This is a genomic window from Sulfurospirillum diekertiae, from assembly GCF_011769985.2.
GTDB lineage: Bacteria > Campylobacterota > Campylobacteria > Campylobacterales > Sulfurospirillaceae > Sulfurospirillum > Sulfurospirillum diekertiae.
In genome coordinates, this window is record NZ_CP039734.2 from 1323341 (window position 1) to 1380877 (window position 57537).

General features: G+C 35.5%; 65 protein-coding genes and 1 tRNA gene (1 of these 66 running past the window's edge). 50 read left to right on the forward strand and 16 right to left on the reverse strand.

Annotated elements, in window-relative coordinates; genetic code table 11:
* From FA584_RS06780 to FA584_RS06935, 32 genes are all read left to right on the forward strand, one after another.
* Positions 1-260, forward strand: the 3' end of a protein-coding gene (locus FA584_RS06780; protein WP_025344676.1) for a 4Fe-4S binding protein. The gene continues 658 nt to the left of window position 1, outside the view; the window shows 260 of its 918 coding nt (coding positions 659-918); its start codon lies beyond the left edge, outside the window; the stop codon is at positions 258-260.
* A gap of 300 nt (positions 261-560) precedes the next feature.
* Positions 561-1472: an adenosylcobinamide-phosphate synthase CbiB gene (gene cbiB / locus FA584_RS06785; RefSeq protein WP_025344677.1), complete on the forward strand. Its 912-nt coding sequence runs from the start codon at positions 561-563 to the stop codon at positions 1470-1472.
* Positions 1457-2635, forward strand: coding sequence for a norcobamide biosynthesis serine-O-phosphate decarboxylase (locus tag FA584_RS06790; protein ID WP_025344678.1), 1179 nt, complete (start codon positions 1457-1459; stop codon positions 2633-2635). Before cbiB ends, FA584_RS06790 begins: the two co-directional genes overlap by 16 nt.
* The gene (gene cobU, locus FA584_RS06795; protein ID WP_038533193.1) at positions 2632-3183 is read left to right on the forward strand and encodes a bifunctional adenosylcobinamide kinase/adenosylcobinamide-phosphate guanylyltransferase; all 552 of its coding nucleotides are present in this window, start codon (positions 2632-2634) and stop codon (positions 3181-3183) included. Before FA584_RS06790 ends, cobU begins: the two co-directional genes overlap by 4 nt.
* Positions 3184-3191: 8 nt before the next feature.
* Complete coding sequence (locus FA584_RS06800) at positions 3192-4676, forward strand: cobyric acid synthase (RefSeq protein ID WP_025344680.1); 1485 nt, start codon at positions 3192-3194, stop codon at positions 4674-4676.
* Positions 4673-5707, forward strand: coding sequence for a nicotinate-nucleotide--dimethylbenzimidazole phosphoribosyltransferase (gene cobT / locus FA584_RS06805; protein WP_167748976.1), 1035 nt, complete (start codon positions 4673-4675; stop codon positions 5705-5707). Before FA584_RS06800 ends, cobT begins: the two co-directional genes overlap by 4 nt.
* 1 nt (position 5708) lies before the next feature.
* Positions 5709-5966 carry a cysteine-rich small domain-containing protein gene (locus FA584_RS06810; protein WP_025344682.1) on the forward strand — a complete coding sequence of 86 codons (258 nt, stop codon included), beginning with the start codon at positions 5709-5711 and terminating at the stop codon, positions 5964-5966.
* Positions 5963-6685, forward strand: a complete 723-nt coding sequence (cobS, locus tag FA584_RS06815; RefSeq protein WP_025344683.1) for an adenosylcobinamide-GDP ribazoletransferase — start codon at positions 5963-5965, stop codon at positions 6683-6685. The genes FA584_RS06810 and cobS overlap by 4 nt, the downstream gene beginning before the upstream one ends.
* Complete coding sequence (locus FA584_RS06820; RefSeq protein ID WP_025344684.1) at positions 6682-7323, forward strand: histidine phosphatase family protein; 642 nt, start codon at positions 6682-6684, stop codon at positions 7321-7323. The genes cobS and FA584_RS06820 overlap by 4 nt, the downstream gene beginning before the upstream one ends.
* Before the next feature lies 1 nt (position 7324).
* Entirely contained in the window at positions 7325-8227 is a 903-nt protein-coding gene (locus FA584_RS06825) for a sirohydrochlorin cobaltochelatase (protein WP_025344685.1), read from the forward strand.
* Positions 8211-9242, forward strand: a complete 1032-nt coding sequence (locus tag FA584_RS06830) for a FecCD family ABC transporter permease (RefSeq protein WP_025344686.1) — start codon at positions 8211-8213, stop codon at positions 9240-9242. The genes FA584_RS06825 and FA584_RS06830 overlap by 17 nt, the downstream gene beginning before the upstream one ends.
* Positions 9239-10006, forward strand: a complete 768-nt coding sequence (locus FA584_RS06835; protein ID WP_025344687.1) for an ABC transporter ATP-binding protein — start codon at positions 9239-9241, stop codon at positions 10004-10006. Before FA584_RS06830 ends, FA584_RS06835 begins: the two co-directional genes overlap by 4 nt.
* 9 nt (positions 10007-10015) lie before the next feature.
* On the forward strand, positions 10016-10924 hold the full coding sequence (locus tag FA584_RS06840; protein ID WP_025344688.1) for an ABC transporter substrate-binding protein: 909 nt from the start codon (positions 10016-10018) through the stop codon (positions 10922-10924).
* 2 nt (positions 10925-10926) lie between these two features.
* Complete coding sequence (locus FA584_RS06845) at positions 10927-11571, forward strand: precorrin-8X methylmutase (protein ID WP_025344689.1); 645 nt, start codon at positions 10927-10929, stop codon at positions 11569-11571.
* A 3-nt stretch (positions 11572-11574) separates the two neighbouring features.
* Positions 11575-12693 (forward strand): cobalt-precorrin-5B (C(1))-methyltransferase CbiD, encoded by a 1119-nt coding sequence (cbiD, locus tag FA584_RS06850; protein WP_025344690.1) that lies wholly within the window; start codon positions 11575-11577, stop codon positions 12691-12693.
* A complete protein-coding gene (cbiE, locus tag FA584_RS06855) occupies positions 12668-13333 on the forward strand; it encodes a precorrin-6y C5,15-methyltransferase (decarboxylating) subunit CbiE (protein ID WP_202819544.1) in 666 nt (221 codons plus the stop codon). Before cbiD ends, cbiE begins: the two co-directional genes overlap by 26 nt.
* Positions 13314-13892, forward strand: a complete 579-nt coding sequence (cbiT, locus tag FA584_RS06860; protein ID WP_025344692.1) for a precorrin-6Y C5,15-methyltransferase (decarboxylating) subunit CbiT — start codon at positions 13314-13316, stop codon at positions 13890-13892. The genes cbiE and cbiT overlap by 20 nt, the downstream gene beginning before the upstream one ends.
* On the forward strand, positions 13885-14589 hold the full coding sequence (gene cobI / locus FA584_RS06865; RefSeq protein WP_025344693.1) for a precorrin-2 C(20)-methyltransferase: 705 nt from the start codon (positions 13885-13887) through the stop codon (positions 14587-14589). The genes cbiT and cobI overlap by 8 nt, the downstream gene beginning before the upstream one ends.
* On the forward strand, positions 14582-15346 hold the full coding sequence (gene cobM / locus FA584_RS06870; RefSeq protein ID WP_025344694.1) for a precorrin-4 C(11)-methyltransferase: 765 nt from the start codon (positions 14582-14584) through the stop codon (positions 15344-15346). The genes cobI and cobM overlap by 8 nt, the downstream gene beginning before the upstream one ends.
* The gene (gene cbiG, locus FA584_RS06875; protein ID WP_025344695.1) at positions 15343-16335 is read left to right on the forward strand and encodes a cobalt-precorrin 5A hydrolase; all 993 of its coding nucleotides are present in this window, start codon (positions 15343-15345) and stop codon (positions 16333-16335) included. Before cobM ends, cbiG begins: the two co-directional genes overlap by 4 nt.
* On the forward strand, positions 16325-17053 hold the full coding sequence (cobJ, locus tag FA584_RS06880) for a precorrin-3B C(17)-methyltransferase (protein WP_025344696.1): 729 nt from the start codon (positions 16325-16327) through the stop codon (positions 17051-17053). Before cbiG ends, cobJ begins: the two co-directional genes overlap by 11 nt.
* Before the next feature lie 13 nt (positions 17054-17066).
* Entirely contained in the window at positions 17067-18584 is a 1518-nt protein-coding gene (gene cobA / locus FA584_RS14880) for a uroporphyrinogen-III C-methyltransferase (protein ID WP_025344697.1), read from the forward strand.
* Positions 18526-19284, forward strand: coding sequence for a precorrin-6A reductase (gene cobK, locus FA584_RS06890; protein ID WP_025344698.1), 759 nt, complete (start codon positions 18526-18528; stop codon positions 19282-19284). The genes cobA and cobK overlap by 59 nt, the downstream gene beginning before the upstream one ends.
* A gap of 113 nt (positions 19285-19397) precedes the next feature.
* On the forward strand, positions 19398-21008 hold the full coding sequence (locus tag FA584_RS06895) for an ABC transporter ATP-binding protein (RefSeq protein WP_238098880.1): 1611 nt from the start codon (positions 19398-19400) through the stop codon (positions 21006-21008).
* Positions 21008-22270 (forward strand): cobyrinic acid a,c-diamide synthase CobB, encoded by a 1263-nt coding sequence (locus FA584_RS06900; protein ID WP_025344700.1) that lies wholly within the window; start codon positions 21008-21010, stop codon positions 22268-22270. The genes FA584_RS06895 and FA584_RS06900 overlap by 1 nt, the downstream gene beginning before the upstream one ends.
* A gap of 24 nt (positions 22271-22294) precedes the next feature.
* The gene (locus tag FA584_RS06905) at positions 22295-22495 is read left to right on the forward strand and encodes a cysteine-rich CWC family protein (protein ID WP_025344701.1); all 201 of its coding nucleotides are present in this window, start codon (positions 22295-22297) and stop codon (positions 22493-22495) included.
* A gap of 16 nt (positions 22496-22511) precedes the next feature.
* Complete coding sequence (locus FA584_RS06910; RefSeq protein WP_025344702.1) at positions 22512-23117, forward strand: precorrin-2 dehydrogenase/sirohydrochlorin ferrochelatase family protein; 606 nt, start codon at positions 22512-22514, stop codon at positions 23115-23117.
* Positions 23101-23574 (forward strand): TetR/AcrR family transcriptional regulator, encoded by a 474-nt coding sequence (locus FA584_RS06915; RefSeq protein WP_096046653.1) that lies wholly within the window; start codon positions 23101-23103, stop codon positions 23572-23574. Before FA584_RS06910 ends, FA584_RS06915 begins: the two co-directional genes overlap by 17 nt.
* Positions 23575-23808: 234 nt before the next feature.
* Positions 23809-24459, forward strand: a complete 651-nt coding sequence (locus tag FA584_RS06920) for a flavodoxin family protein (RefSeq protein WP_025344707.1) — start codon at positions 23809-23811, stop codon at positions 24457-24459.
* 10 nt (positions 24460-24469) lie between these two features.
* Positions 24470-24889: a Rieske (2Fe-2S) protein gene (locus FA584_RS06925; RefSeq protein ID WP_025344708.1), complete on the forward strand. Its 420-nt coding sequence runs from the start codon at positions 24470-24472 to the stop codon at positions 24887-24889.
* 78 nt (positions 24890-24967) lie between these two features.
* Positions 24968-25366, forward strand: coding sequence for a pyridoxamine 5'-phosphate oxidase family protein (locus FA584_RS06930; RefSeq protein ID WP_069478041.1), 399 nt, complete (start codon positions 24968-24970; stop codon positions 25364-25366).
* 31 nt (positions 25367-25397) lie between these two features.
* The gene (locus tag FA584_RS06935; protein ID WP_210394346.1) at positions 25398-25757 is read left to right on the forward strand and encodes a hypothetical protein; all 360 of its coding nucleotides are present in this window, start codon (positions 25398-25400) and stop codon (positions 25755-25757) included.
* A gap of 357 nt (positions 25758-26114) precedes the next feature.
* Here FA584_RS06935 and FA584_RS06940 read toward each other — a convergent pair whose 3' ends face one another.
* The 6 genes from FA584_RS06940 to FA584_RS06965 all read right to left on the reverse strand — a co-directional run bounded on the left by FA584_RS06940 (position 26115) and on the right by FA584_RS06965 (position 28230).
* The gene (locus FA584_RS06940) at positions 26115-26459 is read right to left on the reverse strand and encodes a hypothetical protein (RefSeq protein ID WP_025344711.1); all 345 of its coding nucleotides are present in this window, start codon (positions 26457-26459) and stop codon (positions 26115-26117) included.
* 93 nt (positions 26460-26552) lie between these two features.
* Entirely contained in the window at positions 26553-26921 is a 369-nt protein-coding gene (locus tag FA584_RS06945; RefSeq protein ID WP_025344712.1) for a hypothetical protein, read from the reverse strand.
* Positions 26922-26936: 15 nt separating this feature from the next.
* A complete protein-coding gene (locus FA584_RS06950) occupies positions 26937-27122 on the reverse strand; it encodes a hypothetical protein (protein ID WP_025344713.1) in 186 nt (61 codons plus the stop codon).
* Positions 27122-27319: a hypothetical protein gene (locus FA584_RS06955; RefSeq protein ID WP_025344714.1), complete on the reverse strand. Its 198-nt coding sequence runs from the start codon at positions 27317-27319 to the stop codon at positions 27122-27124. Before FA584_RS06955 ends, FA584_RS06950 begins: the two co-directional genes overlap by 1 nt.
* Complete coding sequence (locus FA584_RS06960) at positions 27316-27513, reverse strand: hypothetical protein (RefSeq protein WP_025344715.1); 198 nt, start codon at positions 27511-27513, stop codon at positions 27316-27318. The genes FA584_RS06955 and FA584_RS06960 overlap by 4 nt, the downstream gene beginning before the upstream one ends.
* A gap of 417 nt (positions 27514-27930) precedes the next feature.
* Positions 27931-28230, reverse strand: a complete 300-nt coding sequence (locus FA584_RS06965) for a hypothetical protein (RefSeq protein WP_025344716.1) — start codon at positions 28228-28230, stop codon at positions 27931-27933.
* 264 nt (positions 28231-28494) lie between these two features.
* On the opposite strand from FA584_RS06965, the gene FA584_RS06970 reads away from it, so the two are divergent.
* The 4 genes from FA584_RS06970 (at position 28495) to FA584_RS06985 (ending at position 31232) form a co-directional block, all read left to right on the forward strand.
* Entirely contained in the window at positions 28495-28713 is a 219-nt protein-coding gene (locus FA584_RS06970; RefSeq protein WP_025344717.1) for a helix-turn-helix domain-containing protein, read from the forward strand.
* A 1052-nt stretch (positions 28714-29765) separates the two neighbouring features.
* Positions 29766-29993: a hypothetical protein gene (locus tag FA584_RS06975; RefSeq protein ID WP_025344718.1), complete on the forward strand. Its 228-nt coding sequence runs from the start codon at positions 29766-29768 to the stop codon at positions 29991-29993.
* A gap of 238 nt (positions 29994-30231) precedes the next feature.
* Positions 30232-30708, forward strand: a complete 477-nt coding sequence (locus FA584_RS06980; RefSeq protein ID WP_025344719.1) for a hypothetical protein — start codon at positions 30232-30234, stop codon at positions 30706-30708.
* 245 nt (positions 30709-30953) lie between these two features.
* Positions 30954-31232 (forward strand): M48 metallopeptidase family protein, encoded by a 279-nt coding sequence (locus FA584_RS06985; RefSeq protein WP_202819545.1) that lies wholly within the window; start codon positions 30954-30956, stop codon positions 31230-31232.
* A gap of 23 nt (positions 31233-31255) precedes the next feature.
* On the opposite strand, the gene FA584_RS06990 is transcribed toward FA584_RS06985, so the two are convergent.
* From FA584_RS06990 to FA584_RS07005, 4 genes are all read right to left on the reverse strand, one after another.
* Positions 31256-32287: a hypothetical protein gene (locus tag FA584_RS06990; protein WP_025344720.1), complete on the reverse strand. Its 1032-nt coding sequence runs from the start codon at positions 32285-32287 to the stop codon at positions 31256-31258.
* A complete protein-coding gene (locus tag FA584_RS06995; RefSeq protein WP_069478043.1) occupies positions 32284-32820 on the reverse strand; it encodes a hypothetical protein in 537 nt (178 codons plus the stop codon). The genes FA584_RS06990 and FA584_RS06995 overlap by 4 nt, the downstream gene beginning before the upstream one ends.
* Before the next feature lie 72 nt (positions 32821-32892).
* Complete coding sequence (locus tag FA584_RS07000; protein ID WP_167748978.1) at positions 32893-33402, reverse strand: hypothetical protein; 510 nt, start codon at positions 33400-33402, stop codon at positions 32893-32895.
* A 6-nt stretch (positions 33403-33408) separates the two neighbouring features.
* Entirely contained in the window at positions 33409-33612 is a 204-nt protein-coding gene (locus tag FA584_RS07005) for a helix-turn-helix transcriptional regulator (protein WP_025344723.1), read from the reverse strand.
* Between the two features lie 296 nt (positions 33613-33908).
* Between FA584_RS07005 and FA584_RS07010 the strand changes: the two genes are divergently transcribed.
* Complete coding sequence (locus FA584_RS07010) at positions 33909-34316, forward strand: helix-turn-helix domain-containing protein (RefSeq protein WP_025344724.1); 408 nt, start codon at positions 33909-33911, stop codon at positions 34314-34316.
* A gap of 4 nt (positions 34317-34320) precedes the next feature.
* On the forward strand, positions 34321-34878 hold the full coding sequence (locus tag FA584_RS07015) for a hypothetical protein (protein ID WP_025344725.1): 558 nt from the start codon (positions 34321-34323) through the stop codon (positions 34876-34878).
* 25 nt (positions 34879-34903) lie between these two features.
* Here the strand turns inward: FA584_RS07015 and FA584_RS07020 are convergent, their stop codons facing one another.
* Entirely contained in the window at positions 34904-36127 is a 1224-nt protein-coding gene (locus FA584_RS07020; RefSeq protein ID WP_025344726.1) for a tyrosine-type recombinase/integrase, read from the reverse strand.
* Between the two features lie 593 nt (positions 36128-36720).
* Between FA584_RS07020 and FA584_RS07025 the strand changes: the two genes are divergently transcribed.
* The 7 genes from FA584_RS07025 to FA584_RS07055 all read left to right on the forward strand — a co-directional run bounded on the left by FA584_RS07025 (position 36721) and on the right by FA584_RS07055 (position 43271).
* On the forward strand, positions 36721-37902 hold the full coding sequence (locus FA584_RS07025; protein WP_167748979.1) for a DUF262 domain-containing protein: 1182 nt from the start codon (positions 36721-36723) through the stop codon (positions 37900-37902).
* A gap of 5 nt (positions 37903-37907) precedes the next feature.
* A complete protein-coding gene (locus FA584_RS07030) occupies positions 37908-38942 on the forward strand; it encodes a HEPN domain-containing protein (RefSeq protein WP_167748980.1) in 1035 nt (344 codons plus the stop codon).
* Between the two features lie 4 nt (positions 38943-38946).
* The gene (locus FA584_RS07035) at positions 38947-40044 is read left to right on the forward strand and encodes a hypothetical protein (protein WP_167748981.1); all 1098 of its coding nucleotides are present in this window, start codon (positions 38947-38949) and stop codon (positions 40042-40044) included.
* 126 nt (positions 40045-40170) lie between these two features.
* The gene (locus FA584_RS07040) at positions 40171-40428 is read left to right on the forward strand and encodes a hypothetical protein (protein ID WP_167748982.1); all 258 of its coding nucleotides are present in this window, start codon (positions 40171-40173) and stop codon (positions 40426-40428) included.
* Positions 40429-40578: 150 nt separating this feature from the next.
* Positions 40579-41940: a hypothetical protein gene (locus FA584_RS07045; RefSeq protein ID WP_167748983.1), complete on the forward strand. Its 1362-nt coding sequence runs from the start codon at positions 40579-40581 to the stop codon at positions 41938-41940.
* A gap of 13 nt (positions 41941-41953) precedes the next feature.
* Positions 41954-42193, forward strand: coding sequence for a hypothetical protein (locus FA584_RS07050; RefSeq protein WP_167748984.1), 240 nt, complete (start codon positions 41954-41956; stop codon positions 42191-42193).
* 37 nt (positions 42194-42230) lie between these two features.
* Positions 42231-43271 (forward strand): tyrosine-type recombinase/integrase, encoded by a 1041-nt coding sequence (locus tag FA584_RS07055; RefSeq protein ID WP_167748985.1) that lies wholly within the window; start codon positions 42231-42233, stop codon positions 43269-43271.
* Between the two features lie 79 nt (positions 43272-43350).
* Here FA584_RS07055 and FA584_RS07060 read toward each other — a convergent pair.
* Together FA584_RS07060 and FA584_RS07065 are read right to left on the reverse strand one after the other, a co-directional pair.
* A tRNA-Leu gene (locus FA584_RS07060) sits at positions 43351-43432 on the reverse strand.
* An 82-nt stretch (positions 43433-43514) separates the two neighbouring features.
* The gene (locus FA584_RS07065; protein WP_087438656.1) at positions 43515-43793 is read right to left on the reverse strand and encodes an HU family DNA-binding protein; all 279 of its coding nucleotides are present in this window, start codon (positions 43791-43793) and stop codon (positions 43515-43517) included.
* Positions 43794-43957: 164 nt separating this feature from the next.
* On the opposite strand from FA584_RS07065, the gene FA584_RS07070 reads away from it, so the two are divergent.
* The 4 genes from FA584_RS07070 to FA584_RS07085 all read left to right on the forward strand — a co-directional run bounded on the left by FA584_RS07070 (position 43958) and on the right by FA584_RS07085 (position 51969).
* Positions 43958-46630, forward strand: a complete 2673-nt coding sequence (locus FA584_RS07070) for a flagellin N-terminal helical domain-containing protein (RefSeq protein ID WP_167748986.1) — start codon at positions 43958-43960, stop codon at positions 46628-46630.
* An 83-nt stretch (positions 46631-46713) separates the two neighbouring features.
* Positions 46714-48825 (forward strand): FtsK/SpoIIIE family DNA translocase, encoded by a 2112-nt coding sequence (locus FA584_RS07075; RefSeq protein ID WP_369805713.1) that lies wholly within the window; start codon positions 46714-46716, stop codon positions 48823-48825.
* Positions 48826-48856: 31 nt separating this feature from the next.
* Positions 48857-51415, forward strand: a complete 2559-nt coding sequence (acnB, locus tag FA584_RS07080) for a bifunctional aconitate hydratase 2/2-methylisocitrate dehydratase (RefSeq protein WP_167748987.1) — start codon at positions 48857-48859, stop codon at positions 51413-51415.
* A gap of 56 nt (positions 51416-51471) precedes the next feature.
* The gene (locus tag FA584_RS07085) at positions 51472-51969 is read left to right on the forward strand and encodes an FKBP-type peptidyl-prolyl cis-trans isomerase (protein ID WP_167748988.1); all 498 of its coding nucleotides are present in this window, start codon (positions 51472-51474) and stop codon (positions 51967-51969) included.
* Here FA584_RS07085 and ppsA read toward each other — a convergent pair.
* Both ppsA and FA584_RS07095 read right to left on the reverse strand, forming a co-directional pair.
* Positions 51966-54347 carry a phosphoenolpyruvate synthase gene (gene ppsA / locus FA584_RS07090; RefSeq protein WP_167748989.1) on the reverse strand — a complete coding sequence of 794 codons (2382 nt, stop codon included), beginning with the start codon at positions 54345-54347 and terminating at the stop codon, positions 51966-51968. The genes FA584_RS07085 and ppsA overlap by 4 nt on opposite strands.
* A gap of 150 nt (positions 54348-54497) precedes the next feature.
* Positions 54498-55235 (reverse strand): MipA/OmpV family protein, encoded by a 738-nt coding sequence (locus FA584_RS07095; RefSeq protein WP_191342033.1) that lies wholly within the window; start codon positions 55233-55235, stop codon positions 54498-54500.
* 136 nt (positions 55236-55371) lie between these two features.
* Between FA584_RS07095 and FA584_RS07100 the strand changes: the two genes are divergently transcribed.
* A complete protein-coding gene (locus tag FA584_RS07100; protein WP_087438663.1) occupies positions 55372-56256 on the forward strand; it encodes a helix-turn-helix transcriptional regulator in 885 nt (294 codons plus the stop codon).
* A gap of 4 nt (positions 56257-56260) precedes the next feature.
* Here FA584_RS07100 and FA584_RS07105 read toward each other — a convergent pair whose 3' ends face one another.
* The gene (locus FA584_RS07105) at positions 56261-57487 is read right to left on the reverse strand and encodes an MFS transporter (protein ID WP_167748991.1); all 1227 of its coding nucleotides are present in this window, start codon (positions 57485-57487) and stop codon (positions 56261-56263) included.
* Positions 57488-57537 lie beyond the last annotated feature (50 nt).

Below are 57537 nucleotides of genomic sequence, written 5' to 3' on the forward strand. Positions count from 1 at the left end.
ACAAGACAATCGTTCCTTCAACAACAGAAGCATGTGTCAACTGTAAGTTATGTGAACAAGTATGTCCTGTTAATATTGGACATCATAGAGGGCTTCCTGATATGAGTATTTGTATCAAATGTATGCTATGTGCAGAATATTGTCCGCAACATGCCATAGACATTGTTGCTTTATACGAGCATAAAAAAACAAAATTTAAAGAAGTAAAAGATGTGAATGTACTGAATACATCCATTGAAACAATGAATAAAACAGCTTAATTAACTTTACAAAAGGGATTATAAAATGGGCGTAACCAATGGTTACAAGAAAAAGTATATAAGTTTGGCGGCTATTCTCACTTGTGCCGTTAGAACAATATTTTTTTCTGAAGAGGTTAAAGTGAATAATATTGAAACTATATCGGTTCTTTCCTTTTTGAGAAGAGATGATTATGTGTGTTATTGAAGATACTTTTAATATCACAAGCGCTCTATCTCACGTTGCATTAATACAATGTCTTAAATTGTTTAACTAAAGAGGTTATCTCTTTGATTAAACTCAAGAAAAAAGGATAAAGAATGAATACCGCATTAATAGCTTTTTTTGCGTATATCGTCGATAAATTTGTTGGTGAATTTACAGTTATAACGCATCCAGTCATTTTTATTGGGCGTTATATAAGTTGGTTTGAAAAAAAATTTTATAAAAATACTTTTCAACGAGGCTTAGTGCTTGCTGTGAGTACATTAGGACTTACATACGTAGCTATTTGGCTGTTAGAAACTCTTTTATCTTCTCTTCCACATGGTATTTCAATATTTATTTCAATCGTGATTGCTTCGATGTTTTTGGCGCATCATATGCTCTATCATTCTGTTTTGGACGTCATCAATTCTTCTGTTCCAAAAGAAAAAATAAAGTATTTAGTCAGTCGTGACACTGAAGATATGGATGACCACGAAATCTACAAGGCATGTATAGAAACGTATACTGAAAATATTAATGATGGGGTTATAGCACCTTTATTTTATCTTCTTCTTTTTGGACTAAAGGGGCTTATTATTTTTAAAGCGATTAGCACATTAGACTCCATGGTGGGTTATAAAAATGAACGTTACTCTCATTTTGGAACTGCAGGAGCAAGGTTGGATGATATTGTAGGATGGATTCCTGCTCGTATTAGTGCATTACTTATTTATTTAGCTGCTAAAGGATCGTACAGCTTTAATACGTTAAAAAAGTATGCTTCAGGGCATGAAAGTCCTAATTCAGGCTGGCCCATTGCAGCAGCTGGATTGGCATTTCATTTAAAACTTGGTGGTCCTACACGCTATTTTGGTGCAATCAAAAATAAGCCTTATCTTGGGGATGGTTCCCTTCCCTTAACACAGCAAGACGTATGTAATGTACTCACGCTGCATTCAAAGATTGACTATATTGTATTGGGAAGTATGGCAGCAATGATTACATTTCTATGGTTGATACAATGAATGCACGTAACACTCAATTTACGAAAGCGTTTCATGCGTTAAAACAGAATGCGGGAAGTCATAGTCCAAGTATGGAAGACTTGAAAAAAATGTTCCCAACATTGGAAATCAAGATCGATGCATGCTATTTGTCAAATCCTTATGCTTCTGAGCTAGTACTTGATTATATTGACCGTGAATTAATTCAAACCAATGCCTATAAAAAGGTACTGACACACTACCCATCACAGCAACGTTCTTTGCAAAAAGTTATGGCGGAGTCTTTACATGTAAAGCCTGAAAATATATTTATCGGGAATGGTGCCACTGAAATTATTCAGATGCTTCTACAACAAGAAGAGGTTCAAAAAGTTGCCTTAATGATTCCTACTTTTTCATCGTATTATGAGTTTGTGGGCAAAGGGTGTGAAGTTGTTTATTTTCCATTGAATGAACGTGATGATTATAGCTTTGATGCGGATAAATACTGCCAATTTATTGAAAATGAACAACCCGATACCGTTGTGTTGATTAATCCAAATAATCCAAATGGTGCCTATCTTTCTTTAGAAAAGATGCACATTTTATTGAAACGCTTAGCCTTTGTGCCGCGCATTATTATTGATGAAAGTTTTATTCATTTTGCCTATGAAGACGAGGCATTGACATGTCTTAGCTCAACTGTTTTATTTGATATGTATCCTAATGTCATCATTGTTAAAAGTCTCTCTAAAGATTTTGGCATAGCAGGGGTTCGCCTTGGGTATGCCTTGATGGATTCACGTAAGATTGATGCACTTTTAGAGCATGGATTTTTATGGAATATCAATGGTATTGGTGAGTATTGTCTTCGACTTTTTGTAAGGGAAGATTTTTTAAAGCGCTATGAAGAAGCTAGAAAGCAGTATATCAAAGAGATGTGCAGATTTAAAGAAGCGCTTTTAGGGATAGAAAATGTGTATGTCTATCCTTCGATGGCTAACTTTGTGATGCTCAAACTTCCGTCTAGAATAAAAGCAAGTTTTGTGATTAGTGCACTCCTTGTTGAGTATGGAATTTATGTTCGCACCATGGCAGATAAAATTGGTGTTGAGGGCGAATGTATTCGTATTGCAGGAAGAACGCGTGAAGAGAATAACTGCATCGTTATGGCGCTCAAAAGCATACTAAAGGATAGTAAGTGATTACATTTATCACCGGTGGTGGACGTAGCGGGAAAAGTCTGTTTGCAGAAGATAGGGCTAAACGCTATAAAAATAAATGCTACGTAGCAACCGCCATTGCTTTTGATGACGAAATGAAATACCGCGTTAAAAAACATTTAGAGCAGCGTGGAAGTGATTGGGTTACTATTGAACAATACGAAGGTATCGCAAAAGCTTTACATGTAAAGGCAAAAGATGCACAGGTTGTCTTGGTAGATTGTTTAACAAATTTGGTCAGCAATATGATGATTATGAACCGCGATGTGGATTGGGAAACGCTCAGTGATGAAGCAGTTTATGAAATTGAACAAGAGATATTAGAAGAAGTGAATGCATTGGTGCTGTTTGGGCATGAGTTTGCTGGTGAAATGATTATCGTGTCCAATGAAGTAGGTATGGGACTCATTCCTGAATATCCCTTAGGACGTCGCTTTAGAGATATTGCAGGACGAATGAATCAGCACGTAGCACGTGCAAGTGATGAAGCATACTTGGTAGTCGCAGGATTACCGATGAAATTAAAATAGAGACACTAATGAAACATAAAAATTTAATGGTTTACGGTACAGGTTCGGATGTTGGTAAGAGCGTTATTGTGGCAGGATTATGCCGTATTCTTAAGCAAGATGGTGTGCGAGTTTGCCCTTTTAAATCTCAAAATATGGCCTTAAATTCTTATATCACCAAAGATGGAAAAGAGATGGGACGTGCCCAAGTGGTGCAAGCAGAAGCCGCAGGGCTGGAGCCTGATGTGATGATGAATCCTATATTGCTGAAACCTTCAACAGACCGCAAGGCACAAGTCATCTTGCATGGAAAAGCTTTACGCAATATGGATGCTCGAGAGTATTTCACCAATCGTGGTGCTATGAAAATAGAGGTTATGAAGGCTTATAACAAGATACGCGAAAACTATGATGTATCTATTATCGAAGGAGCTGGAAGTCCTGCTGAGATTAATTTGAAAGTAGATGACTTGGTCAATACCGGTATGGCAGAAATGGCTGATGCGCCAGCTGTTTTGGTTGCAGACATTGATAAAGGAGGCGTTTTTGCCTCAATATATGGAACGATAAAACTTTTGGAAAAACATGAAAGTGCTCGTATCAAAGGGGTTATTATCAATAAGTTTCGTGGTGATGTAACCTTACTTGAACCAGGGCTTCGTATGATTGAAGAAAAAATCAATATTCCTGTTCTTGGCGTTATCCCTTATATACAACTGGGTATTGAAGAAGAAGATGGTTTTGGTGATAGGCATTTAGAAAAAAAAGCACGTGGGGCAATTGATATCGCCGTTATTGTACCTAAGCGCATTTCAAATTTTACCGACATGGATGCCCTTTTGAGACACAGTGATGTAACCGTGCGTTATGTTCGAAAAGTACATGAGATTGAAAATCCAGATGTTATTATCTTGCCAGGGTCAAAAAACACTATCGAGGATATGCTGGATCTTCAACAAAGAGGCATGGCCGAAGCGGTGATTAAACATGCAAAAAATGGGGTGATTATCTTTGGTATTTGTGGTGGATTTCAGATGTTAGGTCAAAAAATTCAAGATGAATTTGGAATTGAATCTTCCATTCAAGAAATAACCGGACTGGGTCTTTTAGATATCGAAACAACGATGTTAAAAGAAAAGACAACGACGCAATTTGAAGGCTTACTCAGTTGTAATACAGGTTTTCTTCAAGGAATGACTAAATGCCGTATCAAAGGATATGAAATCCATCAAGGCATCACGTATGGCAATGAAGCCAATTTATTTGAAGGTACTGAGGCATTACTCGGGGCAATACGGGACAATGTTATAGGAACCTATATCCATGGGGTGTTTGATAATTCTGACTTTACCACTGAATTTTTAAATCGTATTCGTGAGAAAAAAGGCATTACAAAAGTCGATGAAGTCTTTGACTATGACGCTTATAAACAAGGTGAGTACGACAAGTTGGCTTTATTGTTACGTGAAAATCTAGATATGAGAGCTATTTACAACATTATAGGAGTTGAATGATGCATCTATTAGAAGAGACTTTACTTGCTATAACCGGAGTAAATGAAGAAAACCAAAAAAACCAAAAAGAATATATTGCGACATTATTGAAGACGCCTGATGGGCTTGGTAAATTAGAAAAGATGAATATTCAACTGAGTGGAATAGAAAAAGAGTACCGCGTTAAGAAAAAAGCAGTCGTCGTGATGGCTGCAGATAATGGTGTTGAAGAAGAGGGCGTGAGTGCTTCTAAGCGTGTGATAACACAATATGTCGTTGAAGCGATGGTTGCGGGGGAAGCGTCTATTAGTTCACTGTGCAAATCATTGGGCAGTGAACTTTTTGTGATTGATCTTGGCATTGATTCGACACGTGTTTTCAAAGGGGCAATTACGCATAAAATTATGCCTACAGGGACATATAACATTCGAAAAGGCCCAGCAATGAGCCGTGAACAGGCCATTGAAGCTATTGAAGTTGGTATTGATATCGTTCGTGAACTCGTAGAAAAAGATTACAACCTTTTTGCTGTGGGTGAAATGGGTATTGGCAATACAACAACTAGTAGTGCCTGCTTAAAAGCCTTAACGAATCTTCCGTTAGTTGAACTTGTGGGATATGGCAGTGGTATTGATGAGCGAACATTAGGATTGAAAATAGCCGTTGTAGAGGATGCCGTTCGTATCAATAAGCCTGATGTGAATGACCCTATCGACATCATCCAAAAATTGGGTGGTCTTGATATCGCCGCCATGACGGGGGTCTATTTGGGTGCGGCTAGGTATAAAGTACCTATTGTTTTAGATGGCCTTATCTCAGGCGTTTCTGCCTTGCTTGCATACCGCATGAACGCGCATGCAAGAGATTACATGATTCCTTCTCACATCAGTGAAGAGCCTGGTGCAAAGTGGATAATGGAAGCACTTTGCTTTAATCCGATGCTTCATATGAACATGAAACTTGGTGAAGGTAGTGGTGCGGTACTCGTGTTTCCTTTGGTTGAAGCGGCTAGTAATCTAACACGCGATATTCGTGTCTACCCAGAGGTATAAGATGAGCTATAAATTTGTACAAAATAAAGCGTGTGAGTATTTTCCTTGTCATAAGATAGAAGAGGACACTACCTTTAATTGTCTTTTTTGCTATTGCCCTTTGTATGCTTTGGGTGAGCAGTGTGGCGGAAAATTTACCTATACAAAAAATGGAATCAAAAGTTGTGTGGAATGTGATGTTGTTCATCATAAAGATACGGGCTATGAATACGTCCAAGCGAAAATGCATTACATCATAAAACTGGCAGTACAGAAATGAACGGGATACTGTTATTAATTCAATTTATGACACGCCTTCCTGTATTTAGTAAAACAACCTATGACCCTATTGCGATTGGGCGTGCTATAAAGTTTTTTCCCTTCGTTGGTTTGCTTATCGGTTTAATTTTATGTGCGGTGTTTATGGTCATCAATCCTTTGATTGACAATAAATTAATTGTTGCCTTAATCATTGTTGTAGTTGAGATTTTACTCACGGGAGGGCTTCATCTTGATGGTTTATCGGACAGTTTTGATGGCTTGTTTAGTTACAGAGATAAAGAGCGCATCTTAGAGATTATGAAAGACTCTTGTATCGGGGTCAATGGGGCGTTAGCGCTTATTGTCTATGTGGTTGCCAAAATTTTATTTCTGAGTGAACTTGGCTGGGAATATATCGTTTTTATACCTGTCGTGGCACGTTTAAATACTGTTCTTCATGCAGGCTTAGGAAGGTATGCAAGAGAAGAAGGCATGGGAAAAAGTATTGTGGATGAAACGAGTATCCAAGGCGTATTTTTTGCCATTTTGAGTGTCTTAGTCATAGGCTTTATCCTCCTAGGTTTAGATGCGCTTTGGCTTGTTGTGGGTGCTTTGAGTTTTGGTTTTATGAGCCTTTATTATATTCAAAAGCGCATTGATGGCATCACAGGTGACACGATGGGAGCAGTATTAGAATTAACATCTTTAGTTGTGTTATTTATAGGAGTACTTTTATGAAAACAGAAATTTACCTTCTTCGCCATGGAGAGACAGGATTAAATAGGCAAAAAGTTTATTTTGGCCATTTAGATGCTGCTATGAATGAGTTAGGCAAAGAATGTATTGCGCATGTGGCAAATAACTTTTTTGGGCCATTAGATGTGATTATTTCTAGTGATTTGGAGCGTTGTGCCGAGTCAGCAAGAATATTTAGTCGCTCAAAAAAGATTAAGGTCACCTATGATCAGCGTTTACGTGAATTGGACTTTGGTGTCTTTGAAGGACGAACCTATGCGTCATTAATGGAAGAGTTTCCCAAAGAAGCTGAGCAGTTTTTTAGTGGCGATTATGATTTTGTGATACCCAAAGGTGAAAGTGTCAAAATGCTTTTTGAACGCACATATGAAGCGTTTGAAGAAATCATAGCAAACCATGCTGGTAAGCATATTCTTATCTCAACACATGGTGGCGCGATAAGGGCAATTCTTTCTCGCTACCTTGCAGGCAATAAAAAAGCTTACTGGAAGTTTGCCGTTGAACATGCTTCTTTGACAAAGCTCGTCCATGAAGATGGCTTTGTGTACCTGGAATACCTAGGAAGAGGAGAGAAAATTCAACAATTAGCCGTGAGTACAAAGATGAAAAAAGGAGCATGAAATGAAAAAAACTATAATGCTGATCTCTATGATGATGATAGTGTTTATATTTAATGGGTTTACGCTGTTTCAAAACAAAGACAAAAAAGCGATTCTTTTTGTTAATTTTGGAACGACATATAATGATACAAGAGTCGCTACAATTGATACGTTGCAGAAAAAAATAGCAGATACCTATAAAGACTATGATGTTAGATTGGCGTATACATCAAGACAAATCATTCGAAAACTCAGTGAGCGTGATGGTATTCGAATCGATACGCCCGAAGAGGCTCTTAAAAAGTTAAAAGCTGATGGATACGGTACGGTTATCGTTCAAGCAACGCATATCATTAATGGTGAGGAAGCGGATTATCTTAAACGCGAAGTTGCCTCCCTAAAAGATGATTTCTATGTCATTAAATTAGGTCATCCACTTTTGACGCATATTAAAGATTATGAGTTGACAATGAAGGCGCTTCAGTTGCAATATTCTGAATTAAAGGCAGATGAGGCTGTTGTGCTTATTGGACATGGTACACATCATCCTTCTACCTCTGCGTATGCCATGATTGATTATTTCTTCCAAGACGCATCTCAAAATGTCTATTTTGGAACCGTGGAAGGGTTTCCCTCTTATGACAATGTTCTCACAAGACTTAAGAAAAATGGTATTAGAACAGTAACTTTGATGCCGTTTCTATTTGTAGCAGGCGATCATGCAAACAATGATATTGCCGGTGACGAAGAAGATTCTTGGAAAAGTATGCTTTTAAAAGAGGGTTTTAACGTCAATGTTTATCTTCATGGCTTAGGTGAAAACGAAGCGATTCAACAGATTTTTATTGAGCATATTGAACATGCAATTACGAATAAAGAAATAGATATGAAACGAAAGAAAGCAGGTTATGCACTTGGCAAGTAAAACACATTTTCTATCATCCGACACCAAATTTTTAGTTTGGACGCTTGGTGGAATTTTATTAACGCTTAGTGGCGTGATTGCATTTGCCGGAATGGGATATATCGATATCCCCTTCTTTGATGTCTGTAAAATCATGATAGGCAGTAAAGAAAATGTAATAGGTTCTACGGAGTGGTTTGTCGTGCATGATATACGATTGCCACGTATTTTAACAGCGATTTTAACCGGCGTTGCATTAAGTTTAAGTGGGCTTGTCTTTCAAGGGGTTCTCCTTAACCCTTTGGCAGACCCTTATACTTTAGGTATCTCCTCAGGTGCATCATTTGGTGCCGCATTAGCGTTGTTATTAGGATTGAGTGGCGTGATGATTCAAGGAAGTGCTTTTTTCTTTGCGATAATCAGCCTTGGAATTGTGTTGCGTTTGGCAACGTTTGAAGGGCGCATCATTCCTGTATCGTTGATTCTATCCGGTGTTATCATTGGAGCTTTTTTCTCCGCAGGGCTTAGTTTTTCAAAATACCTAGCAGGGGATGAAATAGCGTCTATTTTCTTTTGGTTATTAGGTAGTTTTCAAGGTAAAACATGGATGGAAGTGATGATTCTTTTGGCTGTTGTTTCCTTTGGCTCTATGGTGATTTACTTTTATGCCGAGGAAATCAATATTTTGTCATTGGGAGAGAAAAATGCTAGCTCAATGGGCGTAGATACACACCGTGTACGTCTTATTTTACTCGTTGTTGCCTCATTGATGTCCTCAGTGACCGTATCTATTTGTGGGATTATCGGTTTTGTGGGATTGATAATCCCTCATATGATGCGATTTTTAGTGGGAACGGACAACAAAAAACTCATCATTGTTTGTTCTTTGTGGGGCGGAATTCTTCTCTCAATGGCTGATAATGTTTCTCGTGCGTTACTTCCACATGAAGTCCCTATTGGGATACTCACAGCGCTTTTAGGTGCACCATTCTTTGCCATAGTTTTTAGAAATAAGATGCGAGGGAAAAAGAGATGAGTGCTTTACATGTAAAGAATCTTGGCTATAAAAGTGGGTCTACTTCTATCTTAGAAAACATCAACTTGAGCCTTGAGGTGGGAAAATTCTATGGAATTTTGGGGCCTAATGGCAGTGGTAAAACAACACTATTGGATTGTTTGGCTGGTTTAGTACCAAAATCACATGGTGAGATTGAAATATTTAATGTGCCTTGTCATACCTATTCTCGTAAAGAGTTCGCCCAACAAATAGCACTTGTTCCTCAAAATTTTGATATTTCCTTTCCCTATAAGGTTCAGGAAATCTTAGAAATGGGACGTTATCCCTTTAAAAAAAGAATGCATGGGCTTTCAGCAAAAGAGTATGCCTTAATTGATCAGATTAAGGATGTTTTTGAATTGAACTTTTTGGTAGATAAAGAGGTTACAAACCTCAGTGGTGGAGAAAAGCAACGCGTGGCTTTCGCTAAAGCATTAATTCAAGATACGCCTATTTTATTTCTGGATGAATCAACATCAAACATGGATCCTTATTTTGCACATTTTGTTTTAAAAGAGGTGCAAAAACGAACGAAGAATGAACAAAAAACAGTTCTTGCGGTCTTTCACGATATGAATCTTGCCTCACGTTATTGTGACGAGATCATCATGCTTAAAGATGGAGGACTTTTAGAAATGGGTACTACAAAAAAAGTATTAACACCGATCAATATCAAAAGACTTTTTGGTATCGAAAGTATTGCCGTTCATGATAACGACAAGAGCTATATTATTCCAGTTTAAGGAGCGAAAATGAAAATATTATGGTTAGTGGCTTTGCTGATATCAAGCCATCTTTATGCGCTAGAAATTGAAGATCAGAATGGAAACAAAATTATTTTTGACAAACCTTTTAAACGTGTTATCTCTTTATATCCTGCACATACAGATCTTATCGATGATTTAGGAGCAGGAGCATTATTAATAGGTGTTTCTATTGATTTAGATAATCCTGATAAATTCAAAGATATACCTACGTACTCCTATTATGATAATGCAGAAAAGTTCATTAGTGCAAAGCCTGATCTTATCTTGATTCGACCAATGATTGCCAATAAATTCAAAGGTATGATAGACCTTTTAAAATCACGAGGAATTGAAGTTGTTTCACTCCAACCTTCAACCTACCAAGAGTTACCAACGTATTGGAATAAGATTGGAAAATTAGTAGGAAAAGAAGAAGCTTCCACTCGATATGTAGAATCTTTTGAGAATGAAGTTGCAAAGATTAAAGCTAAGGTAGCTTCCATTCCTAGTGAAAATAAAAAAGGACTTTTCTTTGAAACGCGTCATAAAGATTTTTTGACAACCAGTCCTGGAAGTATGCCTTATACAATCATTGAGATTTTAGGTGTAAAAAATATTGCGAAAGATGCTAAATCAATCAGAAATGGTTCCACTGTTGCGCCCTATGAGATTGAAAAAATTCTTTCTCATGCGCAGGATATTGATGTTTATATCGCACAGAATGGAGCGATGAACCGTGTTAGTGAAGAAGATATTTATAATACACCTGGTTTTAAAGCAATTAATGCCATCAAAAATAAACACGTCTATTTAATTCCTGAAGAGATCGTTTCAAGGCCCACAAAAAAATTGCTTGACGGAATGTGGGCACTCGGTCAGATTATCTATCCCAATTATTTTAAAGAAAGGATTTAACCATGTCGTATGAAAGACGGCCAATGAGTATTGAACAAAAGAGTTTTGAGATTATTACCCAAGAGATGGGAAGTGCTATTGATGCCTTTGATGCTACGTTGCAACCTGTTGTTAAACGTGTCATTCATACCACGGCTGATTTTGAGTATACCGATCTTTTAGATTTTTCTGATGATGCAGTCCAGAGTACGTTTGATGCCCTCAAAAGTGGATGTAAAATCTATTGTGATACCAATATGATTGTTAATGGCCTCAGTAAAGTTGCCTTAGGGAAATTTTCTTGCAAACCGTACTGCCTTGTGAGTGATGAAGATGTCAGTAAAGAAGCTAAAGAACGTGGTGTTACAAGATCAATTGTAGGCATGGAACATGCGGCAAAAGATCCAGAAACTAAAATATTTTTAATCGGCAATGCCCCAACAGCACTTTATACTCTATTGGAGATGATTAAATCAGGTGATTGTGCAAAACCTTCCCTTATCGTCGCTGTACCTGTTGGATTTGTGGGAGCGGCTGAATCTAAAGAAGAAGTTCTAAAATATGATGTTCCTTATATTCGAGTAAGAGGTAGAAAAGGTGGAAGTACGGTTGCCGTTGCTATTTTACACGGTCTTATCTACCAAATTTTTCAAAGAGAAGGCATCTAAAAAATGCAAAAGTATGTGATTCATGAGGGAAAGAAGCTTCGATACGGTTTTACGACTGGCTCATCCGCTGCAGCTGCTACAAAAGCGGCATGTATGTTATTAATGAATGCGCCTTTAAAAAAAACCGTTGCAATCACTTTACCAACAAATGAAATATTACACATACCTATTTATACGGCAAAGAAAGAAAAAGAGTTGGCAATTGTTACTGTTATTAAAGATGGTGGTGATGATGCAGATGTGACGAGTGGACTAGAAATAGGAGCACGCGTCTCTTTTTCTGAGGAGAGAGGCATTCATATCAAAGGAGGCGAGGGTGTTGGTGTGGCAACTAAAAAAGGCTTACCTATTGGTGTAGGCGAACCCGCTATCAATCCAGTCCCTCAAGTGATGATTAAACAAAGCGTGATTGAGGTGATAGATATTTTAAAGCAAGGGATTGAAGTAGAAATTTTTGTTCCAAAAGGTGAAGAGATTGCCAAGCGAACGCTTAATTATAAATTAGGAATTCACGGGGGTATTTCCATATTGGGATCAACTGGTATCGTTAAACCTATGTCTGAAGAAGCATATAAAGACTCTTTGTCTATTGAGTTAAAAGCAATGTACCAACAGCAAGATACCGATACCTTTGTCTTTACCTTTGGTAATTATGGACGCAAATTTGCCACAAACAATCTTGGATTAGTGGATGAAAATATCATCATTATCAGTAATTTTGTAGGATTTATGTTGGAGAAGGCCTGTGAGTTTGGTATCAAAAAAATACTGTTTGTTGGCAATATCGGAAAGATTGTCAAAGTAGCTGGAGGTATATTTCATACCCATAGTCGCGTATCGGATGCAAGGCTTGAAATTATGGCGGCAAATGCAATAAAAGCAGGAGAAAAACTTGATGTTATTCAAAAAATACTCAAAGCCAATACCACAGAAGAAGCAGTGGAAATGTTAAACAGAAAAGATACGTTTGACATAATGGCACAAGAAATACGAGAAAAGTGCGAAACTCATGTGAGACGTAGTGGATATGAGTTAGAGGTGGCTGCATTGATTTATTCAAGTGAACAGGGAGAATTAGCGCGAACGGATAATTTTTATGTTGGAAATCATACCAATGCTTAAGATTCATATACTTGGAATGGGTCCTGGAAGTATAGATTTTATTGCACCTTATGTGCTGACATGTATAAAGGACGCAGACATACTTATTGGTGGAAAAAGACATTTTCAAGAGATAGAAGTGGAAGCATCAGGAAAAGTCTGTCAATACATAAGTAGTGATTTATTAGGACTTGTGGATTACATCAAAACAAACAGAAATAAAAAAATTGCGGTATTGGTCTCTGGTGACCCAGGATTTTATAGTTTTTTAGTGTATTTAAAAAAGCATTTTAGCAATGAGGAGTTAGTGGTAATACCAGGACTTTCTTCTATGCAGTATATGTTTTGCAAGATTGGGTTACCTTGGCAAGACGCTGTGATTAAAAGTCTTCATGGTAAAACGTTTGATTTTATTGAAGCTTTAAATGATTCTGGACTTGTAGGGGTGCTAACGGATAGTGCTTTTACACCTCAATTGATCGCAAAAGAGTTAGTAACTCACGGACTAGGAAACGTATTAGTATATGTAGGAGAAGAACTTTCTTATGCGGAAGAAAAAATAACAACGATGATAGCAACGCAAATGGCTAATAATGAACGAAATTTTGGCATGAATGTTGTGGTTATTGAAAGGACTGAAAATGTTTCATATAAAAGATAGTGAATTTATTAGGGGCAATGTGCCTATGACAAAAGATGAAGCACGTGTTGTTTGTATATCAAAACTTGAACTTGATAGCAATAGTGTCTTGATTGATGTGGGTGCAGGAACAGGTAGTGTCGGTATAGAGGCTAGTAGGTATTTAAGCTCTGGTAAAGTCATTGGTATAGAAGTTAATGAAGAAGCCAATGCTTTGATAGAAGCAAATCTAAAAAAATTTGACATAACGAATTACGAGTTATACAAAGGTTATGCTCCACAAGAACTACCAACTATTGCCTTCGATGCCATGTTTATTGGTGGCTCTAAAGGGAAACTTGGTGATATATTTCAGTATTTTGATGATCATGCCAAAGTAGGCGCTAGGTTGGTTATTAATGCCATTGTCCTTGAAACTTTTACTAAAACACTTAGTTTGATGAAAGAGTATGGCTTTCATGACATTGAGGTTGTTTCATTAAATATCTCAAAAAATAGATTACTTGGTCAATATAACATGATGATGGCTGAGAATCCTATATTTATTTTAAGTGCGAAAAAAGGAGAAAAAAATGTCTAAATTAATAGGAATTGGTGTAGGAGTTGGCGATCCTGAAATGTTAACCATCAAAGCAGTGAATGCTTTAAGAGAAGCAGATGCGGTCATCTTACCAAGGGCTAATACGAAAACGTATAGTACGGCTTTTGAAATTGCAAAGCAGTATATGAAAGATGATATTGAAAAAATCTATGCAGATTTTACAACGGTTGATGATGATAAGCTTAGAGAAGAAGATAGATTACTGTATGCCAAGGTAGTCAATGATTGTATTAAAGCTGGAAAAACAGTAGCGTTTATCACCATTGGTGATCCTATGACGTTTAGTACTTTTGTTTATGTCATGGAACTTTTAGAAAAAGATGTAGAAGTCCAAACTATACCAGGGATAACATCATTTGCTTCCATTGCTGCACGTCTGAATACTCCACTTGTTATGGGTGATGAAACACTCAAAATAGTACCTATTTCAAAAGATACAGATATTGTAAAAGAGATTAATAGCTCTGATAACGTTGTTTTTATGAAAGTTACACGTAACCTTGAACGACTCAAAGATGCTTTTAAAAAAACAGGCAACATGGATAATGTCGTACTTGTTTCTAATTGTGGAAAAGCGGATGAAAAAGTAATTTATGATCTTGAAAATATAACGCGTGAGGATATCTCTTACTTCTCAACCATTCTCCTTAAAAAAGGAGGGCTGAGTTATGTCTAAAGTTTATTTTATAGGAGCAGGGCCGGGTGATCCTGAACTTATTACTATCAAAGGTCAGCGCCTTGTAAGGGAAGCAGATATCATCATATATGCGGGCTCGCTTGTTCCTATAGAAGTTATTGCATGTCATAAGGAGGGAGCAGAAATTTATAACAGTGCCAGTATGGATTTGGATGAAGTGATGGATATTACTATTGCAGGTGTTAAAGAAGGAAAAAGTGTTGCAAGAGTTCATACAGGAGATCCTTCTATCTATGGGGCTCATCGTGAACAAATGGACATTTTGGAGAGTCATGGTATAGATTTTGATGTCATACCAGGTGTTAGCTCATTTTTAGCATCAGCAGCAGCCCTTAAAAAAGAGTTCACGCTTCCAGATGTATCGCAAACGGTTATTTGCACACGATTAGAAGGTCGCACTCCCGTTCCAGAAGCAGAATCCTTAGATAAATTAGCCTCTCATCAAGCTTCTATGGCTATCTTTTTATCCGTTCAAATGATTGATAAAGTAGTGGAAAAACTTGTGCTTCATTACCCGCCTAATACTCCAGTAGCAATTATTCAGCGTGCTAGTTGGCCGGATCAAAAAATTGTTGAGGGAACGCTTGAGACTATTGAAGAAAAAGTCAAAGAAGCCAATATCACTAAAACAGCGCAAATTCTTGTGGGATGGTTTATGGGAAATGAGTACTCTAAATCTAGGCTATATGACAAGTATTTTACCCATGAATACCGAGAAGGTATGGCACGCTCATGAAAAAAGAACTTGCCATTATTAGCGTAAGTAAGCAAGGATTAGAGAAAGCAAATTCTTTACATGTAAAGAACGCAGACATTTATGCCTTGCCAAAATACAGTGATGGCAAGTGCATAGAGATGATAGAGGGTTTTACACTTACAGTAGAGCGAATTTTTTCTCAATACAAAACGCTTTTGTTTATCATGGCTAGCGGGATTGTGGTTCGTACCATTGCGCCACTTCTTAAAGGTAAAGATATAGACCCCGCTATTTTGGTGATGGACGAACAAGGTATCTTTGTAAACTCTTTGCTTAGTGGCCATTTAGGTGGAGCAAACGAGATGGCAGAAATCATTGCCAAAGCATGTGATGCAATTCCTGTGATATCAACAGCCTCTGATGTCAGTCATAAAATAGCCGTTGATACGATTGCTATGAAATTAAATGCAAAAATAGATTCTTTGAAAAAAGCAAAGAATGTGACTGCTTTGATACTTAATGGGCAGAGAGTAGCGCTATGTTTACCTGAGAATATAGTCGTTGAGAATAAAAATATATCAGGGGTTATTGTGGTGTCAAATAAGTTACATGTAGAGATGAGTCAAATTATTCCACAAAATATCATAGTGGGTATTGGGTGCAAAAAAGATATCCCAAAAGAGGCGATTATTGAAGCTGTCAAAAAAGAGTTTAAAAAATTAAACCTTAGAGAAGATTCGATTAAACATTTTGCGACAGGATGGGTAAAAGCAGAAGAAAAAGGTCTGCTTGAAGCCGTTAACTATTTTGAGCGAGAGCTAAAAATAATAGAAAAAGAAGAAATAAGAGCAGTACAAGATAAATTTTGTGGATCAGATTTTGTAGAAAAAACCATTGGTGTACGCTCCATCTCAGCACCTAGTGCCTATGTAAGTTCTAGTAAAAAAGGAGTGTTTTTGTTAGAAAAAAATAAAAATTGCGGAATTACCATTTCGATTTATGAAGAGGAAGTTGGAAATGAAAAATAATATTTATGTTGTAGGTATCGGGCCAGGCTCATTGGAACATTTGAGTTTTAGAGCATATCATGTTTTAAAAGAGGTAAATGTCATCATTGGGCATAAAACCTATGTCAATTTAGTAAAAGAGTATTTTCCTGAGAAAGTGTTCATTAAATCAGGAATGAAAAGAGAAGTGGAGCGTTGCCTCGAGACTTTGGAAATAGCCAAGAGTGGTAAAAGTGTCGCCCTTATCTCTAGTGGTGATGCCGGAGTTTACGGCATGGCGGGCATTATGCTAGAAATTGCTCTTGATAATGGCTTTAATGTAGAAATTATCCCAGGGATTACCTCTGCCAATGCCTCCGCTTCAGTCGTAGGTGCACCCATTATGCATGATCATGCGACGATTAGTTTGAGTGATTTATTGACGGATTGGGAGCTCATCAAAAAGCGTGTTGATTTGGCATCACAAGGAGATTTTGTGATCTCTTTTTACAATCCTAAAAGTAAAAGTCGTCTAACTCAAATTGCTGAAGCAAGAGAAATTATGCTGAAGCATAAAAATAAAGATACGGTTGTTGCCATTGTGCGAAACACGGGACGAGAGGGCGAAAATCACGTTCTTACATCATTGGAAAATATGTTAGAGCATGAAATTGACATGTTTACGACGGTAATCGTTGGAAACTCAAAGACGTTTATCAAAGAAAACAAAATGATCACTCCTCGTGGGTATCACTACTAAAACAGGAAAAAAGATGAAAACAGGAAAAGTATATATCGCAGGTGCAGGTTGTGGAGATTTTGAATTGATGACATTAAAACTCAAGATGTTGATTGAAGAAGCAGAGTGTATTATTTATGATCGTCTTGTTAATAAGGAAATTCTTGCGTTAGCACCCAAAAGTGCCGAACTTATTTATTATGGTAAAGATAATTGCGAAGGCGGCCTTATCCAAGAAAAAATTAATGCAACATTAATCGAAAAAGCCAAAGAGGGCAAGAATGTTTTACGCCTTAAAGGAGGACACCCTTTTGTCTTTGGACGAGGTGGGGAAGAGGCCTTGGACTTAGTAGATGCAGGCATAGAATTTGAAATTATTCCAGGTGTTACTTCTGCTATTTCAGTACCCGCTTATGCAGGCATTCCTATAAGCCATAGAGGTATCAATACATCATTTCATGTTTTTACAGGACATAGTAAAGATGATGGAGAAAAAATTGACTTTGAAACAGTATCCAAGCTGAGTGGCACTTTAGTTTTTTTAATGGGTATTAAAAATATAGAGATGATCACTTCAAATCTTGTAAATTTTGGAAAAATATCATCCACACCTGTTGCAGTAATTGAAAATGGATCGACATGTCATCAACGAACGGTTGTCGGAAACCTAGAAACTATTTCAAAGATTGTTGAAGAAAATCATATTCAGTCACCTTCTATCATTATTATAGGTGATGTAGTAAATTTACGCGAAAAACTTGCTTGGTTTGAGCATAAAGCATTGCACGGGCATAAGGTTCTGGTAACATCAGAAAAAACCCAAGCAAAAGTGACTTCACGGTTGGTCCGAAGTTTAGGTGGAGAGAGTGTAGAATGTCCTTTTTTTACATTAGATAAAAAATCGTTTACTATTCCAAGACTTATTAATTTTGATACTGTGCTCTTTACAAGCCCTCAAAGTTTACATGCTTTTTTTGAAAAAATAGAAGATATACGCCAGTTACTTCATTTGCGTATTGGTGTGGCCGGCGAAAAAACTAAAGAAGCATTAAACACGTATAAATTACAAGCCAATATTTATTCGAACAGCTATCGCACACAAGAGTTGCTTAATCTCTTAACTGAAAAAGAAGAGAAAGTACTTTTAGTCAGATCTACCTCAATTTCAGCAGAACTTGCTGTATATTCTCAATCTATTACTGAACTTGAGACCTATTATGTTGATAAAGTTTTGCGAAGTGATGAAGAAGTAATTGCTTATATCAATGATGTCGATATTATCGCTTTTCCTAATGCATGTACGGTTAAAACATTAATAGATAGTGTAGGGCGTGAAATATTAGCCACCAAATTAATTATTGCTTCAAATGAAAATACAGCATTAAAAATCAAGTCTTATGGTTTACATGTAAACGCTTTTGGCAATGGTGAAATCACAGAAGAAACATTTAAAACATGCATGGAAACAGAGCATTGTATCAAAGGGAAAAAAGATGGTGTGGTTAATCGGAGGAACAAAGGATTCACGCATTCTGCTCGAGCAGCTAGTTGAATATCACGACCAGTTTATCGTGAGCATTACTACGAGTTATGGAAAAAAACTTTTAGAAAATTATAACGTTAAAATTATTGATAAACGTCTCAGTAAAGAAGAAAAAAAAGTATTGATAGAAAATGAATGTATAACTTTAATTCTTGATACGAGCCATCCTTATGCGGAAGGAATTTCGCATAGTGCTATGGAAATAGCAAAAGAGTGTGGTGTTGAGTATTTACGCTTTGAGCGCAAAAATCTTGAATATGAGGGTGCTAAACATTTTGAGGATATTACGTCATTGGTAGACTATATTAATCTTACATGTAAAGGTGAAAAAGTGCTGAGTACGTTAGGCATAAAAAACTTGGAAGACCTTCAAAAAATCAAGGATCAAGAAAACCTTTTTATTCGTCTTTTACCCGTCGTTATATCAATACAAAAAGCAGAAACTTTGGGTTTTTTAGCCAAAAATATTATCGCGATACAAGGACCTTTTAGTAAAGAGTTTAATACTGCAATAATTAAAAACTATGGGATACAATATCTTATAACAAAAGAGAGTGGTGATGAAGGAGGAGAGATGGAAAAAGTTTTAGCGTGCAAGGAAGAGGGAGTTCAACTTTTAGTACTAAAACGTCCTTTTATCAATTATCTAAAGACATGGGACTCTCTTCAAGAGATTGTTGACGAATTAAAGTGTAGATTGAGTTTATGATGCGCTATATTTGGAGCTATTATCAAAATCACTTATCATTGTTTTATACAACGGTGGCCAGTACTTTTCTTTTAGCTTTTTTGGATATTTTATTTCCTTATATTGTACAATTAATGATATCTGAGGATTTCATTGCTTCCAATGGAATGAAGATGACATTGATGTTTTTACTTTTGGGTGGGATTATTATTTTACGCTCACTTGCCGTATGGGTACGGAACTATTGGGGAAGCTTGCTTGGGATAAATGTTGAATTCGATATGCGCAATGATTTGTTTAAGCATATCAATACGCTTTCCTTTTCGTATTTTGATAACACCAAGACGGGTTCATTAATGTCTCGAGTGGTGAGTGATATCGCTGAAGTTTCCAAAGTTGTTACGGAGATTCCTAGAGATTTATTGCTTATTCCTATTACGTTAATTGGGGCCATTGGTGTGATGCTTAGCCTTAATTTAAAACTGGGAATGGTTGTACTGTTATTGATGCCTGTTTTGATTTTCTTTACATACTATAAAAACACCAAGTTACGACATGCGTATATGTCCTCAAAGCGTAAAATTGCACATCTAAACGCTCAGTTAACAGATAGCTTTGAAGGCATTCGTGTCGTTCAAGCGTTTAGCAACGAAGCCCATGAGATGCATAAGTTTAAGCAGAGCAATCAAGCCTATAAAGAGATGACAGCCAAAGCGTTTAAGGCATTGGCAGACTTGCGAAGTATCAGTAACTTTTTCTCGGGAGCCTTGCAAGTTATCATTATCGCTTATGGTATTTACCTTGTGCAGTACGAACACATGTCTATAGGTGTACTATTTGCCTTTGTCCTTTATATCGATCGTTTTATGCGCCCCATTCGAAATTTTATCTCATTGACAGAGGTTTATCAAAAAGGTTTAGTTGGCATGGATAGGTTTCAAGAGTTGATGCAAATAAAGAGCACTGTGCGAGATGATGCAAAAGAAGAGATGGAATCCGTTAAAGGGCATATCGCCTTTAATAATGTAAATTTTACATATGAAGAACAAGGGGAAGGTATTTTAAAAGATATCAATTTTACTATCACTCCTCAAGAGCATATTGCATTAGTGGGAGGTACGGGTAGTGGTAAAAGCACCTTGTGTGCGTTGATTATGCGTTTTTATGAGCCTCAAATTGGCTCCATAAAGATTGATGGTAAGGATATCAAAGAGGTGTCTGTTAAGTCATTAAGAAGGCAAATCGGCATTGTACAACAAGATGTTTTTTTATTTAATGGAACTATCAAAGAAAATATTTTATACGGACGTTTAGAAGCAAGCGAAGAAGAGGTCATAGCAGCCGCTAAAAAAGCAAATATTCATGAATTTGTGATGGGATTAGCAGAGGGGTATGAGAGTGTTGTTGGGGAGCGTGGGATAAAACTTTCAGGTGGTCAAAAACAGCAACTTTCTATTGCCCGTATCTTTTTAAAAGATCCGGCTATTTTGATTTTAGATGAAGCAACCTCTGCCCTTGATAATATCACAGAACATTATGTGCAAAAATCACTTGATGCCTTGGCTCAAAATAGAACGGTTATTACCATCGCTCATCGATTAAGTTCAGTGAAAAATGCATCAAAGATTTTGGTCATGAAGAATGGAAGGATTGCAGAAGAGGGGACACATAAAGAATTACTTTCTTTTAATGGGGTATATCAAACACTGCATGACTTACAGTTTCGGGAAGGAAAAGAGCGTTAATGAAAAAAGCAATTTGTATTGGTGCAACGAAATCTAATGATGGTAAAACACTTCTAACAACGGCACTCTTGCACCATTTCAAGAAAGATGTATCAGCGTTTAAATGTGGACCAGATTATATCGATCCACAGTTTCATGATGCCATTACAGGAGGCCATAGCGTCAATCTTGATGGTTATTTGATGAATGAAGAACAACTTCGATGGACATTTGAGCATTATCATCACAACTCTTTCGCAGTTATCGAAGGTGTCATGGGTTTTTACGATGGCATGGATAAGGGTGCTAGTGCGTACGATGTGGCAAAATCTTTACACGTTCCAAGTGTCATTGTCGTGGATGCCAGTGGAAGCTATATCACTATTGCCGCGGTCATCAAAGGATTGTTAACCTTTAGAGACGATCATACCATCAAAGGAGTGATTTTAAATAAAGTTAGTTCATCCATGCATTTTTCACTTTTAGAAAAAGTAATAGAAGAAGAATTGCCTCACATCGCCGTTCTTGGTTGGATAAAAAAAGACCTCATTACTTTAGAATCAACGCATCTAGGGCTTGATCTCGAACATTTGGATAGGGAGCTTTTAGCACTCGTTTCAAAAGAAGTTTTAGAACATATCGATTTGGAGCTTCTGATGAGTTTAGCTACGTTTGAGCCTTTACATGTAAAGATTTATCCATTTGAAAAAATACCAAAAATACCACAAAAATTAGCCATCGTTCATGATGCAAATTTCTCTTTTTTATACCATGATAATGTAAATTTTTTAAAAGAGGTCTTTGATGAGGTTGTGATGGTATCTGCTGTGAATGACGAAAAATGTGAAGCAGATGTTTTATATATCCCTGGAGGGTATGTCGAAACCAAAGAAGCGTATAAACGCATCGAAAATTCTCACACCTTTAAACACAGTGTGCTAGAGCATGCAAAAAACAAGCCAATTTATGGTGAGTGTGCAGGACTTATTTTTCTTGGAAAAAAGATTGATGAAAAACCAATGCTTGGGCTTTTAGATGTTGAGTTTAGTTTGCAAAAACGTTTTAAACGCATGGGGTATTATGATGCTGATTTTGATGGCATAAACACCAAAGGTCATGCTTTTCATTATAGTAGCCCCCATGATTTAGCAAACGGATATTTTCCTCTAGTTAAAAGAGATAACGGAGAGAATGGCGTATGGAAAAAAGATAAAGTATTTGGAACTTATTTACATACTTTTTTTAGAACGAATCCCCATTTGATCAAACAATATTTTAGTTAATATTTTTTAAAGTAAAGTGGCATTATGAATAATAAAGATGAAAAAATTTGTCCATTGTGTGGAGAACGTAATGCTTGTCAGGTTGGAACTTCAAATCAATGCTGGTGCCATACTATTAAAGTGCCACAGGATTTATTAGACAAAATACCGCAAGAGAAAAAAGGTAAAGCTTGTATTTGTTATTTGTGTATTAAAGAATATTTACAACATCAAAAAATAAAATAGTAGACTAGGACTAAAAATGACATACATGCCTCTTTTATTTTCTCTGGAAGGAAAAAAAGTTTTGTTGATAGGTGCTGGTGCTATTGGACAACGAAAATTGGAAAAACTTTTGAATTATACTAGCTCAATTACTATTATGACAAAAGAGTGTTCTCACTCAATGAAAAAAATCATACATGAAAACAAGCTAATATTAATTACTAAAAGTTATGAACCAAATGATGTAAAAGACTATGATATTATCATAGCCACTATCGATAATCTTGATCTTCAAAAAAGCATCTATCAAGAGGCTAAGAAGTACTCAAAGCTCTATAACTGTGTTGATTTCCCAGAATATTGTGATTTCATGTTTCCTTCTATTGTACAAAAAGGAGATTTACAAATAGCGTTTTCAACAGGAGGGTATTCTCCTGGATTAGCAAAAGCGTTACGTGCGTTATTTGAGAGGATTATTCCTGATGCTGTAATTCCATTTTTAGAGGAAATGAAAGTGTTACGAAAAATGCATCCGAAAGGAGAAAATAGGCAAAAAATTTTTCATGATAAAGTTAATGTATTTGTAAAACAGCACTTTATAATGCCTACTAATGGAGAAGATTTAAATGGCAAGACCCGTTAAATACGATTTAATAAAAATACTTGATGATGCAATGGAACTTTTTTGGGAAAAAGGGTTTGAAAATGTATCAATTGTAGACTTGATTCTACATACAGGTATCAATCGAAGTACAATGTACTCTTTATTTTCAGATAAAGAGGCGTTATTTAAAGAAGCACTCCATCACTATTATGCAAAAAGAGCTTCAATGATGATAGGAATATTGCAAACGAATACCGGTAAAAAAGGTGTAGAACTATTTTTAGGTAAGTTCATTTTTCGTGAAGAATTTAGAGCTTGTCTTTTTAGCATCTGTATGGGAAAAGGCGACTTTATGCGAGAAGAAGTATTTGATGTTCCAAAGAAGTTTTTTTTAGATTTAAGACAGCAACTTGAAAAAAATTTAATGGATGCCTCTGCAAATGGTGAATTTAATGGTAATGCAAAAGCAATAGCACTTACCATCGTAACTATATAGTTCATGGCTTTAGCATTCATGGTAAATATAACCACCAAAAAGAAGATGGCGAATTAATTATACAAACCATACTAGCACTGCTCAAATAATCACACAACTCCTAACTAAGTTTAAATTATCTTAAATAGTATTTTGGAACAAATATTCCAGAATACGTGATTATCTACTTTTACTCCACAAGTTACCTATATATTTTCATTATAATCTTCAAATATAACAAAGAAGGAAGAACAAATGAAAGTTTTAGGAGTATCCGGCTCACCGATTAAAAATAGTAATAGTGATCGTGCTTTGCAAGCTGTGCTCGACGCAATTGGATTGGAATCAGAATTTATTAAATTATCAGACTATACCGTTGGACCATGCAACGCCTGTTTGGGATGCGTGACAACGAATCGTTGCGTTATAAAGGATGATGGAAATACATTGTGCGATAAAGTTAAAGAAGCGGATGTTCTAGTGGTATCAGGATTTACTCCCTATTCAACATTAGATTCAAGAACAAAAGCCTTTATGGAGCGGCTCTACCCTTTGCGCCACAACAATGGATATTTGGCCGGTAAACTCGGTGCTGCTGTTATTACTTCGTGCGTAACTGCACCAAGTGAAATGTTGCCTCCTGCTGCACAATTGGGTGCAAATGCTATTCATTATTTTATGATGGAAGAAGGAATGAACTTTGTAGGATCACTTCTAGTCCACGGTAATGTCCCTTGTGTTAAGTGTGGGAATGGCGATGTATGTCAAATGTCTGGATTTAAAATGCTCTATGGTGCTGAGGCTACGGTTGATTCTGTGGGTATTCATGCGTTTGAAAATCAACTAGAAATCATACAACAAGCAAAAGATTTGGGAAAAAAACTACGAGAATCATTAGTATTTTAAAGGATTATATATGGATAACATTACATTTTTAAAGAGAGGATTTTTTGAAAGAGTTTCAGGAAAACCTGCAACACATGAGCCTAAAGATAGTAGTTGTTGGGGATATTTAGATGGGAAAATTTGTATTGACCTAAATAAGGCTGATGAATTAAAAATACGTGGTGGTGCAGTTCGTCTTGAAGGGAAAAGCCTTCCTTTAAGAGTGTTGGTAATACAGAGTAAAAGTGGAGAATACAAAGCATATCAAAATAAATGTACACATATGGGAAGGCGGTTAGATTTAGTGCCTGGTACGGATACAGTGCAATGCTGTAGCTTGAATAAAGCGACCTTTGATCTTTATGGAAATAAACTTTATGGTCCTGTTTCAAAATCTATCAAGTGTTATACTGTGATAAAGGAGGATGACAATCTTATAATTTCAATTTAAAATCATTACTTTAGGCGTAGGTGGACGGTGTATAAAACTTGTCTCAAAATGATAAAAAAATTAAAAAAGGAAAATAGTATGATCACAATACCAGATAATGTAGCAACTTTGCTCAATGACGACGGAGCATCAAAAGTTTTAACAACAGTAGCTGAAGACGGTGTACCACACTCTATTGTTGTAGGCAGCATCATGGCGCCAGATAGTCAAACAATTTGTGCAGCTGAAATATTGATGAAAAAAACTGCTAAAAATCTAGAGACCAATAAAAACATCGCAGTTTTATGTCTTAAAGGAACAGAGTCTTATCTTGTAAACGCTACTGTCGTTGAAAGACAAACTGAGGGCGAGTTATTTGAGAGCGTAGCTGCGCAAATGAAAAAAGCAGGATTACCAATGAGTGCTTTATGGATATTTAAACCAACAGCTATATTTGATCAAAGTGCCGGAGAAAATGCTGGTACACAAATCGCATAATCAATACAATAAATTTTAGAGGATGTATACTATGAGTTCATTTCAAATTGATTTTTTAGGTATGTCAATTATGAATAATACACCTGTTCACTTTTTTCTTTCAGGGATAATGATAGGTTTATTCGTTTGGGCAACATTTTTTGCAAATGAAGAGCAAAAAGTAAAAGCAGTAAAAATAATGAAAGTTTGGTTTGCTTTGGTCTTGTTATCTGGATGTTACGTGTGGACGCTTGTTCCTTTTAGCATTCCATTACTCATCAAAAGCGTTGGTGGAATATTCTTGTTTTGGTTTATGCTACAAATTGTTAAAGATCCAACAAGTAAACCATTTTGGGGTCTTGCTGTGCTTACAACAATTGTCGGTCTAGGGTTAGCATTCACTGTTATTTAAAGCACAGAAAATTTATAATAAAAGAGTTTCCCTATAATTTTATATTGAAGCTATAAACCTTTCATCTTTTCATAAACGAAGAGTGAGACTATCGATTTAAAATAGATAGTCTCTTTAAATAATCTTAAGGTATTGTCTTTTGTCATACGAATAGCAATATTAAACGTATTATTAAAAACATATGCTTAATTTAGGATTTAGTGTAAATTTATCATTTATAAAATTGAACTTCGTCTGCTATTTGGTTCTTTTTTTACGTGTTTGTCGTGAGTTTTAGCCCTTTTTTCATTTAAAATTTTCATCATTTCCTCATGAAAAATAAAGTGATCTTTGTTGGCTTTATTTTTGAGGCGCTCTTCAATCAAAGGGGGCAAGCTCTTTAGCCTCTTCTTTGTCATAACACTCTTGTAATATCTTATACTCCGCATAAGGCAGTAAAACACATTGAGGAATTTCTTTTTCATCGGTGATAATCACACTTTGAATTTTATACGAAGCCACTTTGTCTAAGATTGTCCATAGATGTCGTTCAAACTTGACACGGGTGGTGGTGAGAAACATAACATAATCCAGTAATGCCTTTTCTTCCTGACGGCGTTGTGCACGCTGTTTGGATTCCTCTTTTTCAATCTTGTATAACCAGTAGGCTACAGCCATCATAAATAGGCATATAATCGCTTTCCCTAGTGTTGTTTCACCCATTATTTCTTCTCCTTTATTTGCCTTAAATAATAGACCCATAGAGCCAACGCGGTTACGAATATCATTGTTGGTGTTATTTCCATTATATTTCTCCTATTTTCTCCATGCCGAAAAAAGCCATCGAGTGCTTTTACGTATCGTTTGTATCAGCTGCATCTGTTGAAGGATGCGTTTTGCGGTGAAATAATCCCATAAGAGCCAAGCAAGTACCATGACCACCAAAGCAGCATAGATTGAAACAAAGCAGAGCATGTATAAGGCAACTGCATAGATTCCTGCTACAAGAGTGGCAAAAGGGTATTTAAACACCTTCACATCCCAAATCCTAACAGCCCAATACCATCCTAACCAATAAGCAGGTATCAGGATTATCATTACAAGTATGAGTCCTAGAATAAGTGCGATACCACCTCCTGCTTCTTCATTGTTAATACACCACTGTGGTCCATAATTATCGGACATAGCTTTTTCTCCTTCTTAAAATAAACGATCCAGCCATTTCTTCACCCAAGGATGATGACCAAATAGCACAAGCCCTAAAGCAACTATGCCTAAGAACACACAATAGAGTAAAAAGACAACCATCTCTGTTTTCATCCCTGGTTCATAGAGCACGTAAGAGCCCAAAAACAAGAACAGTGCTAGTGCACTGTTGTTAAACATTAAGACTCCTCTTTTAGTGCTTGAATGGGATGGCTATCAGCAGCCACTAAACGCCTAAACTCTTTAAGCGCACTCTGTAGCATTAAGTCCTCTTTAGCTTCTCTTTGTTCATGATAGTTAGAGGAGATAAAAAGTATCCAGAAAATAAAGAGAGCTGGCCACACTAGCGCAAGGGTAGGGAAATCAAAGCAGCTCATATCTTTTTCTCCTCTTTAAGACTTTCATAAAGTTTTCGGGCTATGGTTTTAGCCAATAGAACATCTTCAATATGTGCTTGCCTTCTCTCTAAGCGGTGTAATATCCCGTATACAATAGCGCCAATACTGATTCCCACGATAATGGTGATTAGAAACGGTGTGTTAACACAGATGAGATGGTTTAAATCCATCATGCTTTCTCCTTTTTTTAGGCATAGTTTTATCCTTGTTTTTTTTCTAAAAACCTGTTTTTTTAGACAGAACTAGGGTAGGGTGGTTTTTACATAATGCTCAAATGGTTAGGAAATATTCCCTTAAAGAATAAGGGCTAAGAAGGCAGTGATCCACGAGGGAGATGCGAAAAGAAAAAAGCTTGGTATCTAAAAAGCACCATGGTTTTACAAATGAACTTGATGGTTAAACACATGGTCTTTTACTCCTTTTTTCTTTTTTTACACATCATATTATAATCCTAAAATAATGCAAAGTCAAGCGGGTAAATGCCGATAGAATAGGGCTTAGATGCATTGTTGAGCGCTTTGATTTTTGAATAATTTTAGCTATAATGGCGCACGCACGCACTCCTGCTAAGAGAAATTTAAGCTCTTTTTTCATTTTTTCAAAAGGGTATCATTTAAATTCTCTTGTTTTTTATCACCTAAATCGTAAGAGGGTGTTATAACACTATGATAAAGCCCATGGCTTTTTACCCAATCGTATAAACACTTTTCACAAATATCCATGTTGAGTCTACTTATATCTTCCAATAAGGCACCGTCATACCCAAAGGTATGCTCACTGTGTATCAACTCTTTATGCAAGCTATTACTTTCATAATGTTCACCACAGACATCACACCGTATTTGGTTTAAGACATCCACTTCTTGTAACTCTTTTTTAAAATAATGCATGAGCTCTTCTTGCTACAGAGCATGCACAAGATGCACAATAAACTCAACACTAATGACAAACAGTGCATAATGATGCTCTCTAGTAATCAGTTTTCGCTCGTTTATTTTTTGTTTCATGTTCGTATTCTCCTTGTGTTTTAGTACAGTAATTATAAAATAAATTCGAAAAAAATACAAGAGCCTAAATATTTAAATAAATACAAAGAATAATTATAATATAATTATATAAGCATAAAAAGCACTAAAAGTCAAGCAAGGAAAACCATGGAGCGAGAAAAACTCAATACACTTTTTAAACACGCAGGCCTCAGTAAAAAAGAGTTTGCTCAAAAGCTATCAATGAATTACCAAAGTGTTAACCAATGGGAATCTACCCAAAACGCTCCTTTATGGGTATGGTCTTGGTTAGAGAACTATGCTAAAGCGAGAAAGTTTGATGAAATGATGGCATTAGGGAAAAGTATGGAGGAGGGTAAGCGATAGATTTCTTTATTGCTCGTCGTCTGTCAATAATACTATTAAAGCTTTTTATAGAACACAAAATCCCATATTAATGCAAAATGCTTTGATGCTTTAAAAGCTGAAGCGAATAGTTATAAAGAATATTCATTTATAGTAAAAACATTATTGAAAAACAAAGAAATTCTATAACAAAACCTAGCAGTGAACGCATGGCGTCACTGAAGTAAAACATTAAATGATAAAACTACTATCACATCATAAAAAATCATAACTCTCCTTATGTTGTATTAACTACACTCTGCGGTTGTAGTGACCGAAAACTCAGTTGAATATAGTCTGCACTTTTATAGCATTGCATCGTGCTTGATAGAAGCTTTCTATCCCCTTTGAGAGCGAAGGTTGGCGCGTTATGTAACGTAATGTACATAAATGATACGCGTGTAGGCTATGCGCGTAACACCTAATAGCTAATTTGTAGCTATATAACAAGAATAGTAAAATAATAAGATAGTGAAAGTATAGCATGTAAATAAGTCTCTCTTTGCCTTTTTACCGTTTTGGTATAGAAATAAAAATGCGTTTATAAAGATAATAAATGCTTATTGGCGGGCTTTAAAACAAAAAAAATACAATCACAATTTATAATTATTCAATACTAAAATTCAATTATTTTTTCAACGTTTTATATCGATTGAACATGCTATTACAAAAATATTATTAAATATATCAGTAAGAAGACTAAGTACTATATCTTAAAACAAACAATGCAAAAGTAAAATAAAAATTACAAAATTCAATTTGGAGTATTTTAAATTTGCAAGTAAAAAAAGTTTTTTGACTTTATAATAACTATCAATATGACATTGAGTATCTTAATAATACAATGTAAGTAAATATATTTATCAGGAATAGGTACAGTGAACTTTGTACGAGTGCCGATGAACTTCAAGGCAGAATGGATGCAAGTGAGTATAAAAATTATATATTTACTTTACTATTTTAAAATATTCACAGATAAAAAAAGATGATGCAAGCAGTTTAATAGAAGTGCCAGAAAGTGCAAGTTTTATGATATGGAAAAGCTTGTAGTTGACAAGATCAACAAAATCATCTCAGCTCTTGCAGAAGCAAATAACTTAAAATGTGTCATCGATAAAGCTGATTTTAATGACAAAACTAAGCTTGGCGATTGCAAGAACTCTATCAAAATATTTAACAATCTTGAGCTTGATGGCAACACCGCAGAAGGCAATGATATACTTGGTAATACGCTACTTTGCAACAGAATGTGGCAAAAGTAAAAGACAGTTTTATAGACCATCTGAAGTCTCCAATATTATATCGCAAATTATCGTCATAAAGAAAAATACCACTCAAAATCAAACGATTTATAAAACAAAACATGTGGAAGTGTGTCGCTCTTTTTAAAAGCCTTTTCTAATTCTTTTAAATTTAAGTTTATTTTAACATTCCTATGAGACATTGGTTAGTTCTTTTATCTAAAATACTATTGATAAAATTTATTTAAAGGAACTTACCATGAAAAAGACGCTTAGTCTGCTTGTTAGTAGTGTTGCGCTATTGGCTGTAACAGGAGGTGCATTAAACGCATCTGAACAAATTGCAAAATATGACAATTTAAATCATGTTGTCAACCCGGATGGCAAAAAGGCATATGTCTTAAACTATGTTGAAACAGCGGATGGAAAGCCTGATAAAAAACTAACAATTAATATTCCAGAACTTCCCTACAAAGCCAGCTTCAATTTATGTCCAAATGTTGAAGAAGCAGATAAATGCAAAGGGTCTGTCTTTGTTAGAAAAAATGACGCTGAATTTTTAGTAGACTACAATGTAGTATTTTTAGACAGCATGAAAGACAAAAAACCAGCTATAACACAAATTGAGAGTACAGAGGTCCCAATGGCTCTAAATGTCAAAAGCGATGAAGAGGAATTGTTTCTTTACCAAACATTGAGCGTTCACAACCGTTATTGGATGTTAAAAAACAAATAAAACCTTGTGAAGAAGTGGGTTTTAACAAGAAAGAGCCTGCTTCTTTTTAAAACATTGCTCTTACCTTTCTATTTTTCTATTTTAACATCGTTTTTAAGCCATAAAACTTAATCAAAAGTGCCGTCCCTCTTTTTGAAGACTTAATATATCAATACATTCAGATTATGATTGTGTACTTGAAGATGAAATACTCACGCTTGAGAGTTACAGATTTATTATGCGTTTAAACTTTAAAGCTTGAAATTTTGAATCAATGGATAAACAACTCATCAGAAACTATTTCATCATTAGCGGCAAAAGAGCGATTGATTAGCAAAAAGTGTATTAAAAAGAAAAAAATACTCTTAAATTTTGAGCTTGCAAAACAGCCTATTGAGTGTATAAAATATATCATCGTTCATGAGATGATTCATCTACTTGAGCGATACCACAATGATAATTTTAAATCTTTGATGGATAAATATATGCCAAATTGGATTGAGAGAAAAAAACTCCTTGAATATTATCCTCTTTGTTGCTGTTGATTGAAATAATTATACTGGAGTTTTTACCCTAAATAATGCTCTGAGATATTAGCTCTTTCATGTTTCATGGCCCAAGAAACCTCCTGAAGAGCTTGTACGTAAGAAAGCCCACCAATAACTTGAATTTTAAAAAATCGCTCTTGTGCGTAATTCCATCGTAATCCATGAGTCGCATCATATTTTTGCCCTGTCTGATTTGCTGCTTTTTTAAGAGCTAATCGATACTTATTTTTATTAATAATGAATTTTGAGTGTTGTATAAGATAAGCTTTTAGCTCTTGATAAGTTTCAACTTTAACCGATAAGTTCCCTGGCTTTCCTCCTTTCTCAACATCAAATATTCTTCCTTTTTGCATAGCCTCATATGTGTCGTATTCGTAGCCTTGCAGTTGAGGCACGCTAGAGTATGTATCATCTACTCTTGCATACTCAATAGTGTCACTTAGCGTATTATCTTTTAACTTATGCGTTTGCACTCTCATATATTCATCAATACGTAAGACCCCTTCTAATCTAGCCCCTGATTCATATTGAATTTTTGCAGCAAGTTTGTACAAAGGATCTTCAATAGCATTAATAAGTGCTTTGGGGTTTTCATAAATGCGTGAAAAGTTAGGATCAGCACTGGTCTCTATCACGAGTTTGTGTTTTCTTGCATCATTAAGGATGGTTTGGCGAATGCTAAAATCGTATACATAGTGCGTATTCGTTGCATATCTTTGTTGTTCTTCAATAAATTTCTCATGAAGCATTGTTAATGCATGTTCAAGCTTACCAATTGCGCAACTAATGGTTTCAAGATATTGTTCACTTACTCCTTGAAATACCTTTTTCATCATAAAGCCCATGATATACTCTGGGGTAAGCTTTTGAAGATCTTTAATGCCATAGTTGTCTTTTACATAATTACCTAATTGATTCCATATCTCTCTATATGTTTGAATCGTCCTAGTATTGGCTAGCTCTCCAGTTTGTTTTTGAAGAGCCTTGGATAGTCCTGGATGAAAAATGACTTCTGAGAGTAGTCCTGTTTGGTATTCAATTTTACTTCTCATTCGTACACCTTAGGTGTTTTGAGTTTAAATGATTTTTCACTGTAAAAACATTCGACACTTTCATTGAGTGCTTCTTCAACGATTGTCCCACTATGTAAATAGTAATGCAATTGTCTTACCAAAATACGACATTCAACTTTACATAATGTTTCAGCTAAGATAAAATTCTTTGCTTTCCTATCAAACACTTCGATACAAATATTGGTTGGCTTTTTAGGGTGCAAATAGAGCTTGATTCCATTCGCTCTTTCATAATTAAATATGGCATAGTTCTTTTGACTCATAAGCTGGGAATGGATAAATGCCAGTAGAATCTCTTGAAAATGAATAATGAAGATACGATTCACCAAAGGTGTTGTTCTCCAATAAAGTGTATCTATTTCGTAATAGGGATGACTTTTTTGTAACACATACCCACTCTCAATTTTTCCATTTTTCCCAGCACTGGTTGGGATAATCTTATTTTCTGGGATTTCTATTCTATCTGTAGCAAGATAAAACTCTTGAATCAATGGTATTACATGTAAACTCATACGAACTCCTTATATAGTTTTTTTGTAAAGATAAAACCCTATAGATACTATTCGTTTTAAAAAGCATAATTTTTAAAAATCACTCTTTACTTGCCTTACAGCATATTTAAGATCTTCATCTTTTTGTTTTATGTTGGGATAAAGTCTGGCTATAAGAGTATGATCTACTTTGAAAGAATGGTGTTTTGCTAAAAAGGCCTTTACTTTTGGAAAACTAAAATGTTCTTCTTTAACTAAGCGATAGACCAAAGGGGCATAGTGTCCTAATTGCTTAGACGACTTGGTAACCTTTTTCTTTTTGTGGGCTGCTAATGTCACTTTTATTTGCATGTTAAATTTCTCCTCTAGGGTAGTTAATTCCTTTGAATGCTTTTTTGCAGAACCAAGGTGTAAGGTATGGTAATGTGCTTCAAGGGAGAATAGAAGCGCACTATGTAAAAGATGAGAGCGATTTAGCTTAGAATCATTTCGTGATTTAAGAGCGTAGTAACGCTCTAAACTATTTTCCAAAATTTCACATTGCGTTACATCTGGTATTTTTGAAAATTTCCGTAAAAGCTGCTCTTGGGTATATGTTTTCAAGAAATATTATTTAGATTTATTTTGTAGATTTATTTCATAAGCTATAGGATCTTTTAAATATTCCATTAATTCACTTTCCCTCCACCGTGGGCTCCTAGAGCCTAAATAGATGGGAGAAGGCGCTTTTTTTAATTTCATTAGATTGCGCCAGCTACCTTCTTTTTTATTAACTATTTGAAGTACATTTGCAAGACGATATAATTTATCCATTTTTTATTCCTAGTATGATATATTTTTTTACAAAATAAATCTGCATTTATTGCGGTATAATATTGTATATTTTATTAATATTAGCTTATAAATGCAGTTATTTGCATATTTTACGGTTTATTTATACTACTTTAACTATTTAATTATATGATATTGTCTAATACTTCACTTAGATGATAAAACTTTTTTATCATTCCTTGCCTTTTTTGTGATATAATGATGTAATTAAGAATTTAATGCGCTTTATTCGCGGTATATTATTGTATTTAAATTTAATAAGCTTTAAAAGGGGATATATGCAGTTTAATGCAAATTATTTTATCGACCGATTACTTGATTACTATAAAGTTGCAACCATTGTTGCACTATCTTCTAAAATGCAAATATCGCAACAAACTATAACGTCATGGCGGACACGTAATTCTGTTTCAGCAATTCGTAAAAAGTGCCGAGAATTAGGTATTTATCACGATATTTTTAATAATTTAATATCTTCAAACAATAATTTTCAAAATGCAAATTTAAGTGGCGGTGCTACTGGAGTTGAAATTGGCTCCATAAACAAATCAATTCATTCTATTGCGAATAATGATTTTGGTTGTGATGATCTTGTCAAATCTCTTGTTAAAGAGCTTTGCAAGAAATATAAAGACGATATGGACACTCTTAAAACTTTATTGTTTCAACTAACTCTCCAGAAGTAAAAAAATGGATAATTCAGATATTACTACTTCTATTGATACGATAAAGAATGATTTTAGAGATGCAAATTTCCAAGATGAATCAGCAGGGGTTAAATTAAATAATTGCAAAATCAACTTATTGACTAATCAATTTAATTTCCCAAAACTTCATTGCATCTTTGATAAACCAAAATTTGATTCTCAAAAATTTATACAAACTGGGGCACATACTCTTGTCTATTTTTTAATTATTATTGTTAGTGCTTTTTTGATTTTAGTAACTGTATTCGATTCGCAATTTAAAAATTTAAAAGATTTAGAACCTTATCTTGTAAAAATTCTAATTGATTTAATTATGTTGGTTTTGGTACTTGTGGCTTTTTTTGAGGTTTTCTATCGAAAATATAAAATAAATTTTTCAAATAAGCTATGCTCTATTATTAGAAAAAGTTTTCTTTTCTACATTTTACTTTTTACTTTTTTAACATTATTATATATTTATTTTGGTTTGTACAAGTTTGCATTGCTATTTTTTATGGCCGCCACATACACTTTAGTTATTTTATTTCTGGTAAAAAAATAACTATAGTAGTTTTAAATTAATTTGTTTAAATACTTAACTTCAACTGGTCTAAATAATCACTCCACCATTGCATTAATATCTTTCTTTCTTTTAAATATTCAGCATGATTGTATGCGGCTTTTACACCAGAGCGTTCAGCGTGAGCCAATTGCCTTTCTATAGCATCACTATGAATTCCATGCTCACTGATTTGTTCATGTAAGATTGTTGAAGCCATTGCGCGAAATCCATGATAGACAATTTCTTCTTTTGAATATCCTAACCGTCTCAGAGCATAGTTAAGCGTGTTTTCACTCATTATTTTTATATTAGAGATTGAAGAAGGGAAAACATATAGACTACAATGTGCATTAATTGAATATGCGTGTTTCAAAATTTCTATTGTTCGATCTGTAAGTGGAACAATATGAGGAGCTTTCATTTTCATTTTAGCTGCTGGAATTCTAATTTCTCTTTTTTCAAAATCTATTTCTTTCCACTCTAATGATCTTATATTAGAAGACCGTAAAAAAATATAAGGTGAAATCATCAAAGCTAGTTTAGTGTTAATATCACCTTTGTAGCCATCAATAGCGCGGAGGAGGGCACCAACTTCTTGTGAATCTGTTATTGTTGGGAAATGCCTACGCTCTTGCGCTTGAATAACCATACTTTTTTCAATATCGGCAATAATATTATGCTCAACAATTTGCATAGTAACAGCATAACGCCAAATATTATTGAGCATGTTTAAAACTCGATCAGCTACTTCAAAAGCACCTTTATTTTGGATTTCTTTTAATATAGCTATTACTTCTAAACGACTAATTGTTTTGATATCCTTTTGCCCAATACTAATATATACATGATTAACTAAAAAGCTTTTTTTCTTTTGAATAGTTGTTTGAGCAAGTTTTCCAGCTTTTATATTAAACCATTCTTCTGATATATTTTGTAGAGTTGTACAATGTGCCAATTCTTTTTTATTATCTTTACGCTCTTGAGACGGATCAATGCTCTTGAATATTTTTTCTTTTGATTCCTGTCTTAACTTTCTAGCTTGTGCAAGTGTTATTTCTGGATATGTTCCAAAAGAGATTGTTTTTCGTGTACCTTGAAATCTGTAATCAAAACCCCATCTTTTATTTCGTTCTTTTTTAGACCAAATAATAATATATAGTCCATCACCATCATAAAGTTTATAGTCTTTTTCTTTTCGCTTAGCATTTTTTATCTGCATCTCAGATAGCGGTATAATCGACTTAGCCATGATAAATGACAGTACCTCACTTTATTTTTTTTGTAATTGTAGCATGTACTGTCAAAAATACTGTCATATATTTTGAATGTCAGTAAATTTATCTGATGTTATTTGAAGGTAAATAGAGCACATAAAGCGCTATTTAAAAGGGTTTTATGAGGTTAAATGAACTTTTATGATTGTGTTTAAAAGAAGAGATGGTACCTGAGGCCGGACTCGAACTCATAGAAATAAATACGAAAAATCCCTAAATATAGGCATTTCATCAATTATTTGTTAGCCAAGAACACACTCATCTTAGTAGAATTATTGACACTTTTAATTATATTAATACATAATATATTATGTATTAATATTTGTATATGTTTCCTAATAAGTTTTCTAGTTTTCGTTTTATCCTACAAACTTTTATCATAATACGTGTCTTATATCTTATCAATAAATAATTACCTCATTAACAATAATGTCATAAAATTTCCACTTTTTTACACTAAAAATTGGAAATTTCTACGAATCACTTGATATTACATAGCTAATATGAAATTTTTTGATACAATTTAAATTATCTAGAGTTCTAGTCATCTACATTATTGAGGTTTAAAATGCAAAAAATACAAGGTGAAGTTTTTGAAATACAAGGTATTCGTGATATATTGAATGGCCAAGCACAGTTATCTGCAGATTTAATAAATGATAAATATAGACGTGGTGAAATTAGAATTATAACTGAACAAGCTAGATATCCAATTGATAGTATAACAACTATGCTTGATAGTAAAAAATATAAATTAAATCCAGAGTATCAAAGAAGAAAAAGATGGGATAATTTAAGAAAATCTCGTTTGATTGAATCATTTATAATGAATGTGCCAATACCGCCAATTTTTTTATATGAAGTCAATTATTCAGAGTATGAAGTAATGGACGGATTACAAAGATTAACAACAATATATGATTTTTATGATGGTCAATTCAGATTAGAGGGGTTACTGTATTGGAAAGAATTAAATGGAATGACATACAATGAACTTCCAAGTGAAGTTCAAAAAGGAATTGATCGTAGATACCTCTCATCCATAGTTTTACTTCAAGAAACTGCAAAAAATAGAACAGAAGCAGAATCATTAAAGCAAATTGTTTTTGAGAGATTAAATAGCGGTGGAGAAAAATTAGAACCACAGGAAATTCGTAATGCTTTATATAATGGCTCTTTTAATCAAAAATGTATTACATTAGCAGAAAATAAGCACTTCAAAGAAATGTGGAATATTGTCGATTTTAATCAACAACCAAAGCAAGCAAGCGAATCATATAGAAAAATGGAAGATGTAGAGTTGGTTTTAAGATTCTTTGCTTATCGTTTTATTGATAAACTTAGTGGCTATACTGTTGAAAAATTTTTGGATGAATATTTAAAGGAAGCAAATAAATTCAATAATACAACGATTCAGCAATTAGAAAAGTTATTTAGTGAAACTATTGAAACAGTTTTTACTATTTTTGGTAAAAAAGCTTTTGTTCTCCCAAAAATCAAGCGAGAAACTTCAAAGCCTACGAAAACAGTTTATGATCCTCTTATGCAATCAGTTGCAATATTTATTTTAGATGGTAAAAAAGATTTATTAATACAAAACGCAACAATATTATCAAGTGCAAAATTTGCCGATGAAAGTAAAATTATTAATTCAGAAGGTAAAGCGTTATTTGATGGACGATATAATTCCAATATTGAAGTAAGTAAAAGAATATTATATTTTAATGATTTGATTAATTCAAATATTTAAAATACATGAACTATATTAATTTTCATTCAACAATTCATGATGAACTAGATAATATCGATAACTATATAGAATATTTAAAATTATCTAAAGAAATTATATTGGTTTCAGGAGAACTTAATAATTCTAAATATATTTCAAAAGTTGAATTAGTTAGGCAATACAAAGCAAGGTTTGAATATAAAAGTATACTTATTTCTTTATATGGACTTATAGAAAAGACTATAGAAGATTTTTTTACATTGCATATTGGTTTTATTAATATAAATACAAAAATTTATAGGACACTTAGTTCTTCGTTCCAAGAGCAGTACCCATTAGCATCTCTGAACCTTTTAAAAATTATATATGAGAATAGAACAACAAAATATAACTACTTACAAGTACATGATGGTTTAGATAATTTAACAAGTTGTATTCAAAATAAAAAACGATATAAATTAAATAGTGAAGCTTTTATTTCTCAAGCAGGTAGTAATTATAAACATCAAAAAATCAATGAATTATTTAATAAATCTGAAATAAAGATCACAGAAAATATTCAAAAAAATAAAAGATTTAAAAAATATATACAGGAGAAAAAACTTCAAAGAGACTATTTTAAGATCATTAATAATTTAGTTGATCGAAGAAATATTATAGCCCATGGAGCAGAAGAAGCGGATCTTTTAAATTTAGATGATCTAAAAAATTATGCAGAATATTTACGATATTACTTATTTGCTCTTTATGAAACAATCCTTTCTGCAGAACTTGCTAAAACGATTCAGCAATATAAAGAAATAGGGCTTATTGATGTATATAATGGGAAGATTATTGCTTTTTCTATTAAAAATTATAAAATCAAAAAAGGTGATTATATTATTGTAAAACATGAAGATATATATTACAGATTTGAAATTATTGAGCTAGAAAAAGATCATATACAATATGATGAATTACAGATTCGACGTACCCTCACAAATATAAGTGTTAAAATAGATTCCAATTTTAGGTTAAGGAATACTATACATTTCAAGTATTTTATTTTGATTAAACCTTAAGATAATGTATGAATTTGAGCTCATTAATGAAACCCTTATAAAACAATACGCAGAAGCTATGAATGGGATGCTCAAGCAAGAAAATCCGTATCCAATAGTTTTTAGTGTTGTTAAACGATCATTTAAAGCACTTGTTCCAAATACTGCCGATCATATTATTAAACCCTATGTCAAGAGTATTCTTTCACCTCTATATGAGCTATTAAAAAACAAATATAATCTTCGTAAATTCGAATCAGAAGAAGAAGCCAAAACGCTTTATAATGAAGCAGAAAAAGTTTATCGTTCCAAAATTTTAGATAATGAAATTATTGACGAATTTGCAAACTTCTTTTATGATTTATTAGAATATGATTTATGCATTGAGGAAAATGAAGCACAATTTTTACATTCTTATTCAACAATCTTTAATATGTCACGTTCTCATATTCAAGCTGTTATAAAATGGAACAAACTTTTTAGAAAAAAGCCTGATGAAGAAAATTTTGATATTGCTGTAAATACGCAAACATCACGAAAGAAAATGATAGCCTTTAAATTAAATGCGATTGAACGTGATCTTTTGCATGATAATGTATTTGAAAAAGAATCTTTAATGAGTCAGAGAGAAATACTACAAGACTTCATAACACACAATCACTTGACTGTTCGTTTCATTGCAGAACTTCGCAAATATGTTCACTCCCTCCCTCATGATAATATGACAACATCAAATTTAAAATTAAGCCATATTCTTAATGCAGATCGACCTATTGATAAAATGTGGATTTATCAAAGTTTTTTTACGGTTATTATTGGCATTTATAAAAAATCATGCGCAATACACAAGAAAAAAGTGCCTTACAAAAAACTCTATACTTTTGCTGATAAACTAACGAAATTTGTTTTTCCTGAATTAGCTAATCTCAAAAAACCTCTTTTTACATACGATAAAATTCAAAAACCAATTAAAGAGATTGCTATCTTTGATGGATTACGCCTTATTTCTTTTGAAGACAATCGTTTTACAATTCATAAAGAACAAGATGAAATCGACTTAACTGAACAGTATTTTAAAAATATTATCAAATTTTCAAAACGTTATACTTTAAGCAAAAGTTAAATTCTCAAGACATTGCAAAACGCCTTTTTTACTACTGACTTTTACCCCTCACTTATGTGACACTTACACTATCAGATTCTGAAAATCAAAAAAACGAACTAGCGCTAGTTTCCAAAAGGAAACACAATGTTAAATATTCGAGGTACATTGCTCAATATATTCACATCAAGTGATTATATGAACAAAGAAACCAATGAGGTAACTAAGGGTAAAACAAAGTTACAGCTCTTAGTCAAAGTTCCACTTAAAAACGGTGGTCATAAAAACACGTTGTATGATCTAACTATACCGCCTGAAAAGCTTCCAAAGTACACCAACAGCATCAACAAAGAAGTGGATGTGGAAGTAGGCATCATGGGTGAGCATAAGTTTTATGGCATCTAGGATAGGGAAATAGGATACACATAAAGTAATCCTTTGGTAGCGTGAAAAGCGAAAGAAGCGCGTGCGCTCTTGAGCGTTCACGCATCCAAAGGTAACTCTTAGGGGTATATAGTAATACCCCTTCCTAAACGTAAGAGGAACACCATTACAATGAAAAACTTTGAAGATATAAAATACATTTGTGGCATTGATACCCTTTATTACTTCTGTGAGAGTTCATTAACTTATGATGATCTTTTCTTAGATATCTTAGATCAAATGGAGTGTGTCAAAGGCAAGTTTGAGAAAAAAGAGATTGAATATGACAATGCTGATATTTCTATCAGCATCAATCAGGTCACTCTTTCCTCTCTTGGAAAAAGTGAAGGTTATTATTGGTTTAAAGACATCAATGAGTTTTTTAAAATAGGATTCAAAGATACTCAAACCAATAGAGGACTTCACGATATTAGAGTTCAATTACTGGGTAATGGTATTTACACCCTAGGGATAAAATCCATTGTTGAATTTATTGATGCTATGATAGAAGGTTTTATCATTAAAGAGCATCCCATAACACGGATTGATCTAAATACATTCATTCAATACGATCTAGGCTTTATTGATAAAAGTATGTTTGTTACACGAAAACGCAATTACTCCACTATAAGTGAGATTGGAGGTGCAAATGAGATTCAAACCCTTTATGTCGGAAAACCGCCTTTTAAACTCAGGGTTTACAATAAAGCACTTGAACTCAAACAGTCTAAAAAACAAGAGGTTATGGAAGAATATTTTAGAGTCAATGGGTTTGACCTAGTGCAACCCATTTTTAATGTAGAGTTTGAGATGCACAGAAGCCATTTAAGAGCGTTTAACATCATTACCATTGATGATGCACTCAGTAATGCTCAAAAGCTCTTTAAACAAGCCATGGATGATATAAGACTCATTGATCTAAACACCATTAGTAATAAAGACATTGAGAACAATACAAAAAACCGTGCTAAGACACTTCCTATATGGGAGTTTATTAAAGAGTGTTACAGTATTGAAGATTTCTTACAAGTAACATCACCACTTGAGAGGATTAAACGAAAAGCAACAATCTATGATGATACAAGCTTTACAAAAGAGCATAAGCTCTTGATTCGTAAAGGGTTGATTAACTCTGTAACTATCACGAAAGAATTACTTATTCAAAATTTGGATGAAACAGTACAAGAGTTACATGAGCCAACGAGTCCAATGCCTAAACCGTTTCACTATCCTAAAGATTTTATACCTCTTGAGATTAAACAGTTTGATGGAACGAAACAGCATTTTAGATTACTAAGAAACGGTCAACTTATTAAACCCGTTAATGTGCTTTCAGTAACAAGACTCAGTGACTTTGAACTGCTTCAATACTTGGATGATATAACAGCAGATTTCAAAAAAGAAGGTATGGATTTCAATACTACCAATAAGCGTTATAAGGTAGCTTATGATGAAGCGGTTAGGCGTAAGTTAAAGCCTGAGATTCCGTTTTAGTGGTGGTGGCATCATGTTAATAGATCGTATAAGTAACCTTGAAAATGAAGTGAAAGCGATGAAAACAATACTTTTGAAATTGCCAACATGGTTTCCTTTAACATCAGAATTTGCGCAAGAGCATCACATGAGCATGAATGGTTTACGTAAATGGTGTTTGAAAAATTTACATCCTGATAGCTTTGTGAAACGTGGGCGGTTTTGGTATATCCATAAAAGTGAGATTGCAAATGTGCGTCCAAACATTGTATGATTTCATTGTTCTTGGCTAACTTGAAAGGAGCTTTCAAGTGGCAAGTGTATTTCAACATCCCAAAACAGGGAACGTTCTTTTAGAAAACAATGTTAACGGTAAAATAATCCGCCTATCAACGGGCAAAAAAGCTACTGGTAGACTTATTGGGTGGTATAAGGCTCGTGCAGAAGATGAGTTTTGGAAATTATATTACCAAAAACACAAAGAAGCTGATCAGCGTATGACTTTTTCTGAGTATGCAAGATACATTGTTGATATTACGCACAGTAATCGCAATGAATTTTCACAACGAGGAGAGATTAAAAAGGCTGAGAGGCTTATCAAGTATTTTGGTGATATAGCGTTAGATGATATTAAACCTTCAACCATTCAAGCATGGCAAGATACTTTTTTAAAAACTCTTGCACCTAAAACGGTGAAAGAGTATCGAAGTACGCTAAGTGTCGTGTTTAAATTTGCGTTTAATGATGATATTATCCGTAAAAATCCTCTGACACCCGTTAAATCGCCCAAATTGCCGAGACGCATCGTTGATGTCTTTAGTGAAGAAGAGCGCAAATTGCTTATAGAACATTCAAACGAACAACTTCACAACCTTATTCAGTTCGCTTTTTACAGCGGACTGAGAGCAGGGGAGATAATAGGCCTTAAATGGGAAAATATAGACTTCGAGAAAAACAAAATTGATGTCTGTATGAGAGTCCGAAAAGGTACTGTTGATCTACCCAAAGGTGACAAAATACGTTTGATTGATCTGTTACCGCAAGCGAAGCAAGCGATTCTTGTACAAAGACAGCTAACAGGGCTTTCAACCTTTGTATTTCATTCAAAAGAGGGCAAACCCTATTTTAGTGAAACAAGCATTACGCAATCTATTCAAGAGTTGTGTAAAAAACTAGGAATTGAAAGTGGTGGTGGATTGCAAAAAATGAGGCGAACGCATAACACAATGCTTAAGCAATGTGGTTTACCTCTTGATTGGATCCTTCATCAAATGGGTCATGAAACGGATGAAGTTAATCGAAATCATTATACGGGAACTATTACGGTAGATGTAAGTAAAATTATTGCGTAACTGACATTTTACTGACACTCGTACTGACACCGTGTATATTGTAGGTTGGGAATATCGTATTTTAGGGAGTTAGGGTGGTACCCTGAGGCCGGACTCGAACCGGCATATGTCTCCATACTAGATTTTGAGTCTAGCGCGTCTACCAATTTCACCACTCAGGCACTGTAAATAAGAGTTGGAATTATACAAAAAAAAGCTTAAACATCAGTAAAACTGAATGTCTAAGCTTTTTGAGGTGAAGAATTAAGCTTTTGCTACAACGTCTTTAAGTTTTTTACCAACTTTAAATTTGACAGCTGTTGTTTTAGCAACATCAACGACTCTGTTTGTACCAGGAACTCTAGCTTTTCTAGCTGCTCTTGTTGCAGTACTAAATGTACCAAAACCGATAAAGCTTACGTCTTTGCCAGCAACTAGTGCTTCGCTGATGGCTTCTAAAGCTGCATCAATAGCTTTTTGACTATCTTTTTTAGAAAGACCCGCTTTCTCAGAGACCGCTTGGATAAATTCCGCTTTTTTCATTGCTCATTCCTTAATATAAAGTGTTTGTGTGAGGATTGTACAATTTTTTTTAAAAAAAGACAATAATTTTTTTTAAAAAGTTAAAGAATATGCCCAAAAAGTCGATATTTTATACAAGGAATTAAAATTGCTTAGGTGATTAAAGAAAATCTTTGGAGTAAATCATGAGAATCACAAATTCACTTTTATTTAACACGTCAATTCGTAACTATCGTAGCGCTACAGAGAAATTGTACAATATTAATCAACAAATTGATAGTAAACTAAAGATACAAAATAGCTATGAGAACACAAGTGTCTATGTAGATGCAATGCGTCTTAATAATGAAATCGATACACTGGACCAATCTAAACAAAGCAGCTCCAAGGCTAAGACATTTGCAGACAATACAGATTCTGCGTTAAGTAGCTTTACTTCATCCTTAGATCAATTCAAATCAAAACTGGTTCAAGCATCAAGCACTTCCAACTCAACAACAAGCTTACAAGCACTTGCCAATGACTTACAAGGCATTAAAGATAATTTAGTGAGTTTAGCAAATACTTCTGTTAATGGACAATTTTTATTTTCAGGTTCAGCATTATCTCAAAAACCAATTGCAAATGATGGTACGTATCGAGGAAATTCAGAAAATTTAACCGCAGTGATAGGTTCAGGTGTTCAACTTCCCTATAATATTACAGGACAATCTCTCTTTTTAGGAAAAGATTCAGACTACAATAGAGTCGTTTCCACCAATGTATCAATGTATAATCAATCAAAATTACATCCTGATATTATGACTACAAACAGTCAAAATACTGCCTCTTCTCAAGTATATTTACAAGAGTCAGACACCATTAGAGATCTTGTTGGTGATACTAACAATAGTGCAACAGACGATGGTAAAGCGGTATTCTATCTTTCTGGTAGAAAAAGCGATGGAACGACTTTTTCAAATGTACTCTCTCTCGATACAAGTTCAAAAGTTTCTGATTTACTCCAAAGTATTGGCAATTCTTACGGTAATACAGCATCTAATAAAGTAGTTGATGTGAGCATGAATGCTCGAGGACAAATTGAAGTGAAAGATCTCAAATCGGGAAGTCAGCTTTTAGATATGAATATCTTTGGAGCCATTGATCGAAATGCTCTCCCTGGTGAGACAGGCAATGCAAAACAAATTATGAATGTAGATAATTTATTGACGCAACCAAATGTGGACATCATTGCATTCAACAAAAGTAACTACGAAACAACTGCATCAAGTCCTGATTTGACAATGCGTTCTGTTTCAGTGACTACAAATACATTTGCCATAGATTTTCCTATGCAAAATAAAACTGATTCCAGTATGACATCGACAACACTTCTGAGCAGTGTTTTTCCTTCTGATGTTGACCATTTAGATTTTGGTGCGACATCGTTTTCAACCAGTGGAAAAACCGTACAAGATTTGATGACAGCAGTTGAAACAGAATACGGGTTAGCGGCGGGTTCTGTTACTGTTTCCAACGGACGTATGTTGGTAAATGATCCTACTAATACATTTAATACCGTTATACAACCGAAAAATGCCTCCAATGTCTTAGCCCATGGTGATTCAATTCCTGACGCAATGAATTATGCGCGAAGAGGTTTTGAGAAAGACGGCAGTACACTTTCAAGCAATATTTCTCAAGTGATAAAAAGTACAAGTGATTTTGCAACGTCAAGTACAAAACTTGTTGATGTTGCAGGTGTTAATAGTTTGAATGGTAAACAAATCGTTCTCAATTTTACGGATAAAAATGGCGTACAAAGAACAGGAACGCTTAATTTAGATATTTCTAATACAACCTTTTCAGTTGATCTTGATGGCAATGGTGTTGCAACATCAGATCCTACCAATCCTGCATATAATCCTCTATCACCCAATGAAACCTTTTCTATCTATAATGGTAGCGGTGATCCTTTAAATTTAAATACAACTGCTGATAATATGACCTATCAACAGCTTAATGACCTCATTAGTATGGCAACTTCTGGTAATCTACCTAAACAAGGCGTTTCAACGGCTGCACAAACAGCCATTAATAATGCCATAGCTTTTGGTGTTGCAGGTGATGCTGCAAACCTTGCAGCACAAACAACTATTGCAAAAACGGGTATTTCTACCGAAACTGCTGGTTACATTCAAAAAGCTATTGATGCTGGTATTATCAGAGATAATCCTGCCTCTTCTCCTGCTGAAGTCACCAAAGCAACAAGTGATTATAACAATGCTATCGGCAATGCAAATCTTGCTGAATATAATTTTGCTCTAAGCACTGCAAAAAATAGTGTTGATGTAAATCTCGATTCTCAAGGTAAAATTGTTATCAAAGACAAAACATCGTCTGCATCGAAGATTGATTTTACAATGTATGATGCAAGTGCTACTGACTTTACGGGTGTCGGGAGTTCTGCTCTTACCTTTATGGCAAATAATTCGGTAACAATCTCTAATCCATCGATTGATATGTTTAAGCAACTTGATGAGATGATAGCAGCAGTGCGTACTGGTACATTTCGTATGGACTCAACATCGGATGATCCACGCAATATAGGTATTCAAAATGCATTAACACAGCTTGATCATATTGCAGATCATGTAACAAAAGCGCAAACAAAAATTGGTGCGTTAACAAATGCATTAACGGATGCAAATACACGCTCTGAAATGCTTAGCGTTAATGTAAAAGCTGTCCAAAACAGTGTTATTGGGGTTGATACAGCAGAAGCATACTTAGAATTTCAGTCAATCAATACTGCTTATCAAGCAATGTTATCGACTATGTCGAAGATAAATTCAATGTCACTGTTAGATTACATGTAATAATTTGTTATAATATCAATACTATTATTACATGTAAAGGATCTATTATCTTAAAAGAGACTTTTTTTATTATTTTTATTGCTATTGTCCTTTTCTTAGGCGTAGCAACTATTTTACCTGATGCTTCTGTAGTTGGAAAATTTGGCGCATATCTTGGAAAATTAAATCAAAATACGTTTGGTTATCTTGCTTTTGTCTATCCATTTTTGTTGATTTTACCTTCTTTTACACTTTACAAAGAGAGTAAACTTACAGAACGTCGTATTGGAGTCTTCCTTGCTTCAATGATTCTTCTATTTGCTTTTTTAATGGCTCAATCTATTATTATCAAAAACGAATTACATGGTACGTTTGGTCGATCAATCGTTGATATGTTAATGGCTTCTATTGGTATTATGGGAGTCTGGCTTTTTATTGTTGCTATTTTTTTACTTTCAATGACACTGCTTGTTGAGTCAAGCATTAGTGATTTTCTAACCTTTATGAAACCAGCATTTACCAAAACAAAAATTAAAGAGTATAAGGGTGAAGAGGAAGAAAGGTCTGTTGCAGAAGAAAAAAAGACAAAAAATAGTAAAAAACAGACATCTCTTAGTGAGCATAAAATCATTTTAAATGATGATATTCCAGATGAAAATCCAGCTATTATCGCGCCTCTTTATCCTGAAAATGAAGAGCCTCACAAGCCACTTGTTCGCCTTAAAAGTGCTAAAAAAGTCGAGATTCTCAGTGAAGTTGCGGAAAATACCAAGTTACTTTCAGAAATTGATCAAGGTGAATGTGACAAACCCAAAGATTTTAAACTACCACCGCTCTCTTTTTTAGCCAATCCTCCTGCAAAAGCGGTACATGTAAACGAGAGTGAGATCGATCAAAAGATTCAAGACTTATTGGAAAAACTCAGACGCTTTAAAATTGAAGGCGACGTGGTTCGTACGTATTCAGGTCCTGTGGTTACGACGTTTGAATTCAAACCAGCACCTCATGTCAAAGTTTCGCGTATTTTAACCCTTCAAGATGACCTCGCAATGGCATTAAAAGCAAAAACCATTCGTATTCAAGCTCCAATTCCAGGCAAAGATGTTGTGGGAATTGAAGTACCCAATCAAAAGATCGAAACCATTTATCTCAAAGAAATTTTAGAAAGTGACATCTTTAAGAAGTCTTCATCACCGCTCACCATCGCGCTAGGTAAAGATATTGTTGGCAATGCTTTTGTCACCGATTTGAAAAAGTTACCACACTTACTGATTGCAGGAACAACGGGTAGTGGTAAAAGTGTGGGTATTAATGCAATGTTACTTTCTCTTTTATACCGCAATTCACCCGATACGTTACGTTTTTTGATGATTGATCCAAAAATGTTGGAATTTTCGATTTATAATGATATTCCTCATCTTTTAACACCTGTTATCACAAAGCCTAAACAAGCCATTATTGCTCTTGCCAATATGGTCAGTGAGATGGAGCGACGTTATCAAATTATGAGTCGTTCTAAAACTAAAAATATTGAAAATTACAATGAAAAAGCCAAGAGTATTGGCGTCGAACCACTTCCTTATATTGTCATTATTATTGATGAATTAGCTGACCTTATGATGACCAGTGGCAAAGATGTTGAATTTTATATAGCACGTTTGGCACAAATGGCACGCGCAAGTGGTATTCACATTATTGTTGCGACACAAAGACCATCTGTTGATGTAGTAACGGGTCTTATTAAAGCAAACTTACCTTCTAGAATTAGTTTTAAAGTAGGGCAAAAAATCGACTCAAAAGTCATTTTGGATGCCATGGGAGCTGATTCATTGCTTGGAAATGGCGATATGCTTTTTACTCCTCCAGGCACTTCTGGACTCATCCGTTTGCATGCCCCATACACCAGTGAAGATGAGATTGACCGAGTGGTTGAATACCTCAAGAAACAGCGCCCTGTCGTATATGACGAGAGTTTTCTTAAAGAGAGCGAAGAGGGCTTTTCTTCTTCATCAGGAAGCAAAGAAAGTGGTGAATTGGATGAGCTTTTTGATGACGCAAAAGCCATTGTCCTTAATGAAAGAAAGAGCTCAATTTCTTATATTCAAAGAAGATTAAATATTGGCTATAATAGAGCTGCAACGATTGTAGAGCAACTGGAAGCCATGGGGATCCTTTCATCTCAAAATGCTAAAGGTCAGCGCGAAATCATTGTTTAACGAATCAATCACATACAAGGAGTCAGTCACAATGAGTTTTTTCCAAGCGTATGAAGCAGAAGTGAATGAAAGAGCAAAGTTAGGTGTTCCTCCTTTGCCTCTTGATGCCAAAAAAACAGCAGAGGTAGTCGAGCTTTTAAAAAAAGAGGAAGGTGATCAAGCCTTCTTAAGTGATCTTCTCGCAAATAGAGTTCCACCAGGAGTAGATGAAGCCGCTTACGTAAAAGCAGCTTTCTTGAATGATGTGGCTCAAAAAAAAGTTACATGTAAAGCAATTTCACCTGTTTATGCCATTGAACTTTTGGGAACTATGTTTGGTGGATATAACGTTCAACCTCTTGTCGATGCTCTTAGTTCAAAAGACGATGCCGTTGCGCGTGCAGCTTGCAATGCTCTAAAACATACTGTGCTTGTTTATAGCTCATTTAATGATATTGAAACTTTAGCAAAAATAAATGTCTATGCTAAAGAAGTGATGACTTCTTGGGCAAATGCAGAATGGTTTACAACAAAACCAACTATCTCAGAAAAAATTACCGTAGCCGTTTTAAAAGTATCAGGTGAGACCAATACCGATGATCTTAGCCCTGCAAGTGAAGCGTTTACGAGAAGTGATATTCCTCTCCATGCTAATGCAATGCTGGTTAAAAGACTTCCCGGTTCCAATGAAAAAATTAAAGAGTTGATTGCAAAAGGGTATGAAGTTGCCTATGTCGGTGATGTTGTAGGAACAGGAAGTAGTCGAAAATCAGGTATTAATTCTATCCAATGGTGGATGGGACGTGAAATCCCCAACGTTCCAAATAAAAAAACAGGTGGTTTAATCTTAGGTTCAACCATCGCACCAATCTTTTTTAACACGGCAGAAGACAGTGGTGCATTACCGATCGAAGTCAATGTTGAAGGCTTAGAAACAGGTGATTTGATTGATGTCTATCCTTTAGCTGGGAAAATTGAGAAAAATGGTAAAGTGGTTGCAACATTTAAACTTTCACCAAATACCCTAGCAGACGAGTATCGTGCTGGCGGTAGAATTCCTCTTATCATTGGTCGAGGATTGACTACAAAAGCTAGAATAAGTCTTGGAATGGGTGCAGAAAATATTTTTGCAAAACCAGAACAACCAAGCGAACAAAAAGGGGTAGGGTATACACTTGCGCAAAAAATGGTCGGACGTGCCTGCGGAGTTGAAGGTGTTCGTGCCGGTATGTATGTTGAACCACATACACTTACCGTCGGAAGTCAAGATACCACAGGACCAATGACCAGAGATGAGATCAAAGAGCTTGCTGCTCTTGGCTTTAGTGCTGACCTTGTCATGCAAAGTTTCTGTCATACTGCCGCTTATCCAAAACCGAGCGATGTTAAACTTCACCATACGTTACCCGCATTTATCACTTCTCGATCAGGTGTTAGCCTTAAAGCAGGAGATGGCGTTATCCATTCCTGGCTTAACCGTATGGTCCTTCCCGACACAGTAGGAACGGGTGGAGATAGCCATACTCGTTTCCCAATTGGTATTTCGTTCCCAGCGGGTTCTGGTCTCGTTGCCTTTGCTGCCGTTACAGGGAGTATGCCTCTTAATATGCCTGAATCAGTCTTGGTGCGTTTTAAAGGTGAAATGCAACCAGGTATTACCCTTCGTGACCTTGTCAATGCTATTCCTTACTATGCAATTAAAAAAGGGTTGCTCACTGTTCCAAAGAAAAACAAAAAAAATATCTTTGCAGGACGTATTTTAGAGATCGAAGGGCTTCCAAAACTTAAGGTTGAACAAGCGTTTGAGCTTAGTGATGCAAGTGCTGAGAGAAGTGCAGCAGCATGTGCTGTAGCATTAGATGTTGAGCCAATCGTTGAATACCTTAAATCGAACATTACGTTGCTTGAAGCAATGATTAAAGCAGGCTATCAAGATGCTAAAACTTTGCAAAGACGTGCCGATAAAATGAAAGCATGGATCAAAGATCCTAAACTTCTTAAAGCGGATGCCAATGCGCAGTACGCTGAAGTCATTGAAATCAATCTTAACGAAATCAAAGAGCCAATTCTCGCTTGTCCAAATGATCCCGATGATGTTGCAACCCTCAGTGAAATTCTTGCAGATGATAATCGCCCTAAAAAAATCGATGAAGTCTTTGTTGGAAGTTGTATGACAAACATTGGTCACTATAGAGCCCTTGGTGAGGTTCTTCAAGGCGAAGGAAAAGTTCCTACTACCCTTTGGGTCGCACCACCTACCAAAATGGATAAAGATCAACTGACAGCAGAGGGTTATTATTCTATTTTTGGTACTTCTGGTGCTCGTATTGAAATTCCAGGTTGTTCTCTCTGTATGGGTAACCAAGCCAATGTTAAAGAAGGTGCTGTTGTCTTTTCAACATCCACCAGAAACTTCGATAACCGTATGGGACCAAACTCTAAAGTTTATTTGGGTAGCGCAGAATTAGCAGCTCTATGTGCACTTCTAGGCAGGCTTCCAAGTGTTGAAGAGTATATGAGTTTAGTGCCTAAAAAATTGGCGGGTAAGACCGATAAAGTCTACAAGTATCTCAATTTTAATCTCATAGAAAATTACGAACTCGTCAATTAATACCTCAAAAGCCACTCAAAAAGAGTGGTTTTTACTTTTTACATGTAAGGACTCTTTTGACTATACAAAAAAATTGTATCGTAACACTCGACTACACTGTTTTTGACACTGAGAATAACCTTTTGGACAGTGGCGCACAATCACTTGTGTATCTTCATGGCGGATACGGTGATATATTTGAAAAAATTGAAAAAGCCTTGGAAGGCAAAAGTGTAGGAGAGAGTATTCATATGCAATTGTCTCCTAAAGAAGCATTTGGTGAGTATAAACAAGAACTTGTATTTGTTGAAGAACGAAATATGTTTGAAGATGATCTTGCAGTAGGGCAAAATGTTGAAATGGTTTTTAGTGAAGATGCCGATGATGAGATGATGCTTTCGTATACAGTCATTGAAATTTTAGAAGATCGCGTTATCTTGGATGCAAATCATCCTCTTGCTGGTGTAACAATCATATTTGATGGAACGGTCATTGGTCTGCGCGAGGCCACAACTGATGAAATTGAGAAAAGACTCTTCAGTCACGAAGAGTCCTTATCTGCCATGCAACATTAACGCAATTTTTCTTCCAAATTCTCAACCACTTGGTGCATTTTATACAGTGAATCAGGGTTTAATGAGATCGAATCTATCCCATTTTTAACTAAAAACTCCGTAATTTCAGGATAATCAGAAGGTGCTTGCCCGCAAATACCAATGTATTTTCCTCTTGCTTTACACGCATCAATCGCCATTTTTAGCATTTTGGTCACAGCTGGATTACGTTCGTTAAAGATATGAGCAATCATTCCACTCTCCCTATCCACTCCTAAGATAAGTTGGGTAAGATCATTTGATCCAATCGAATAGCCATCAAAGATATTTAAAAAGTCATCGGCTATGATAACATTGGCAGGTATCTCGCACATCGCGTAAATTTTAAGTCCATTCACACCTTGTATTAAACCTTGGGTATTCATGATGCCGATAACTTTCTGTCCTTCTTCAGGTGTACGCACAAAAGGAAGCATGATGACAACATTGGTAAGACCCATATCATCTCGTACACGCTTGAGTGCTTCACACTCCCACGCATAAGCCTCCTTGTAACTTTCATCATAGTATCTACTTGCTCCACGAAAGCCTATCATTGGATTTTCTTCGACTGCTTCGAACGCCAGACCTCCTAGCATATTGCGATATTCGTTGCTTTTAAAATCACTGGTGCGAATGATGACGGGTTTGGGATAAAACGCCGCGGCAATCATCCCAACACCTTCACTGATTTTTTGGAGAAAAAACTCTTTAGCATCGATGTAGGGGCTCATAAAAGCTCTAATGGCATCCTCATCTTGCACAGGATTTCTTTTGTGCATATTCACCAGTGCCATCGGATGAGCATTAATGGAATGGGTCATAATAAACTCCATTCGAGCAAGGCCTACACCATCATTTGGCATTTTGGCAAGATTCAACGCTTCAGCAGGGTTACCCACATTCATCATTAGTTTGGTCTTCGTCTGCTTTAAAGAACTGAGGTCTATCGTTTTACATGTAAAGGCAATTTCACCCTCGTATATATGTCCTTCATCGCCCTGTGCACAACTAACGGTTACTTTTTGAGTATTGCTTAACACTTCGGTTGCATTGCCACACCCGACCACCGCTGGCACGCCGATCTCACGCGCAACGATAGCAGCATGACACGTTCTGCTACCTCTGTTGGTGACAACGGCTGAAGCTTTTTTCATAATAGGTTCCCAATCAGGATTGGTTGTGTCGGCAACCAAAATATCACCTTCTTTAAATAAAGCAAACTCAGAAGTTTTATGGATAATTTTGACCTCACCGCTGCCAATTTTTTCACCTATCGCACGACCAGAAGTGATAAGTTTTATATCTTTGGTGCGATTCAGCGTATATTTTTCGATGGTAATACTGTTTTGAAGCCGGCTCTGAACTGTTTCAGGACGTGCTTGAACGATATAGAGTTTGCCATCTAAACCATCTTTCGCCCACTCAATGTCCATTGGACGTTTATAATACTCTTCAATAATCAGTGCTTGATGCGCTAGAATCAACACTTCCGTATCCGTAATGGAAAAATGATTTTGCTCTTCCTCTGTTGTGGGAACATTGATAGTATGAGCTTCATCGCTGTAAAGCATTTTCTCTTTTTTACTGCCTAAAGAGCGTTTTAAAATGGTATTGATCCCTTTTTTAAGGGTTGGTTTAAAAACAAAAAACTCATCAGCATTGACTTTACCACTAACGACATTTTCACCCAATCCCCAGATAGCATTAATTAAAATAAGATTTTCTGAGCCGCTCTCTGTATCAATGGTAAACATAATACCACTACTAGCAAGATCACTTCGTACCATCTTCTGTATGCCAACAGAAAGGGCAACTTTAAAATGGTCAAACCCTCGACTTGTTCGATAACTAATGGCACGATCTGTAAATAACGAAGCGTAGCACTGTTTCACACTTTGTAAAAGTTTTTCAGATGTATTGATATTGAGAAAGGTCTCTTGTTGCCCTGCAAAACTAGCATCAGGTAGATCTTCGGCTGTTCCAGATGAACGCACAGCAACATCAATATGTTCTGAACCATATTCTTGAGAGAGCATATGATAAGCACTTTCAATCTCTTGGATAAGCTCATTAGGCAGTGTTGAAGCCAAGATAAGCTCTCTGATGGCAAGACCACGCTTTTGAAGTGAAAGCGTATCTGAAATATCTAGGTTTGCTAAAAGCTTTTCGATTTTTTCTTTGATACCGTTTTCTTTAAGTAACAGATGGTAAGCCTCGCTGGTTGTCGCAAAACCATTGGGAACTTTGATGCCTTTGGTAGATAGCTTTTGGTACATTTCACCGAGACTTGCGTTTTTCCCGCCTACAAGGGGAATATCGCTGATATGGAGTTCATTGAAGAAACGAATATAACGCATAATAACCTCCCATAAGAAAAGTTATATCTATGGTAGCACAAAATAGAATCAGGAGTGCTATAAAAAAGAGATTACATGTAAAGTGAAAATGAAGAGTATTTCAAAAGTCCAGAGGACTTTTGAAACGGATAGAAGTAAATAGCAACATCTTTAGAAGCTATACATGATAGACAAGTATCCAGCCACTTGATAATGGTCATCCACAATAGGGCTTTTATAAATTGTGCTGTCAAATCTCTTGTATTCGACATTGGCAATGATCGACCATGTCTCACTAAAGGCAAAGATTTGCGTTAAGCCAATAAAAGGGTTGAGGGCACCATCGGCATGGTAACTTGGACGTGCGAAGGTTGCCTCTTTATCTTTGACACCGTAGTAATAATTGCTTTTCTTATCACTGAGGTATTCTGCGCCCGCATAGAGTGACAGACCTGAATTTCTTGTCTCAAAAAGTGTGTAGTTATACGCTGCATTAAAGGTATAGCCATCTGTGGTACCGCTGACATCACGCGAAACAGTACCGCTTAAAAAACTATTCTCAAAATTGTATTTCATTCTGAGTCCGCCTTCTAAGGACATATTCCGATTGTCCATACCTTTTAACTCATTACTATCTTTGCCTTTATAGCCTGCAAGTACAGGAAGGACTATAACTCCAATTTGAAGTGTTTTGGTATCGTAAAAATTGTATCCCATATTGATACCTTCAATAAAAGCACTTTTGTACGTAAGCTCAATATCGGGTAAGGGCATTGTAACACTTGAAACGCCTTTGTAAGGGCTTGTACTCGTTGTTGCACCCACACCTACTTGTAGCGACAAGTCATCACTAGTTGCACATAGGTGAGTCAGCAAAACACAGGACACTAAAATTAGCTTATTCTTCATCATCGAATCTCCATTGTCGTTTAAATGCTGAAAGTGTATATAAGCGTGATATTTTTTTATAGTAAAAAAGCGAACAAAGAGTTTGGCTATTTAGTATATAATTCGATGATTGTTTTAAGCTTTTTGAAGGAAGAAAATGTTTGTAGATACGGGAATGCCGCCTCATGGCGATTACACAAAAGCATTTCCAAAAACTCCATCTCTGTTACCTTATATTCATTCATATGTCTCTATCATCAGTGCAGTAGAAGATACCCGTGAGCAGTATATTACACGCTTTTTCCCCTCCTTTATGACGCAGTTTGTCTTTGATTTTTATGGAAGTTTGAATGAAGTTATTGAAGAAGGAAGTATACAGCTTGATATTGACAAAGGAACCTATGTAAAAAGCGGCATTGGCACATGGATGGACTTTTTTCAAAAAGAAAGTTTATCGTCTAAACGATTAGTCAAAAGCTTTAAAGTAACGCTCTATCCGCATGTCCTCTACGAAGTATTTGGTATTTCACCTTTTGAAATTCGAAATGAAGATCTGAGTATCAACGATATATGGGGAAAATACGAAGGAGAATTGCTTTTTGAAGAGTTAGAGTCTATGCCCACAGGAGATGGGATGATTGAAGTTTTTGAGCGTTATTTTATGAAGCAATTATCAAAAAAATATTGTTTTCAAAAAAATATTTCAAATTATCTTATGGGTGGACATGATTATCCTTCTTTAAAATTATTATCGCAAGAGTGCGGTTACAGTGAAAGGTGGATCCAGAAACAATATCTTGAAGTCTTTGGAGAATCCTTTAAGCACATTCATAATAATGCACGATTTATCAAAACATTAAGGATGATGAATAGCGCTGTTTTACGAGGTGAAAGTCATCTTAAATTTGTCTCCATAGCGTACGAGTGTGGCTATTTTGATCAGACACATTTTATTAAAGAGTTCAAAAAATTTACAGGACTCACGCCCTCTTATTATTTTCATACATTTAGAGACAAAATTCCACTTTCGTGGCTTTGGTAACTATTTAAAGTGATCGCTTCTGCTTATACCAACTATTTGCACATACCCATGTCGTTCCTAGCAAAATAAGCGATGCAAACCAAAAAGAGGCATAAGGGTGTAAAAATTGGTTCATCCCATATGCGAGCATCGGCCCAAGCGCCGCACCAAAGTCAATGAGTAACGAGTAGGTTGTCATTATTTTAATTCTTGCTCCATTGTTTGATGCCGTATCAGCAGCTAAAGCATCAGCAATAGTTGTAAGTGAAGTTGCCGTAGCTTGGAGTAAAAGAAGTATTCCAATCCATATCCAAAAAGGCAGATCAAAAGAGACCAACGCAAATGAAATACTTGCTAATACTGTTGAGATAAGAAGAAGAGGGTATCGACCCACATTTCCATCCGTCAAACTACCAAATAAGGGAGCTAGAAATGGTTCAAATCCCCAACGAATCGCTTGCAGTATGCCCGCAAGTGAAGAAGCTCCAATGAGACATCCAAAAATTAAGACAACAGAGCCGTTGTGAATTTCAATCAAGTATGAAAGTGTGGATGTTACAATTCCTTGATAAATCAAAGCAAAAAACATCCCAACACCTAAAACGGATAGGACATTACGATGCTTCCACAAAGAGAAGTGTCGCTCACTTTCGACATGCTCAGAAACCATCCCTTGATGGGTTGGCTTAATAACGATAAAAACAATAGGCAAACAACAGAGTGTTACAAGACTAAAAATAATTGATGTGGGCAATAAACCATAAATATCTGCTAAAAATCCTCCAACGAGCATTCCCACTAAACTTCCAAGGCGATACAATCCATTGTAAAGCCCCATACTTTTGCCTCTAGTCGTATCTGTAGCATATTCCAAAATCGTAAAATAAGCTCCCAGTCGCAAAAATCCCCACGCAATTCCCCAAAAGCAGCGTGCAATCAAAAGGGCAATGAAGCCATGCATTAAACCATAAGAGAGGGTTGTTAAAAATGCCAATAGCACAGCGATTAACACGCCCGTACGCGCACTGATTTTGGTGTAAAGCCATCCGATGAGAGGATTGAGAGGAAGTCTGATTAAACGGTTGATGGAGAGTAAAATACCCACTTGCCATAAAGAGGTAAGCCCAGCTTCTTCAAAGTGAGTAGGTAAAACAACGTAGAGCATTGAATCACCCACCAAACAAACAGCTGTAAGCAGGGCAATGATCACGATAGGTTTTTTGTGAAAAGTTTGAAGCGTTTCAGGTTGCATAAAAACCAGCTGTAGGAATGAATTTTAAGTGTATTAACAAAAGAAGCACA

Bases quoted from the DNA above. Each gene is read 5' to 3' on its own strand.
- cbiB (WP_025344677.1), top strand. From the start codon at position 561: ATGAATACCGCATTAATAGCTTTTTTTGCGTATATCGTCGATAAATTT.
- FA584_RS06790 (WP_025344678.1), top strand. From the start codon at position 1,457: ATGGTTGATACAATGAATGCACGTAACACTCAATTTACGAAAGCGTTT.
- FA584_RS06800 (WP_025344680.1), top strand. From the start codon at position 3,192: ATGAAACATAAAAATTTAATGGTTTACGGTACAGGTTCGGATGTTGGT.
- cobT (WP_167748976.1), top strand. From the start codon at position 4,673: ATGATGCATCTATTAGAAGAGACTTTACTTGCTATAACCGGAGTAAAT.
- FA584_RS06810 (WP_025344682.1), top strand. From the start codon at position 5,709: ATGAGCTATAAATTTGTACAAAATAAAGCGTGTGAGTATTTTCCTTGT.
- cobS (WP_025344683.1), top strand. From the start codon at position 5,963: ATGAACGGGATACTGTTATTAATTCAATTTATGACACGCCTTCCTGTA.
- FA584_RS06820 (WP_025344684.1), top strand. From the start codon at position 6,682: ATGAAAACAGAAATTTACCTTCTTCGCCATGGAGAGACAGGATTAAAT.
- FA584_RS06825 (WP_025344685.1), top strand. From the start codon at position 7,325: ATGAAAAAAACTATAATGCTGATCTCTATGATGATGATAGTGTTTATA.
- FA584_RS06830 (WP_025344686.1), top strand. From the start codon at position 8,211: ATGCACTTGGCAAGTAAAACACATTTTCTATCATCCGACACCAAATTT.
- FA584_RS06835 (WP_025344687.1), top strand. From the start codon at position 9,239: ATGAGTGCTTTACATGTAAAGAATCTTGGCTATAAAAGTGGGTCTACT.
- FA584_RS06840 (WP_025344688.1), top strand. From the start codon at position 10,016: ATGAAAATATTATGGTTAGTGGCTTTGCTGATATCAAGCCATCTTTAT.
- FA584_RS06845 (WP_025344689.1), top strand. From the start codon at position 10,927: ATGTCGTATGAAAGACGGCCAATGAGTATTGAACAAAAGAGTTTTGAG.
- cbiD (WP_025344690.1), top strand. From the start codon at position 11,575: ATGCAAAAGTATGTGATTCATGAGGGAAAGAAGCTTCGATACGGTTTT.
- cbiE (WP_202819544.1), top strand. From the start codon at position 12,668: ATGTTGGAAATCATACCAATGCTTAAGATTCATATACTTGGAATGGGT.
- cbiT (WP_025344692.1), top strand. From the start codon at position 13,314: ATGTTTCATATAAAAGATAGTGAATTTATTAGGGGCAATGTGCCTATG.
- cobI (WP_025344693.1), top strand. From the start codon at position 13,885: ATGTCTAAATTAATAGGAATTGGTGTAGGAGTTGGCGATCCTGAAATG.
- cobM (WP_025344694.1), top strand. From the start codon at position 14,582: ATGTCTAAAGTTTATTTTATAGGAGCAGGGCCGGGTGATCCTGAACTT.
- cbiG (WP_025344695.1), top strand. From the start codon at position 15,343: ATGAAAAAAGAACTTGCCATTATTAGCGTAAGTAAGCAAGGATTAGAG.
- cobJ (WP_025344696.1), top strand. From the start codon at position 16,325: ATGAAAAATAATATTTATGTTGTAGGTATCGGGCCAGGCTCATTGGAA.
- cobA (WP_025344697.1), top strand. From the start codon at position 17,067: ATGAAAACAGGAAAAGTATATATCGCAGGTGCAGGTTGTGGAGATTTT.
- cobK (WP_025344698.1), top strand. From the start codon at position 18,526: ATGGTGTGGTTAATCGGAGGAACAAAGGATTCACGCATTCTGCTCGAG.
- FA584_RS06895 (WP_238098880.1), top strand. From the start codon at position 19,398: ATGATATCTGAGGATTTCATTGCTTCCAATGGAATGAAGATGACATTG.
- FA584_RS06900 (WP_025344700.1), top strand. From the start codon at position 21,008: ATGAAAAAAGCAATTTGTATTGGTGCAACGAAATCTAATGATGGTAAA.
- FA584_RS06905 (WP_025344701.1), top strand. From the start codon at position 22,295: ATGAATAATAAAGATGAAAAAATTTGTCCATTGTGTGGAGAACGTAAT.
- FA584_RS06910 (WP_025344702.1), top strand. From the start codon at position 22,512: ATGACATACATGCCTCTTTTATTTTCTCTGGAAGGAAAAAAAGTTTTG.
- FA584_RS06915 (WP_096046653.1), top strand. From the start codon at position 23,101: ATGGCAAGACCCGTTAAATACGATTTAATAAAAATACTTGATGATGCA.
- FA584_RS06920 (WP_025344707.1), top strand. From the start codon at position 23,809: ATGAAAGTTTTAGGAGTATCCGGCTCACCGATTAAAAATAGTAATAGT.
- FA584_RS06925 (WP_025344708.1), top strand. From the start codon at position 24,470: ATGGATAACATTACATTTTTAAAGAGAGGATTTTTTGAAAGAGTTTCA.
- FA584_RS06930 (WP_069478041.1), top strand. From the start codon at position 24,968: ATGATCACAATACCAGATAATGTAGCAACTTTGCTCAATGACGACGGA.
- FA584_RS06935 (WP_210394346.1), top strand. From the start codon at position 25,398: ATGAGTTCATTTCAAATTGATTTTTTAGGTATGTCAATTATGAATAAT.
- FA584_RS06940 (WP_025344711.1), bottom strand. From the start codon at position 26,459: ATGGGTGAAACAACACTAGGGAAAGCGATTATATGCCTATTTATGATG.
- FA584_RS06945 (WP_025344712.1), bottom strand. From the start codon at position 26,921: ATGTCCGATAATTATGGACCACAGTGGTGTATTAACAATGAAGAAGCA.
- FA584_RS06950 (WP_025344713.1), bottom strand. From the start codon at position 27,122: ATGTTTAACAACAGTGCACTAGCACTGTTCTTGTTTTTGGGCTCTTAC.
- FA584_RS06955 (WP_025344714.1), bottom strand. From the start codon at position 27,319: ATGAGCTGCTTTGATTTCCCTACCCTTGCGCTAGTGTGGCCAGCTCTC.
- FA584_RS06960 (WP_025344715.1), bottom strand. From the start codon at position 27,513: ATGATGGATTTAAACCATCTCATCTGTGTTAACACACCGTTTCTAATC.
- FA584_RS06965 (WP_025344716.1), bottom strand. From the start codon at position 28,230: ATGCATTATTTTAAAAAAGAGTTACAAGAAGTGGATGTCTTAAACCAA.
- FA584_RS06970 (WP_025344717.1), top strand. From the start codon at position 28,495: ATGGAGCGAGAAAAACTCAATACACTTTTTAAACACGCAGGCCTCAGT.
- FA584_RS06975 (WP_025344718.1), top strand. From the start codon at position 29,766: ATGGAAAAGCTTGTAGTTGACAAGATCAACAAAATCATCTCAGCTCTT.
- FA584_RS06980 (WP_025344719.1), top strand. From the start codon at position 30,232: ATGAAAAAGACGCTTAGTCTGCTTGTTAGTAGTGTTGCGCTATTGGCT.
- FA584_RS06990 (WP_025344720.1), bottom strand. From the start codon at position 32,287: ATGAGAAGTAAAATTGAATACCAAACAGGACTACTCTCAGAAGTCATT.
- FA584_RS06995 (WP_069478043.1), bottom strand. From the start codon at position 32,820: ATGAGTTTACATGTAATACCATTGATTCAAGAGTTTTATCTTGCTACA.
- FA584_RS07005 (WP_025344723.1), bottom strand. From the start codon at position 33,612: ATGGATAAATTATATCGTCTTGCAAATGTACTTCAAATAGTTAATAAA.
- FA584_RS07010 (WP_025344724.1), top strand. From the start codon at position 33,909: ATGCAGTTTAATGCAAATTATTTTATCGACCGATTACTTGATTACTAT.
- FA584_RS07015 (WP_025344725.1), top strand. From the start codon at position 34,321: ATGGATAATTCAGATATTACTACTTCTATTGATACGATAAAGAATGAT.
- FA584_RS07020 (WP_025344726.1), bottom strand. From the start codon at position 36,127: ATGGCTAAGTCGATTATACCGCTATCTGAGATGCAGATAAAAAATGCT.
- FA584_RS07025 (WP_167748979.1), top strand. From the start codon at position 36,721: ATGCAAAAAATACAAGGTGAAGTTTTTGAAATACAAGGTATTCGTGAT.
- FA584_RS07030 (WP_167748980.1), top strand. From the start codon at position 37,908: ATGAACTATATTAATTTTCATTCAACAATTCATGATGAACTAGATAAT.
- FA584_RS07035 (WP_167748981.1), top strand. From the start codon at position 38,947: ATGTATGAATTTGAGCTCATTAATGAAACCCTTATAAAACAATACGCA.
- FA584_RS07040 (WP_167748982.1), top strand. From the start codon at position 40,171: ATGTTAAATATTCGAGGTACATTGCTCAATATATTCACATCAAGTGAT.
- FA584_RS07045 (WP_167748983.1), top strand. From the start codon at position 40,579: ATGAAAAACTTTGAAGATATAAAATACATTTGTGGCATTGATACCCTT.
- FA584_RS07050 (WP_167748984.1), top strand. From the start codon at position 41,954: ATGTTAATAGATCGTATAAGTAACCTTGAAAATGAAGTGAAAGCGATG.
- FA584_RS07065 (WP_087438656.1), bottom strand. From the start codon at position 43,793: ATGAAAAAAGCGGAATTTATCCAAGCGGTCTCTGAGAAAGCGGGTCTT.
- FA584_RS07070 (WP_167748986.1), top strand. From the start codon at position 43,958: ATGAGAATCACAAATTCACTTTTATTTAACACGTCAATTCGTAACTAT.
- acnB (WP_167748987.1), top strand. From the start codon at position 48,857: ATGAGTTTTTTCCAAGCGTATGAAGCAGAAGTGAATGAAAGAGCAAAG.
- ppsA (WP_167748989.1), bottom strand. From the start codon at position 54,347: ATGCGTTATATTCGTTTCTTCAATGAACTCCATATCAGCGATATTCCC.
- FA584_RS07095 (WP_191342033.1), bottom strand. From the start codon at position 55,235: ATGAAGAATAAGCTAATTTTAGTGTCCTGTGTTTTGCTGACTCACCTA.
- FA584_RS07100 (WP_087438663.1), top strand. From the start codon at position 55,372: ATGTTTGTAGATACGGGAATGCCGCCTCATGGCGATTACACAAAAGCA.
- FA584_RS07105 (WP_167748991.1), bottom strand. From the start codon at position 57,487: ATGCAACCTGAAACGCTTCAAACTTTTCACAAAAAACCTATCGTGATC.